The sequence below is a fragment of the Mesorhizobium ciceri WSM4083 genome (genome assembly GCF_000519305.1).
In the GTDB taxonomy this organism is placed as follows: domain Bacteria; phylum Pseudomonadota; class Alphaproteobacteria; order Rhizobiales; family Rhizobiaceae; genus Mesorhizobium; species Mesorhizobium ciceri_B.
The window spans coordinates 894,900-952,570 of record NZ_JAFG01000003.1; the positions used below are offsets into that span (position 1 = coordinate 894,900).

Annotated in this window: 41 protein-coding genes and 1 pseudogene (2 of these 42 cut by a window edge); 25 read left to right on the forward strand and 17 right to left on the reverse strand. The window is 61.1% G+C overall.

The window, feature by feature from the left end; translation table 11 throughout:
- The 13 genes in view from tssE to MESCI2_RS0104575 are tightly spaced (at most 39 nt apart) and all read left to right on the forward strand, a layout consistent with a single transcriptional unit that may run on beyond the window.
- A protein-coding gene (tssE, locus tag MESCI2_RS0104515) for a type VI secretion system baseplate subunit TssE (protein WP_027035517.1) crosses the window boundary here: on the forward strand, positions 1-693 show its 3' portion. Its footprint begins 63 nt before the window's first position; 693 of the gene's 756 nt are visible here — the last part of the coding sequence; its start codon lies off the left edge, out of view; the stop codon is at positions 691-693.
- Position 694: 1 nt separating this feature from the next.
- Positions 695-2,569, forward strand: a complete 1,875-nt coding sequence (gene tssF, locus MESCI2_RS0104520; protein WP_027035518.1) for a type VI secretion system baseplate subunit TssF — start codon at positions 695-697, stop codon at positions 2,567-2,569.
- Positions 2,533-3,600 (forward strand): type VI secretion system baseplate subunit TssG, encoded by a 1,068-nt coding sequence (gene tssG, locus MESCI2_RS0104525; RefSeq protein WP_027035519.1) that lies wholly within the window; start codon positions 2,533-2,535, stop codon positions 3,598-3,600. Before tssF ends, tssG begins: the two co-directional genes overlap by 37 nt.
- Positions 3,597-5,069: a type VI secretion system-associated FHA domain protein TagH gene (gene tagH / locus MESCI2_RS0104530; RefSeq protein WP_027035520.1), complete on the forward strand. Its 1,473-nt coding sequence runs from the start codon at positions 3,597-3,599 to the stop codon at positions 5,067-5,069. Before tssG ends, tagH (MESCI2_RS0104530) begins: the two co-directional genes overlap by 4 nt.
- 3 nt (positions 5,070-5,072) lie before the next feature.
- On the forward strand, positions 5,073-5,525 hold the full coding sequence (gene tssJ / locus MESCI2_RS0104535) for a type VI secretion system lipoprotein TssJ (protein WP_027035521.1): 453 nt from the start codon (positions 5,073-5,075) through the stop codon (positions 5,523-5,525).
- A 39-nt stretch (positions 5,526-5,564) separates the two neighbouring features.
- The gene (tssK, locus tag MESCI2_RS0104540) at positions 5,565-6,899 is read left to right on the forward strand and encodes a type VI secretion system baseplate subunit TssK (protein WP_027035522.1); all 1,335 of its coding nucleotides are present in this window, start codon (positions 5,565-5,567) and stop codon (positions 6,897-6,899) included.
- A 4-nt stretch (positions 6,900-6,903) separates the two neighbouring features.
- Complete coding sequence (icmH, locus tag MESCI2_RS0104545; RefSeq protein WP_027035523.1) at positions 6,904-8,226, forward strand: type IVB secretion system protein IcmH/DotU; 1,323 nt, start codon at positions 6,904-6,906, stop codon at positions 8,224-8,226.
- A 1-nt stretch (position 8,227) separates the two neighbouring features.
- Entirely contained in the window at positions 8,228-11,764 is a 3,537-nt protein-coding gene (gene tssM / locus MESCI2_RS0104550; RefSeq protein WP_027035524.1) for a type VI secretion system membrane subunit TssM, read from the forward strand.
- Positions 11,746-12,288, forward strand: a complete 543-nt coding sequence (gene tagF / locus MESCI2_RS0104555) for a type VI secretion system-associated protein TagF (protein ID WP_027035525.1) — start codon at positions 11,746-11,748, stop codon at positions 12,286-12,288. Before tssM (MESCI2_RS0104550) ends, tagF begins: the two co-directional genes overlap by 19 nt.
- Positions 12,288-13,391 carry a DUF2169 family type VI secretion system accessory protein gene (locus MESCI2_RS0104560; RefSeq protein ID WP_027035526.1) on the forward strand — a complete coding sequence of 368 codons (1,104 nt, stop codon included), beginning with the start codon at positions 12,288-12,290 and terminating at the stop codon, positions 13,389-13,391. Before tagF ends, MESCI2_RS0104560 begins: the two co-directional genes overlap by 1 nt.
- A complete protein-coding gene (locus MESCI2_RS0104565; protein ID WP_027035527.1) occupies positions 13,388-14,410 on the forward strand; it encodes a 3-oxoacyl-ACP synthase in 1,023 nt (340 codons plus the stop codon). The genes MESCI2_RS0104560 and MESCI2_RS0104565 overlap by 4 nt, the downstream gene beginning before the upstream one ends.
- The gene (locus MESCI2_RS0104570; RefSeq protein WP_027035528.1) at positions 14,410-15,357 is read left to right on the forward strand and encodes a DUF4150 domain-containing protein; all 948 of its coding nucleotides are present in this window, start codon (positions 14,410-14,412) and stop codon (positions 15,355-15,357) included. The genes MESCI2_RS0104565 and MESCI2_RS0104570 overlap by 1 nt, the downstream gene beginning before the upstream one ends.
- The gene (locus tag MESCI2_RS0104575; RefSeq protein ID WP_155936575.1) at positions 15,258-16,280 is read left to right on the forward strand and encodes a hypothetical protein; all 1,023 of its coding nucleotides are present in this window, start codon (positions 15,258-15,260) and stop codon (positions 16,278-16,280) included. The genes MESCI2_RS0104570 and MESCI2_RS0104575 overlap by 100 nt, the downstream gene beginning before the upstream one ends.
- Positions 16,281-16,288: 8 nt before the next feature.
- Here MESCI2_RS0104575 and MESCI2_RS0104580 read toward each other — a convergent pair whose 3' ends face one another.
- The 3 genes from MESCI2_RS0104580 to MESCI2_RS0104590 are packed head-to-tail and all read right to left on the reverse strand — an operon-like array spanning position 16,289 to position 19,393.
- Positions 16,289-16,636, reverse strand: a complete 348-nt coding sequence (locus MESCI2_RS0104580; RefSeq protein ID WP_027035530.1) for a hypothetical protein — start codon at positions 16,634-16,636, stop codon at positions 16,289-16,291.
- The gene (locus tag MESCI2_RS0104585) at positions 16,633-17,055 is read right to left on the reverse strand and encodes a DUF6484 domain-containing protein (RefSeq protein WP_027035531.1); all 423 of its coding nucleotides are present in this window, start codon (positions 17,053-17,055) and stop codon (positions 16,633-16,635) included. Before MESCI2_RS0104585 ends, MESCI2_RS0104580 begins: the two co-directional genes overlap by 4 nt.
- Positions 17,056-17,065: 10 nt before the next feature.
- Positions 17,066-19,393 (reverse strand): type VI secretion system Vgr family protein, encoded by a 2,328-nt coding sequence (locus MESCI2_RS0104590; RefSeq protein WP_027035532.1) that lies wholly within the window; start codon positions 19,391-19,393, stop codon positions 17,066-17,068.
- A gap of 240 nt (positions 19,394-19,633) precedes the next feature.
- On the opposite strand from MESCI2_RS0104590, the gene tagH (MESCI2_RS0104595) reads away from it, so the two are divergent.
- The 8 genes from tagH (MESCI2_RS0104595) to MESCI2_RS0104635 all read left to right on the forward strand — a co-directional run bounded on the left by tagH (MESCI2_RS0104595) (position 19,634) and on the right by MESCI2_RS0104635 (position 34,222).
- Positions 19,634-20,680 carry a type VI secretion system-associated FHA domain protein TagH gene (tagH, locus tag MESCI2_RS0104595; protein ID WP_027035533.1) on the forward strand — a complete coding sequence of 349 codons (1,047 nt, stop codon included), beginning with the start codon at positions 19,634-19,636 and terminating at the stop codon, positions 20,678-20,680.
- Positions 20,681-20,982: 302 nt separating this feature from the next.
- Entirely contained in the window at positions 20,983-22,494 is a 1,512-nt protein-coding gene (tssL, locus tag MESCI2_RS0104600) for a type VI secretion system protein TssL, long form (RefSeq protein ID WP_027035534.1), read from the forward strand.
- A 22-nt stretch (positions 22,495-22,516) separates the two neighbouring features.
- Complete coding sequence (gene tssM / locus MESCI2_RS0104605) at positions 22,517-26,080, forward strand: type VI secretion system membrane subunit TssM (RefSeq protein WP_027035535.1); 3,564 nt, start codon at positions 22,517-22,519, stop codon at positions 26,078-26,080.
- 158 nt (positions 26,081-26,238) lie between these two features.
- Positions 26,239-27,018 (forward strand): PP2C family protein-serine/threonine phosphatase, encoded by a 780-nt coding sequence (locus MESCI2_RS0104615; protein WP_027035536.1) that lies wholly within the window; start codon positions 26,239-26,241, stop codon positions 27,016-27,018.
- Positions 27,018-29,501 carry a serine/threonine-protein kinase gene (locus tag MESCI2_RS0104620; protein WP_027035537.1) on the forward strand — a complete coding sequence of 828 codons (2,484 nt, stop codon included), beginning with the start codon at positions 27,018-27,020 and terminating at the stop codon, positions 29,499-29,501. The genes MESCI2_RS0104615 and MESCI2_RS0104620 overlap by 1 nt, the downstream gene beginning before the upstream one ends.
- Positions 29,502-29,606: 105 nt before the next feature.
- On the forward strand, positions 29,607-30,017 hold the full coding sequence (locus tag MESCI2_RS0104625) for a DUF1036 domain-containing protein (protein ID WP_027035538.1): 411 nt from the start codon (positions 29,607-29,609) through the stop codon (positions 30,015-30,017).
- A complete protein-coding gene (locus tag MESCI2_RS0104630) occupies positions 30,014-32,383 on the forward strand; it encodes a M23 family metallopeptidase (RefSeq protein WP_027035539.1) in 2,370 nt (789 codons plus the stop codon). The genes MESCI2_RS0104625 and MESCI2_RS0104630 overlap by 4 nt, the downstream gene beginning before the upstream one ends.
- A 216-nt stretch (positions 32,384-32,599) precedes the next feature.
- The gene (locus MESCI2_RS0104635; protein WP_027035540.1) at positions 32,600-34,222 is read left to right on the forward strand and encodes a caspase family protein; all 1,623 of its coding nucleotides are present in this window, start codon (positions 32,600-32,602) and stop codon (positions 34,220-34,222) included.
- Positions 34,223-34,260: 38 nt separating this feature from the next.
- Here MESCI2_RS0104635 and MESCI2_RS0104640 read toward each other — a convergent pair whose 3' ends face one another.
- On the reverse strand, positions 34,261-34,797 hold the full coding sequence (locus tag MESCI2_RS0104640) for an OmpA family protein (protein WP_027035541.1): 537 nt from the start codon (positions 34,795-34,797) through the stop codon (positions 34,261-34,263).
- Between the two features lie 190 nt (positions 34,798-34,987).
- Between MESCI2_RS0104640 and MESCI2_RS0104645 the strand changes: the two genes are divergently transcribed.
- Positions 34,988-35,578, forward strand: a complete 591-nt coding sequence (locus MESCI2_RS0104645; protein ID WP_197031521.1) for a DUF6931 family protein — start codon at positions 34,988-34,990, stop codon at positions 35,576-35,578.
- A gap of 46 nt (positions 35,579-35,624) precedes the next feature.
- Here the strand turns inward: MESCI2_RS0104645 and MESCI2_RS0104650 are convergent, their stop codons facing one another.
- From MESCI2_RS0104650 to MESCI2_RS01000000134275, 4 genes and pseudogenes are all read right to left on the reverse strand, one after another.
- Positions 35,625-36,869, reverse strand: a complete 1,245-nt coding sequence (locus MESCI2_RS0104650; RefSeq protein WP_027035543.1) for a caspase family protein — start codon at positions 36,867-36,869, stop codon at positions 35,625-35,627.
- A 7-nt stretch (positions 36,870-36,876) separates the two neighbouring features.
- Positions 36,877-37,977 carry an OmpA family protein gene (locus MESCI2_RS0104655; RefSeq protein ID WP_027035544.1) on the reverse strand — a complete coding sequence of 367 codons (1,101 nt, stop codon included), beginning with the start codon at positions 37,975-37,977 and terminating at the stop codon, positions 36,877-36,879.
- A gap of 507 nt (positions 37,978-38,484) precedes the next feature.
- Positions 38,485-41,202 carry a caspase family protein gene (locus MESCI2_RS0104665; protein WP_245270215.1) on the reverse strand — a complete coding sequence of 906 codons (2,718 nt, stop codon included), beginning with the start codon at positions 41,200-41,202 and terminating at the stop codon, positions 38,485-38,487.
- A 371-nt stretch (positions 41,203-41,573) separates the two neighbouring features.
- Positions 41,574-43,930: pseudogene (locus MESCI2_RS01000000134275) on the reverse strand (hypothetical protein).
- Positions 43,931-44,502: 572 nt separating this feature from the next.
- Between MESCI2_RS01000000134275 and MESCI2_RS01000000134280 the strand changes: the two are divergent.
- Both MESCI2_RS01000000134280 and MESCI2_RS0104680 read left to right on the forward strand, forming a co-directional pair.
- The gene (locus MESCI2_RS01000000134280) at positions 44,503-44,751 is read left to right on the forward strand and encodes a hypothetical protein (RefSeq protein WP_032900319.1); all 249 of its coding nucleotides are present in this window, start codon (positions 44,503-44,505) and stop codon (positions 44,749-44,751) included.
- A gap of 11 nt (positions 44,752-44,762) precedes the next feature.
- The gene (locus tag MESCI2_RS0104680) at positions 44,763-46,052 is read left to right on the forward strand and encodes a tyrosine-type recombinase/integrase (protein ID WP_027035547.1); all 1,290 of its coding nucleotides are present in this window, start codon (positions 44,763-44,765) and stop codon (positions 46,050-46,052) included.
- 251 nt (positions 46,053-46,303) lie between these two features.
- Here MESCI2_RS0104680 and MESCI2_RS0104685 read toward each other — a convergent pair whose 3' ends face one another.
- From MESCI2_RS0104685 to MESCI2_RS0104700, 4 genes are all read right to left on the reverse strand, one after another.
- Positions 46,304-46,651, reverse strand: coding sequence for a hypothetical protein (locus tag MESCI2_RS0104685; protein WP_027035548.1), 348 nt, complete (start codon positions 46,649-46,651; stop codon positions 46,304-46,306).
- Positions 46,652-46,677: 26 nt separating this feature from the next.
- Positions 46,678-49,209 carry an MBL fold metallo-hydrolase gene (locus tag MESCI2_RS0104690; protein WP_197031508.1) on the reverse strand — a complete coding sequence of 844 codons (2,532 nt, stop codon included), beginning with the start codon at positions 49,207-49,209 and terminating at the stop codon, positions 46,678-46,680.
- A gap of 466 nt (positions 49,210-49,675) precedes the next feature.
- On the reverse strand, positions 49,676-50,203 hold the full coding sequence (locus tag MESCI2_RS0104695) for a Mov34/MPN/PAD-1 family protein (protein WP_027035550.1): 528 nt from the start codon (positions 50,201-50,203) through the stop codon (positions 49,676-49,678).
- Positions 50,203-52,002 carry a ThiF family adenylyltransferase gene (locus MESCI2_RS0104700; protein ID WP_032900320.1) on the reverse strand — a complete coding sequence of 600 codons (1,800 nt, stop codon included), beginning with the start codon at positions 52,000-52,002 and terminating at the stop codon, positions 50,203-50,205. Before MESCI2_RS0104700 ends, MESCI2_RS0104695 begins: the two co-directional genes overlap by 1 nt.
- A gap of 444 nt (positions 52,003-52,446) precedes the next feature.
- Between MESCI2_RS0104700 and MESCI2_RS1000000136540 the strand changes: the two genes are divergently transcribed.
- Entirely contained in the window at positions 52,447-52,797 is a 351-nt protein-coding gene (locus tag MESCI2_RS1000000136540; protein ID WP_430981655.1) for a helix-turn-helix transcriptional regulator, read from the forward strand.
- Here the strand turns inward: MESCI2_RS1000000136540 and MESCI2_RS0104710 are convergent.
- From MESCI2_RS0104710 to MESCI2_RS0104730, 5 genes are all read right to left on the reverse strand, one after another.
- Entirely contained in the window at positions 52,778-54,031 is a 1,254-nt protein-coding gene (locus MESCI2_RS0104710; RefSeq protein WP_027035552.1) for a tyrosine-type recombinase/integrase, read from the reverse strand. The genes MESCI2_RS1000000136540 and MESCI2_RS0104710 overlap by 20 nt on opposite strands.
- 316 nt (positions 54,032-54,347) lie before the next feature.
- The gene (guaA, locus tag MESCI2_RS0104715; RefSeq protein WP_027035553.1) at positions 54,348-55,910 is read right to left on the reverse strand and encodes a glutamine-hydrolyzing GMP synthase; all 1,563 of its coding nucleotides are present in this window, start codon (positions 55,908-55,910) and stop codon (positions 54,348-54,350) included.
- Positions 55,911-55,965: 55 nt separating this feature from the next.
- Positions 55,966-56,634, reverse strand: a complete 669-nt coding sequence (locus MESCI2_RS0104720) for a 5'-methylthioadenosine/S-adenosylhomocysteine nucleosidase (RefSeq protein ID WP_027035554.1) — start codon at positions 56,632-56,634, stop codon at positions 55,966-55,968.
- 147 nt (positions 56,635-56,781) lie between these two features.
- Positions 56,782-57,240, reverse strand: coding sequence for a PaaI family thioesterase (locus MESCI2_RS0104725; protein ID WP_013530371.1), 459 nt, complete (start codon positions 57,238-57,240; stop codon positions 56,782-56,784).
- A gap of 97 nt (positions 57,241-57,337) precedes the next feature.
- Positions 57,338-57,671 carry the 3' portion of a TspO/MBR family protein gene (locus MESCI2_RS0104730; RefSeq protein ID WP_027035555.1) on the reverse strand. It continues 119 nt past the right edge of the window, so only the last 334 of its 453 coding nucleotides appear in the window; its start codon lies off the right edge, out of view; it ends in the stop codon at positions 57,338-57,340.

Consider the following 57,671-nt stretch of genomic DNA (forward strand, 5'->3'; position numbering starts at 1 on the left):
GCAAAACGCGAAGCGGTCCAGCCCTCTCTCTGGGACCGCCTCGTAAACGACCTGCCGGGCATGACCTCCGAGATAGACGGGCTGCGCCAGGCCTTGCAGGACGAACTCGGCGCGGACCGGCTGGAGGGTCTGGTTGCGGGCAGCGCGCGGCTCATCGATGCCGATGCGGAGCTGACGGCCGATCAGAAGCGGCGCCTGCACCGCCTGGCCTTTCAGATCCAGCATCGCGTGGAGATGGAAAGCCGCGGCGTGGTCGTGTCGGCCCGCGTGCTCCGGGAGGCGGTGCGGCGCGATATCGAGGCCCTGTTCAACACCGAGCGTTTCGAGGCTGTTCCGCTTCTTTCCGATCTCGAAAGCGAGCAGGCAGCGGACGACCCGCCGTCGCTCGCTGATTTCCCGGAGGTGCGCCGAAGCGTGATCAACTACGGCGTGCCCTCCTTTTCGGGCCGTTCCTCCCGCGATTTTGATCGCGAGGCGCTCGCCCGCGAGATCCGCTCGGTGCTTGCTACCTTCGAGCCACGCCTCAAGGAAAGTACGACGAAGGTCACGGTGACGCTTGGCGACAAGAGCGTGGGTTTGAAGATCGAGATTGACGCGGTGCTGATCATGACGCCAACGCCGGAACGCATGCGCCTGCGCACCACGATCAATCTCGACAACGGCTTGGCGCGGACCGAATTTAGGGAGGCCTGAGATGGATCGGGTCTTCGTAGAATATTACGAGGAGGAACTGACCCATATCCGTGCGCTGGCGGCGGAATTTGCCGACCTGCATCCGGCGGTGGCGCGCAATCTCTCGCTCGACACGGTGCCGTGTCCGGATCCGTATGTCGAGCGGTTGCTTGACGGCGTCGCTTTTCTCGCGGCGCGCACCCGGCTTAAAGTCGATGCCGAGCGCTCGCGGTTTTCACGCAGCGTGCTGGATGTCCTCTATCCCGATCTGGTCACGCCGGCGCCGGCAACGGCTATGGTGGTGCTGAAACCCGGCCAGCAGGTCCAGACGATGGTTGCCGGCCATGTCGTCAAGCGCAACACCCGGCTGGTCTCCGGCCTGCAGCCCGGCCTTTCGACGCGCTGCACCTTCACCACCGCCCAGGACGTCACGCTGTGGCCGATAGCGGTGACTTCGGTAAGCTATTTTCAAGATCGCAGCGCGCTGGCGGCGGCCGGCATAGGGCCGATCGGCGGTGTGGCCGGCGAGGCGGCGCTCCGCATCGTGCTGGCCCGAACCGGAAAAGGCAGGCTCGACGAATTGTCGCTCGACAAGCTTGATCTCTATTTTTCCGGGCGCACCAAGGCACCGTTGATTTTCGACGCGATTTTCGGCGCTTGTTCGGCCGTTGGCGCACGCGCGGAAGGCAAGACCAACCCCGTATCGCCCTTGCCGGAACCCGAAATGATCGGCATCAGCGACGACGAAGCCCTGATGCCTCGGACCCGTCCGACATTCGAGGGGTACCGTCTGCTGCGCGAATATTTCATGATGCCCGAGCGCTTTCACTATGCGCGGGTTTCCGGACTGCAGCCCGTCGTGCGCCGATGCGCCGCCGGGCTCGAGATCATCTTTATGTTCAGGCGTCCAGTGCCCGAGCTTGCCGACTTGACCCCGGCCGATTTCGAACTTTTCGCAACGCCGATCATCAATCTCTTCGAGCGTGAATGCAACGTCATCGAGCTTGATCCGCGCAGGACGCGCCAGGTGCTGCATGCCGACCGAACGCGGGCGCGTGACTTCGAAATCTATCGGGTCATCCGCGTGGAGGACGCCGACACCGGGGGCAGCGAAGCCGAAATTCCGGAGCTCTTCAGCCTGGGTCAGAACCGTGGCAGTGGCTGGGTCTACTCGACCGAGCGGCGTCCTCGTCGCGCGACGGAAGACGAGCGGCGCGACGGGCTGACCCGCACCTCCTACGCAGGGGACGATGTTTTCCTGGCAATTTCACGCCCGGTGGAAAGCCAGGCGAACCGGTCGCTGAAGCGTGTCGACATCGTGGCGCTTTGCACCAACCGCGATCTGCCGATCCTCGATGACAATCCCACTTTGACGCTGGAGGCCGGCGACCCGGTCGAAATGGTGCGGCTTCTCGGCGCGTTGCGTCCGCCCCGCCCGGCCATCCCCGCGGCGCTGCCTTCGGGCGCGGCGGGCGAATCGCGCGCCGACAATCTCGCTTGGCGGCTGGTGGCGCAACTGGCGCTCAATTTTCTCAGCCTTGCCAAGGAAGGCCGCGGCGTCGATCCGCTGCATGCGCTGCTTGATCTTTACGCCGACCGGGGAGATCCGAGCCTTGCCCGCAACGTGCATTCGATCGTTCGCATCGACTCGCGGTCGGTCATCGAACGGCTGCAGATCGACGGCCCGATGTGCTTTGGACGTGGCACGGAAGTAACATTGCATGTCGACCAGTCGGTCCTGGCAGGGCAAAGCACATTGCTGCTTTCGGCCCTGCTGGCACGGCTGTTTGCCCGGCATGCCGGAATAAACGGCTTCGTGCGAACCCGTACGCGGCTGCTGCAGAAGCAGGAGGATGTGCCATGGCCGATGACGCCCGGCAATCGCTACCTGATCTAGACACAGTCGACCCGAACCATGCCGAGGCGCTGTCCGGGACGTTCGACTTCTTCGAACTGTTGCGCCGACTCGAACGGAGGGGCGGGCTGTTCGGCTATTCCGGCTCGCCAGAGCTCGAGCCTGCAAGGCTCGGACAGCATGTGCGTCTTAGCTTTTCGGCCAGGGACGTGGTTGAATTCCACGACGCGAAGGACAAGGCTCCGGCCAGGGTCACCGTCGCAAATCTCGGCCTGATGGGACCCGAAGGTCCGCTGCCGCTGCATCTGACACGCTGGGTGCTCGATCGCCTGTCGCAGCGCTGGTTCACCGGCGCCGATGCCCAGCAAACCAGCGACACGACATTCGTGGACTTCGTCAACATTCTTCAGCACCGCATGATCGCCCTGTATTATCGGGCATGGGCGGATGCGCATCCGGCCGTACAGGTCGAACGCGCGGTCGGCGGGCGCGTTCGCGCCATGCTCGAAGCCATGGCGGGAATAGGACTTCCGGGCACCCAGAACACCGATCTCGATACGGTGAAGCTTCGCCAGGCGGCTTCGCTCGCCAGCCAGGTCGACGGCCCGGAACGGCTGACGCTGTTCCTGGCGGAAGCGTTCAAGGTGCCGGTTCAGATTAAGGAGTTCATCGCCGCCTGGATAATCATCCCAACCGAGCTCCAGACCCGTCTTGCAAAAGCCTATGCAGGGCTTGGCCGAGGAGCGACGATCGGCCCGCGCGTTTTCAACCGCCAAAGCCGAATCGAGCTCCGTGTCGGCCCGCTGGGGTACGAGGACTTCAAGGCGTTCCTGCCCGGTGGCCAGCGGTTCAAACTGTTCAAGCAAGCCGTTCGCGACATGGTCGGGGAATCGCTCGACGTCGATCTGCGCATCGTGCTTGCGCGGGAAGCCGTGCCGCCGCCCCGTCTCGGAGCGGTACAGCTCGGCCGAACTGCCTGGCTTGCGCGGCCTGTTGAAAGGGGCGATGCTGACGATCTGCGGCTGCGCACAATCGTCGGATGGCAGCCGGAAATGGCGGGGGTCGCGGCATGAGCCTGCTGCTGACGCTGGAGCAAGGGCCACGCACCCAGGCCGTACGGCACACCCGGCTGGACGAAGGCGAACTGGTGATCGGCCGCAGCGCGGACGCAGGCTGGCAGATCGACGATCCTGACATGTTCGTTTCGCGAGCTCATTGCAGGATCTCGGGCGGGCGAGATGGATATTTCGTCACCGATACGTCAAGCAGCGGATTGTTCATAAACGATTCTGACAGCCCGCTCGGCGCCGGCAAGTCGACGCGTCTTCAAAGCGGTATGCGGCTAAGACTGGGCGACTACGTCGTCTATGTCGATCTGCAGACGCCAACCGCCCAAGCACCCACAGCCGGCCAGCCGGCTCCGGAACGCCTGCCGCCGGCATCCCGGGCGCCGGTGAGCATCGGCCACGACGACTTCTTTTCCGCCACGGTCGAAGAAGAGCCGCGACGGCCACGTCCGGCGGATTTGCCGGACCCGTTCGAACGGCCGGTTCCAGGCGCGTTTGAGCGTGCCACCTCCGGCCAGCGCAGTTCGCCTGGTTTCGATGACCCGTTCAGCCTCGATCCGGTTTCAACGCCTGTGTCGAAAAATGCCGCCTCTTACCGCGAACCGGGCGGCGCGGCGAACCAGGCGGACCCCTTCGGCCTCGACCCCGTGCCGTCTCCCAGCCGGGGAGCCGAACCCGCTCAGGGAAAGCCGTCCGATTTCAAGGATGATTTTGGTTTCGCATCGGCCGCGGCGCCCGGTTCGGCAAACGGCACCGGCTCGGCCGGACAGCGCGAGCGCATCGCCCAACGACCACAATCCGCCAATCCCTGGGATTTGCCCGCGCAAGCGGCTGACGTCCCGCCTCCGGCGCGGGCAGGTGCTGCTGCCAAACCCGCCCGCCTGCCGGCAGCGCCGCAACTGGCGGACATGGCGCTCCGCTCCGCATTCCTGCATGGCATGGGTGTCGAGAAAGCCGATTTCCCCGAGCGCGACAGCATTGCGGAAATGGAGAAGTTTGGCCGCGAATATCGGTTGATGATGGAAGGCCTGATGCAGCTTCTGCGCAAACGGGCCGAGGAAAAAGGAAACGCTCGCGTCGCCCAGACCATGGTTGGGGCTTCCGAAGTCAATCCGCTCAAGTTTCTGCCGACGGTCGACGACGCCATCGTCACGCTTCTCGCCGAGCGCAGCCCCGGATTTCTCGCCGGCGAAGCGGCAATCGCCGACGCGGTTCGCGATCTCGCGCAACATCACGTGCGCGCCTGGCGCGGCGTACAGGGCGCCTTGCGGCGGATGATTGACCGTTTTGACCCGACAGCGATCGAGGAAGAGCTGAAATCGAATTCCGCGATCGGCACGCTGCTTTCGGGCGGGCGCAGCGCCAAGCTGTGGGAGCTTTACCAGAAACGCCACCGTGAAATCGCCGAGAGCGCGGAAAAAAGCTTTCTGGGCGAAATCGGCGCTGATTTTCGGAATGCATATGAGGAGGAGTGAGACATGATCGATCGACGCGAATTCATTGTCGCCCTGGGCGCAACCGGGCTGCTTACGGCTTGCCAGAGCGGGCCGCCGAAACCATCGGTGATCACCGTCAAACTGACCGGCGGGGCCGGTATGAACCCGGGACCGGGCGGCGGCGACCGGCCGGTGACGGTCCTCGTCATGCGGCTGCGCAGCACCGGCAAATTCAATTCCGCCGACTACTTTGCCTTGCAGGGGGATGCCGGTTCGGCACTCGCAGGCGACCTCATCGGATCCGACCAGATCGCCGTCGGGCCGGGAAAGACCACGTCCAAGACCATCACGGTCGAGCCGGACGCGACGGCGCTGGGCTTTGTTGCACTGATCCGCGAGCCCGGCGGCCGAAACTGGCGGACAACCAAATCAGTGTCGGCGGGGTCACAATTTACGGTCAACGTCTCGCTTGGCAGCGGCGGCATTTCCGCTTAGCGGCCAGGGCAAGGGGAGCTCGATGCAGAGAGTAGCGGCATGAGCGATGCAAACAGAGTGTTGTGGTCCGAAGGTCTGTTTCTCCGGACCCAGCATTTCCAGCAGCAGGATCGCTTTTTCGAGGCGACGGTGCGCGGCGCGTTGCAGGCCGGGCAGTTGCATACGTTCGGCTTTCAGCAACTGACGCTGGATCAGGCATTGCTGGAGGCCGGCCAGATCTCGATCCTGTCCGCACGGGGCATCTTTCCGGACGGGACACCTTTCTCCATTCCAGACATGATGGACGCGCCGCGACCACTGCTGGTCACCCCAGACACGGGCGCCGGGCCGGTGCTGGTGGCCTTGCCTCTGGAGCCTTTGGGAGGTGTCGGCTTCGATCCGGCACACGCAGCTGCCTCGGGAGCACGCTATCACGGGCGGATCGTTTCGGTGCGTGACGCCGTCCAGGGCGGTTCAGACCCTGAAGAAATCGAGATTGCACGTCCGCAGGCGCTGCTGCTTGCACCCGGCAAGTCGATCGGTGGCTACACGGCCTTGCCGATAGCCGACCTTAAGGGGGTTCGGGCCGATGGTGGCGTCTCTGTGGACGAGACCTTCCTGCCGCCGACACTGATTACCGGCGCGGTGGCCTGGTATCGGCAATTGCTTCTGGAAGTTGTCACAGGCCTCGACCAGATCGCCGAGGCGCATGGCAAGATGGTCATGGGCGGGCCTGGGCGCAGCGTCGAAGATCTGCTGATGCTCAATCTCGCCAATGCGGCGCGTCCGCGGCTCGCCCACATGCTGGCGCAGGATGTCTTCCATCCGGCCGAGCTTTACCTGGAACTTGCCGGGCTCGCCGGGTCGATGGCGACCTACGGATCGAGCGCGCGGCGGCTGGGCGAATTACCCGCATACGATCACATGGCGCCAGGCCCCGCCTATTCGGCGCTGGCGGATGCGCTGCGCTCGCTCATCCTCAGCCTGCGTTACATCGAGCCTAAATCGCGTGCGCTGCCTGTCATGCGGCATTCGACCAATGTCTGGAAAATCCGCATCGACAACCCGAAGCTGCTGGTGGCCAGCCGGATCGTTATCCGGGTCGGTTCGGAGCTGTCGGAGGACGCGCTGCGCAAGATCTTCGTCAATCAGGCGACTGTCGGCTCGGCCGATCAGTTCGAGGGCCTGTGGAAATCGCGTTTGCCCGGCATTCCGCTGAAACCGCTCCATTCCCAGCCGCGCGAGATCCCTTACGATGGCGATCGGCTGTGCCTCGAACTGGACCAGAAAAGCGAGCATTGGGCCTCGCTGCTCGATGCTCCCGGCTTTGTCATCGGCGTTTCGGGCGTGTTGCCCAGCGAGCCGCAGGTGGACTGCTATTCGGTGAACAGGTGAGATCATGAGCCGCGATGATCCGTTCGGACTGTCGGATGATCGCGAACGCACCCGCATACGACTGACCGGCGCGCCGATGCCGCGACCGATGGCGCCGCTGTTGCCGGGGGCGGTGGTAAAGCGGTCTCGCACCCACCCGAACGCGCTTGTCAACGCATTCGCACCCTTGCTCGAGTTCGCTCCCGAGTTGGAGAGTGCGCTGCCGCCGGAGAATCCGGAAGCGCTGCGCACCCGGCTGCTCGAAGAACTGGTTCGGGCACGCGACATGGCAATGTCGACGGGATCCTCAATGGAGAGGGCCGACCAGGCAGCTTGGATCGTGGCTGCGTTGCTCGACGATCTGGCTTTGAATACGCCATGGGGCGGGGCCAGCGCCTGGCCGCGGCAGCCGATCGTGGTCATGCTGCGCGGCGACGTCGATGCCGGCACGCAATTCTTCACGCGTCTCGACGAACTGGAACGCCATCCCAACCGTGATCGCGAATTGCTGGAACTGCAATATGACTGCATGGCGCTCGGCTTTCGCGGCAAATATCGCGTGCCTGGGCGGTCAGGCGACCGTTCGCTCAATGCCGTTCGCGTGGCGGCGGCACGCTTCCTGCGCGATGCCGACGCTGAAGGCGCGCCACTGTCGCCAAACTGGAAGGGCGTGATCGCATCCGACGAGCCGCAGCGCTTCATCGTTCCGATCTGGGTCATGGCGCTCGGTGCGGCGGTTGTTGCCACAGCGATCCATATCGGGCTCTCGATGGGACTGAGCAGCCAGGCGGTCGAGCTTTCCGCACTTGTGCGCACCTTGCCGCCGCCTGCACGCGGCGACATCAGCCGTACGTCGCCCAAGGTCGAGGCCCCGCCGCCGGAGAAAGTGGATTTTGCGCTGTTGCCGGAATTTCAGGCCGGTGCACCGGCCGACCTCAGATCCGCCTTCAGCGGCACCGAGAGCGTCTCGCTGGCCAAGCTGATCATCCAGGCCTCCAACCCCGAACTGTTCCAGTCGTCGCGGCCACAACTGACCGAAGGCTTCGAGCCTCTGATCGGTTCGATCGCCAAGGTGATCCTTGCCAATCAAGAGCTGATCGGAAACATCACGGTGATCGGTCATACGGACAGCGTTCCTCTGCAGAAGACCAATCCACTGTCGACCAACCAGCGGCTGTCCGAGGGTCGCGCCCAGACGATCGCCGACATGCTGGTCCAGAACGGAGTGCCACGGGACCGCGTCCATTCCGAGGGCCGCGCCGCCACCGATCCAGTGGCCAGCGACAGCACGCGCCAGGGGCGAGCCTTGAACCGCCGCGTCGAGGTGCTTGTCGAAAAGAGGCTGTGAGATGTTCATCCTGCGCTTCCTCTGGGCAGTTCTGACATCGCGCTGGCTGTGGACGCTGATCGGCATCACGCTGCTTTCCCTGGTCATCTGGGTGTTCGGTCCGATCGTCAGGGTCGGTCCCTACGAACCGTTCGCCTCTGAAAATGTGCGCATCGTCATCATCGCGCTGCTGGTCATCTTCTGGCTGATCTGGCTGATCGTCGCCCAGCGCCAGGCGATCCGCGCCAACCGCATGTTCGTCGCCGAGATTGCCGCGCCCGCGGTGGAAAAGCCGCTGAGCCCCGGCGAAGAGAACGTCGCTGCCGTGGGTGCCAAGTTCGCCGAGGTGATGGCCGAACTGAAGCGCCGCAAGCTGGGCGGCCGCAAGTTTCTGCGCGACATGCCATGGTATGTAATCGTCGGGCCGCCGGCGACCGGCAAGACCACGGCTCTGCGGCAGTCCGGACTGAATTTTCCGATCGATCTCACCGACGACCTGCAAGGGGTCGGCGGCACGCGCAACTGCGACTGGTTCTTTTCCGAGAACGCGGTTCTGATCGACACTGCCGGCCGCTATGTCCAGCAGGAGAGCCAGCCCGACGTCGACGCGGCGGAATGGCTTGGCTTCCTCGATCTTTTGAAAAAGCATCGCGGCCGCCGCGCCCTCAACGGCGTGATCGTCGCGCTGTCGATCGATGTGCTTTCGGAGGGCGACGAAGCCATCAAGGCGCACGGCCGCAAGATCCGCCGCCGGTTGGCCGAGCTCAACGACCGGCTCGAAATCCGCCTTCCGGTCTATCTGATGCTGACCAAGGCCGATCTGATCAAGGGTTTCGAACCTTTCTTCGGCGGCTTGTCCACCGCCTCGCGCGAGCAGGTGTGGGGAACGACCTTCGCGCTGGATGCGCGCGTGGATGCCAAGACCATCGAACGCGAAATTTCGACGCTGGCGACGGAACTGGAGCGGCGGCTGGTGCCGCGCCTGGAGGATGAGGAAAAACTCGCCGCCCGTGCAGAGATCTTCCGGTTTCCTGCCCAACTCGCAAGCCTATCCGAACCGATCCAGGTGCTGGTCGAGGCGATGTTCGGCGAAAGCCGGTATGAAGAGGCTGCATGGCTGCGCGGCCTCTACCTGACGTCGGCAACTCAGGAAGGGGCGCCTATCGACCGACTGACCGCGGCGCTGTCGTCGTCTTTCGGTCTTCCGCCACGGCGGGTCCTGCCCGCACCAAGGGTCGAGAAACGCAGCTTCTTCCTGAAGAACCTGCTCACCGAAGTCATCTTCAAGGAAGCAGGCCTGGGTACGTTCGACCCGCTGGCGCAACGCCGCCGCGCCTGGATCTGGCGGGGCGCGGCGGCTGCCTGTGCCACAGCGGGCTTGCTGGCCAGTGCGGTGTTTGCCTGGTCCTACTACGACAACCGCAGTGCGATCTCGGCCCAGGCAAGCCAGTTCGAAGCGCTGCAGACGCCGTTGACCTCAGCTGCCGCAAACCCGGCATCGGTGCAGCAGCCTGCCATCGACGGCGCGCTCGAGGCAATGGACGCGGTCTCAAATGCCCGGACAGCACCGCCGGCCGCTGTCCAGGATCTGCTAGGGCCATCGGCCTCGGCGGAACTGGTGCGGGCTCAGACCGACACCTACGATCACGCCTTGCGCAACGTGCTTGAGCCGCACATGGTGGCCCTTCTCGAGGCCACCATGTGGCGGCAGATCCGCGATCCGGATTTCATGCTCGGCGCTCTCAAGACCTATCGTATGATGACGGGTCTGTCGCAGATGGATCCCGACTACACCCAGAACTGGTGGGTCAACAGCCTTCCCGAATTCGCGGCCGCAGCACCATTTCCAACCGCCGATGCCGAAGAGCATCAGCTTGCGGCCATCCGCCGGATGACGGTCGACGAAAGCTATATCGAGCCCGACCAGGCGCTGGTTGCCGAAGCGCTGAAAACGGTATGCACGATTTCATTGCCGGCGCGTGCCTACAAGCAATTGCTGGCCGATCCGGTAGTGGCCGGGCTCAAAGAATGGATTCCGGCGAATTTCGCCGGTCCCAACGGCGCCAAGGTTTTTGCGCGTCGCTCCGACAAGACGCTTCGCGTCGGCATTTCGGGAGCATTCACCTATGCAGGCTTCCATGACGCCGTTCTCGACCGGATCGAGGATGTGGCAGCACAAGCGGCGCTGGATCGGGCGGTCTTCGCCGGGGGCTGCTCCGAGAACTCCGAAACGTCCGTGTCGGCGCTGTCCGAGGACATCCTGAAGCTCTACTACGACGACTATATCGCACAGTGGGACAGCTTCCTGCGCGATATGAGGCTGGCGCCGTTGAGCGACCTCAATGTCGCCAGTGAGAATCTGAAGGATCTTTCCAGCGCCGATTCAGCGCTGAAACGCCTGCTCACGGCGGTCGTTCAGGAGACCGAGCTTACCCGCTCCGATGAAGTGCCGGCCGACGACAAGGCGGCGGCCAAGGGCGGCTCGAAACTGCTCGGCAAACTCGGCAAGCTCGGCAAGATAGTCAAAACGGGGGCAAAGCTGCTTCCACGCGCGGGCTCAGCGGACGAGGTGGATCTTACCGGCAACCTGGTGGCCGAACACTTCAAGCCGCTCAAAGGTGCTATTGCCGAGGTCGACGGCCAGCCGCCAGCACTCGACGCCGCGGTGGTGGCTCTGACGGCGCTGTCCAACGTTTTGCAGACGGTCACGGCCAATCCCGATCCCCAGGATGCCATCAAGAAGCAAGGCGGCCTCGCCGAACTGACGGGGGCGGTCGCAAGGCAAGCGCAAATCCTGCCCGACCCGGTCGACGACTGGCTCGGCGGTGTCGCCGGCGACACCAGCGGGTTGACGCAAAAGGCGGTCACCTCGGAGCTCAACGCCATCTGGCGCGCCGACATCCTGCCCTTCTGCCAGGCGGCGCTCAACGACCGCTATCCGTTCAGTCCCGAAAGCGCGGTGGACGTCAATGTCCGCGACTTCGCCCGCCTGTTCGGGCCGGCGGGCCTGATCGACGCGTTCACCAATGACCATTTGATCAGCTATGTCGACACCGCCAGCCAGCCGTGGAAATGGCGTGCCGATTTCGGCCTCGACCCTTCGGCGCTGGCGGCTTTCGAGCAGGCCAGGCGGATACGCGACGATCTCTTTCCCGGCGGTACAGGACCGGTGATGAGCTTCACGCTCGAACCGAAAGACCTGTCTCCAAACGTTACGCGTGTGACGCTCAATCTCGATGGCCAGACCCTCGTCTACTTCAACAACGCGACGCGGCCGCAACCGATGACCTGGCCCGGCAAGGACGGCACCGGGGTCATCTCGCTCGCCTTCCAGCCCATCGATGGTTCGCCCGAAATCATGCTCAACGAGACCGGCAGCTGGGCGTGGCTGAGGATGTTGCGCAGCGGCCGATTCACCGGCACTTCGCTGCCGGATGTCTACAGCCTGCGCCTGGGGACGAAAGGCATGTACGCCGATTTCGAGCTCAAGGCCGCCAGCGTCGAAAATCCCTACAACCTGCAAATGTTCAAGAAATTCTCATGTCCGCCGCAGATATGAAGCTGCCTGGCTTTTACGGCAAAATGCCCGCCACCGGAGATTTCGTGACACGGCGGCTGCCGGGCGACTTTGTTCGCGGCTGGGACCGTTGGCTGGCGCAGCATCTCGTCCCGCTGTTCGGCTCGGAATTTTGGCCGAGCACAACCGCGCTGCGCTTCCTGGCTGGCCCGGCTTGCTTGGGGGCATCGGCGGGCATCATTGTGCAGAGCGCCGACAGGGTCGGCAGGCAATTCCCTTTGAGCGTCGTCGCGCAGCTTGCTGAAGCCCCGGTTCGGCTGGCTAACGCCGAGGCGTGGTTTGCCGAGATCGAAGAAGCGGCCATCGCCGCCCAGCACGGCGAGCTGACGCCGGACGAACTGGATACAGTATTGAGCGGACTGCCGGTGCCTCCTGTCGAGGCCGACGACAAGGTCATCAGCGGTATGGTGATGTGGACCGCCCGTTCGGACATTTTCGACATCGATCCGCAATCGCCGCAAGCGACGCTGGAGCAGATTCTCGCCGCCAGCTGGGAGACCAACTGATGCGGATCTTGAACCAGATAGGGTATCCGCACCAATTCACCATGGGCATGGACAAGGCCGGCCATGAGTGGATTGTCGTGGTCGCCAAAGGCACGTTCGACTTCCCCGCCGAGCCGGGCGGACTGGTGCGAAAATCAGCGGAACAGGTGCCCCTGGTGATGGCCGACACACAGACCGGCGTGGCCGGCTACTCGGCCACGCTCTGGGAGACCGACTTCGCCTTCCGCAAACCACGCTGCGACGTGATCGCCAATGGCTGCGCCTATGCGCCGGGCGGGCGCCCGGCAGAGCGCGTGCCGGTCGGCATCAAGGTTGGTAATTGGTCAAAACTGTTCGAGGTTGTCGGCCACCGCGAATGGCGCTCGATCGGGCCGGTTTTTACCGCCACATCGCCGCAACCCTTCCTGAAACTGCCCATTTCCTACGACGTTGCCTGGGGCGGCGTCGACAGGTTGAACCCGGAGGACAAGCTTCCCGCCAGCTACAAATACAACCCGGTCGGAACCGGCTGGTCCCGAACCAGGAACCAGCGCCTCGTCCCCGGCCTGCGGCTACCGAACACGCAAGCTGTCGACGAAGACATCCGCTCTCCCTTCGGTGATTACAAACCGATGAGCTTTGGCCCGATGGGCCGCGGATGGCCGGGCCGGATCGAGTATGGCGGCACTTACGACGACAATTGGGCCAAGAACATCTTTCCGTTCCTGCCGCCGGATTTCGACGAGCGCTATTTCCAGATGGCGCCGCCTGACCAGCAGATCGACAATCCGCGAGGCGGCGAAGAGGTGGTGCTTGTGAACCTGGCTCCCGAAGGGCGAGTGAGCTTTCGCCTACCGTCGGTAGCATTGCCGATGACGTTGTTCAAAGGCAGGCAAAAGGCCTATGAGGCCGACATATTTCCAGACACCGTTCTGCTCGACCCAGAAAGACGCCGCTTCTCGCTCGTCTGGCGCCTCTCGCAGCGCATTCACAAGACGATCCTCGATTTCTCGGAGTGCTGGGTAGGTCCGCCAACACCGGCCATGCTGAGAGCGAGGCTCAAGGGAAAACAATATGTTCGTGTTGGCCACATCACGCCCGCACGAGAGAATGAAGACGCATGAGTGCGCAACTCGACATCGTGTCGATAGGCATGGTTACGGCTGTCGGCCTCGACGCGCCGTCAGCTTGCGCGGCAATGCGTGCAAGACTCGACGGTTTCCAGCAAACGCGACTTCGGGGCTCCGCCGGCGAGTGGCTAACCGGTGCGCCAATCGCGTTACCGCGCAATTGGATTGGTGACAGGCGCATGGCGCATCTGGCGGCTGGTGCTATTTGCGAAGCGTTCGAAAGCGTGCCGGAAGCACGCGGCCAAACGGCACTGATCTTATGCCTTCCCGAGGAAGAGCGGCCCGGCCGGCCTGTCAGCGACAATTCCGCTTTGCTTAGGAGCGTTGAAGAAATTGTTGAGGTCGAACCGCATGCACGCTCCAGAATAATAGCGCACGGACGACCTGCAGGCGTTGTCGCATTGGAACATGCTCGCCGGTTGCTGGCATCAGGCGAGGTGCCCTTTGTGATGATTGCCGGCGTCGATAGTTATCTGAAAAGCCAGACAGTCACGCACTATATCTCCTGCAATCGTCTCCTTACGCCGCAAAATCCGAACGGGTTCATACCTGGGGAGGCGGCGGCGGCGATCATTTGCACCCAGGGTCGACAGGGCGGTCTTCGGCTATTTGGGCTTGGGCTCTCTCGCGAAAATGCATCGATCTACAACACTAAAGATTTGCCTTTGCGCGGTGACGGCATGACGGCTGCTTATCGCGCGGCATTCGAAGAAACCGGTATCGAAATGAACCGGCTCGGGTACCGGATCGCTGACCTCGTAGGAGAACAGTACTGGTTCAAGCAAAGCGCTCTTGCCAGCCTGCGCTTGCTGCGAGGAAGGCATGAGTTTCAAGACATCTGGTCGCCAGGCGAGTCCCTCGGCAATGTCGGAGCTGCCGTGGTTCCACTCATGCTTGGCATGGCTTTCACCGCGGCACGCAAGGGCTACGCTGCCGGAAATCCGGTTTTGATCGAGGCATCGAACGATGCCGGCGCCTGCGGCGCAGCTATCGTGGCATCGAGGGCCGCGTAATGGGCGGGGTGTTTGCCAACGGCCTGGAAATTTCCGGCAAAGCCGTGAACGCCCAGACCATCGCCGCATTCCCGGATGTTTGCTTTACACCTCCGGAAAACCCCGCAACGCCGCCCGGCGTGCCCATCCCCTACCCTAGTTTCGGATTGGGCAGCGACACAGAGCAAGGGACCGGCACCGTCAAGATCGGCGGCAAGACCGTCAACATCAAGAACAAATCCGACCTGTCCAGAACGTCTGGGACGGAGGCTGGCTGTGCCGCAAAGAAAGGTGTCATCACATCGAAAAATACGGGAAAGGGGTATTTCAACTCATGGTCTAACGATGTGAAGTTTGATGGCGAACCCGTCATACGTATGACAGATCTTGCCACAAACAACCATGCATCGCCGACTGGCAATACGGTTACATGGCCGCACACGGCCGCCATAACTGTCAGTGGGCAGGACTGTGCAACGATTTTAAATAACGTGGGTATATATGTGCATCAACACAAGGATTCCGATTGTGCGCACCCGACGGAATCCGAGCACTGCTTTGAAAATCAGATGTTCCAGAGGAGTCGCGGCGGCGATAACTATTCCGGCTGGGGAAATTACGACGTCAACACCGCGCCCTGCATTTGCATGGAGTCCTACAAGAAAACCAAGACCGGATACCGCAAATCCGGTTCTGGGTCAAAACGCGGCTCGCCGCACAACAAAAAGACAAAGAAAGTCCGCGATTTCCTGAAGAAGAAGCGCAGTCCGACCTTAGGCGATGCGATCAAGGAGGTGCAGCAGGCTGTCGGCGACCATCACGAGAAGCTGCAGAGCTGCACCAAAAAGGAGAAGGACGACGCGCTCGAATGCCTGAAGCTCGTGCTCATCGACTACCTCATCGATTGCGCCAGAGCCCCGAAACCGACCCCCGCCCAGATACTGGCAAAACCGATAAGGAAGAAGTGATGCGTGAGCCCGAAACGATCGCCGACTTTGACCCAGAGGAAATCGATGTCCAGGCCGTGGACGGATATCATCACGGCGGCAATCGCTTCAGCGCCAGTTTCGAACTGAGCGATCCCGATGACGAATTCAGCCGGTCCTATCTCCTGGAAATTGAGCTTGGGGCGACCATTCGTTTCAATGCACGGCTTCAGATCGAGGACGCGATCCGGTCCCATGTCAGTTTTGGGCCGCAAGACCATGTTGCGCTTGAGCTTGGAGGGATCATCCACGACCTTCCGCCTGGTTCGGCATCACGCACGGAACTGCCCGAAGGCGCACTGACGCGCCTGTGGGCCCCATCGCGCGACCGGATCTTTGCGATCGGAGATCTTGGCGTCAGCTATCTGCGTGAGCGGGGCCAATGGGGGCAGTTGGAGACCTTCGACGAAGCCGTGCTCAACGATATCCACGGTCGTGACGGAAGTCCGGTCTATTGCGCCGGCGACCGCGGGCTTCTGCTGAGACTCGACGGACGGCGCTGGAATCGTATCGATGTGGGCGTCGAGGAGAATTTCAATGCCGTCCTGGCCGGACCTCAGGGTGAGGTCTATCTCGGCGGGGCGAACGGGGCAGCCTACGAATTGCGTGACAGCCAGCTGATTGCGTTGAAGGCCGACGAGGTCGACTATTACGATATCTGCGAGTTCCGCGGCAAACGCTACTGGTCGGACATGAGCTACGGCGTTTCGGTGCAGAAGGGACGCGAACTCGTGCCTCTGCTCGAAACGGAACAAGGTTTTACCATGAACGCGACCGAGGAATTTCTTGTTGTTGCAGGCTGGCACGAGTTCTTTCTGTTCGACGGCACTGACTGGTCCGGTTTCGAAATGGGCTATGACGGCAATATCTTCCTTCGAACGGTCGACATCAACAACTACCGATAGGATGGGGGTCATCGGTTCTGTTTCAGGGTCACCGCCAGATACTCTCTGACTTTGGGAAGGTCCAGATCCACAACCTGGATCGGTTTTGGTGCGGCCAGCATCCGCAACACGAAGAGTTCACCCGCTTCCGAGAACTCCTCAAAGCGCTCCTGCGCAATTTTTCGACCCTGATCTCCGGCTACCCGCAAACCGTCCAGATGAGCCTCCAACCTTTCAATCAAGCGGGCAAGACGCACTTCGTCCATCTCCGGATTTTCCTCGGGGTGGAGCAGGTGATGGTCGTAGATCGTCCATAGAAACGCCGCCATTTCGGCATGCTGGCGGACGATCTCGCGCAAGATCGGCGCTGCCATCAGTTCAGGTTCACCGAGCCGCCACGGATACGGTTGGTGGCGCTTGCGTGGCTCGTAACGTATGTGCCGCGGATGATGATATGGCCGTCTTTTTCCAGGATGATCGTGGCCTTGCCACAGCGCAATTCTATTCGTTCTTCACCCACTATCCTTACCTGTTCGCCGTCGCGTTTGACTTGCGCCCGCGGCTTGCGGCTTGGCTCTACAATGCGCCCCACAATCAGTGGTCGACCAACATCTCCGTCTTCAAACAGGAGCGCGACCTCGGAGCCGATCATATCCGAACTCATTTCGGCCAGGCTTCGGGCTCTTACCGCGGTCTCCCTTGTATTGCCCGGGAATACGACGAGCGGTGCTTCGTCATCGAAGCCGAGAAAAACTCCGATTATCACCCCTTCGATCCGCTTCCGAGTCTTGGTCATCCAGCCGCCCTCAATTCTGCTTGATCTCCGAACCTTTCATCGTGATGTCGCTTGAAGCCTTCACGTTGATCTTGCCCGAGCCTTTGACGGAAATGTCCTTGCCTTCAATATTGATGGTGCCGTCCTTCTTCATCGAAATCGCCGCCGAGCCACACTTGATCACGATGGAGTCGCCAGCCTCGATCAACAAATCTTTGCCGATCTTGATGGCACCGTCCTCGCCAATCTCGACAAGGCTTCCCTTGGCTATCTTCAGGGAGCGCGCGCCGCCGACATTGGTCGTGTCGTCCTCGGCGATTTTGGCGTTTCGCCCTTTGCCGATCTGCGAGGAATGGGCTCCGCCGACCTTGAAACTTTGATCCGCCGCCACCTGCACGCTCTGGTTCGCGCCCACCGACCAGCTGTCGTCGGCACCAATGCTATGGCTCTGCGCCGCACCCACCGTAACCGACCGTGTCGCGCCGATTGTATTGGCCTGCGGGCCACCCACGGTCCTGGTCTCGGATGCTCCGACGCTGTCGACACGGGCGGCGCCGACCGTAATGGTCTGGACGATCGCGACGGTCTGCGTGTGATTGGACCCGATCGTCTCCGTCGAGTTCGACCCGATATTGATCGTCTCGTTCGACCCCACCGTAAGCGAGCGATTGACGCCCACCGTCTCGGTGTCGTTGTTGCCGATATCGGTGGTCTGGTCGACGCCGACCTTGACCGTCTTGTTGTTGCCGACGTCCTCGTCGAGGTTGTGGCCGACGGAATGCTTGGCGTCGTGGTCGATGCGGTCCGACTGATCGTGCTGCACCAGCTTGGTGCGGTCATGCTTGACCAGAAGGTTGTGGTCCTTCTGCGCCTGGAAATTGACCAGTTCGGAGCCGGCCTTGTCCTCGAACATCAGTTCGTTGTAGCCGCCGCCGCCGAGCGAGGAGTCCGACTTCCAGCCGGATTGCGTGGCACTCGCCGGCAGCCCGTAGGGCGGCATCTGCGAGGCATTATAGACCCGGCCGGTGATGATCGGCAGGTCAGGGTCGCCTTCGATAAAGTCGACGATCACCTCCTGGCCGATGCGCGGTATCTGGATGAAACCCCAGCCGCTGCCGGCCCAGGTCTGTGAGACCCGCACGAAACAGGAGCTGTTCTCGTCCTTCTTGCCCAGGCGATCCCAGTGGAATTGCACCTTCACCCTGGCGTATTTGTCGGTGAATATTTCCTGGCCTGACGGACCGACCACGGTTGCCGTCTGCGGCCCACGCATGATCGGTCGGGGCGTGATCCGTGGCGGACGATAGGGCAATGCGGTCGGCGCCACGCCCAGGATCACCTTGAAGTTCTCGCTGTCGACGTCGGCATGGCTTCTGTATCCCGGATCGAACAGCCTGTATTCGGCGCTGACCACCAGATACTCCTGGTTCTGGTCCTCGCGCGGAAAGCCATCGAGCTTGAACGTACAGCCCGAAAACAGGCCGCGCACGGTGCCGACCGCGGCGATACGCTGGTGGACGGCTTGGATTTCCTCGCGTCGGATCGCGGCCAGGTTGTCGCCCCGGCCGACTTCGAGATGCGCGCCGGGCTGGCGATAGTTTTCGCCGGCGGCCAGTTTGTGGCTGAACGGCTGGGCCGACTTGGCCATAAGGTCGGCGCCCGGCTTCTTGAAATCATAGTCGGTGTGGGCATAGGCGCCCGGACGCACCGAACTGCCCGGTATCCATTCGGTGATGTATTCGACATCGCGCCGGGAGCCCTGCCCTTCAAAATGATAAGGTACTTTCTCGTAGCCCGGCGCCGGCTTCAGCTTGCTCATCACATCGGTCAGGACAAGCGTGTGTTTGCCCTCGTCATGCTCGAAAAAATACAGGATGCCTTCATGCTCGAGCAGCCGCTGGACGAAATCCAGATCGGTCTCGTCATATTGCACGCAGTATTCGCGCGGAGGGTAGGAACCCTGCAGACGCAGATCGAACTCCGCCGTGCTGTATTTCTTAAAGACGTCCTTGACGATGTCGACGACGCTCTTGTTCTGGAAAATACGGCAATCGGTGGTGTTGCCGAGGAACCAGAGCCACGGCCTGACGACCGCTTCGTAGTAGGCCAGCCGGTCTTCTATGCGGGTCAGGCGAAACTCGGACACAAGGCCGCTGAACCAACGTTTCGGATCGGATTCGCCTTCCACCGAAACGCCCCCCCCCAGCATCTTCAGCGGATCGATATCGGGGCTGGGGCTAACGAACCCTACCGTATAGGCCAAACAACGGCTGATCTCATCGCGACCGACAAGATGCGTGAAGGTCAACAGCTCGGCGCCAACCGGTGTTTGCACAACCGTGGCACGTTCGTTCGGCATGGGTCGTGCCCCTCCTGGACGCGGCCGCCGGCAGTGGGTTTGAAGTTCCCGCATCCAGGAACTTTTTGGCCCGCCGCACCAGGCTATGTTGAGCCTACCACATGTTGTCCGGCCGACCAAAGAGATGCACAGCGGAAAAACCTTAGCCTGCCGATGCATTGGCTCGAAACGCCGCTGTCCTGTTGGATGTGCAAACTGCTAGAATGTGGAGTATCGATCAGCGTTCGACGGCGATCCTCGATGTATATCAGTCTGCAAATCAACAATGTCGACGCCTTGCCTGCGGGCATCTCGACCAGTTACGCAGCGCGTGATCGCGGCTTCGAAATCGGACGCGAGGCTTGTGATTGGACCTTGCCGGACCCCGACAAGTTCATCTCCGGCCGGCATTGCGAGGTTCGCTACGAGGCAGGCGCTTTCTGGCTGCACGATGTCTCGCGCAACGGAACCTACATCAACGGATCGAGCCAGCGCATGACCGGCCCGCATCGGCTGAGCCATGGCGACCGGGTGCTGATCGGCCGCTATGTCATCTTCGTATCGATCGACGACGAGCGCGCCACGACAGGCCATATCAGTTCGACACAACGAGAAATGCCGGCCGCGACAGGCCGGCCGCTCGAATTCGCCGCCGAGCCGTTCTTCACTCCTTCGGAGCAACAGTCCGGGCAGCGGGTTCCGGCTCCGGCGTTCTCGTCGCAACCGCCTCTCCCCTCGACCAGAGACGAAGTGCTGCGGGAAATCGCGATCGCGGCCGGCATCTCGCCGGAATTGCTTCAATCGCGCGATCCGCATGAAGTTGCCGCCGAAATCGGCACGGTCCTGCGGACTGTGGTCGAGGAACTGACCATGCTTTTGAAAGCGCGCGCGGCCGCGAAAATACTGGCCAAGAGCACACAACGGACGATGATCAGCGCCGCCGACAACAACCCCCTGAAGTTCGTCCCGGGAACCGACGACATCCTCGAAATCATGTTTGCCCGCCGCAGGGCCGGCTATCTGGATGCCAGGCGCAGCATCGAAGATGCATTCCGCGATCTCAAGACGCACGAATTCGCCACCTATGCCGCCATGCAAGCTGCGCTATCCCGATTGCTTGATGACCTGTCGCCCGAGGCGATCGGAAAGAAACTCCCCCCTACGTCGTTCTCGTCGAAGAAAAGCCAGGCCTGGGACGCTTTTGTGGCGACCTGGCGAACCATGGAGGAGGCCCACGAGAACGGCATGCTGGACATATTCCTGGCCTATTTCAGCGAAGCCTATGCCAAGGCCGACAAGCAAAAATAGACCGGCCCAAAAGGGATGCGTGACTGAAATCGACGAAGAAAACCGCTTCGGTGCGCGGCATCCGGTTCCAATAGAGAATTTCTGAGATTACGATCACATACGACACTTCGCTAAGCGGGTAAGGCTGATCGACCTGGGGGTCTGCGGCAAATGTCATCTTTCGGCGGGATAGCGAGATATAGCCGACCTTCCCCCGGACACTGCCAGGGTCGGCAGGGGTTGCGTTTCCTTCACCTGACGAGAAGCCGTTTTGCGCCTGTCTCGCTCAGTCGCGGGCACACCGCCTGCACGGACGATCGGCCATGAGTTCGAAAGACGATCCTTTCGGCCCGGCGGGCAAGACCGTCATTCGCGCTCCTCCACGGCGCGAGCGAAAACCGGTGCCAGTCGCTCAAGTGCCCGTCGCGGATGGCGGGCAAGCCTCGCAGACCAAGGATTCGACCGCATTCGATCCCGGCGTCGGCCGGCATACACCGCCGGGCTGGACATCCGGGACCGTGATTTATCAAGGAGCTCCTTCTGGCGCGGCAGGAGGCGGCGCTTCCGCGGCGGCGCCGAAGCCAGCTCTGCGGCAGGAGACCCTGCTCAATGCCACGGACAGTGTCAGATATTCCGCGACAAACCCGATCCTTGCCGCGGCCGCACCGTTGCTGATGCTGTTGGGCCAACTCAGGCTTATCGCCGTCGAGAGACAGGCCGAGCCGTTGGCGGAACATGTCATTGAGGCGATTGATCGATTCGACAGGACACTGGAGAAATCAGGTGTCGCCGAAGAGGATGCGCGGATTGCGAAATTCATCCTCTGCGAAACCGCCGACGATCTCATCGGCAACCTGCCTTGGCCACGGAAGGACGCCTGGGCGCGGCACAGCATGCTGTCGCAGTTCTTTCACGTCGAGCCCCGCGGCACGGGCTTTTTCGAAGCGCTGAACAATATCCTGGCCAGTCCCGAGGCACACTATGATCTGCTCGAACTGATGCATGCCTGCCTGTCGCTGGGGTTCGAGGGCCAATATCGAGGCCTGACACGCGAAGACACCAATCTCGAACGCGTTCGGCGCGACGTCTACGAAACGCTTCGCTATTTCAGGGCACGCGCGGGCGCGGACATCTCGCCCCACTGGCAGGGCCTGGCGTCGACCATGACGCAGTCGTCGACACGCCTGCCGCTCTGGGTCGTCGCGGCAGCCGCGTCGGCGCTGCTGACTGCCGCATTCTTCGCGCTGCGGGTCTTCATCACCAACGAAGGCGATGCCACCGCCGGTGAATTGCTGGCGCTCAACCCATCGACGCCGATCGCCATCGAACGGGCCAGCGTGGCTCCGTTGGCGGAGCCGGCGAAAGTCGTCCCACCCGCTGCCACAACCACGCAGATCGATCGCATCCGCTCGGCACTGGCCAAGGAAGTCGAAAGCGGCGGGCTGACCATCGGTACGAAGGGCGATTTCATCGTGGTCGAAATCAACAATCTCCTGCTGTTCAAGTCCGGCAGGGCCGAGGCGAAGCCGGAGTTCCAGCCCATTGCCGCCGATATCGCCGCAGCCCTGGAACCCGAGCGCGGACCAATCAGGATTGTCGGCCATACGGACAATGTGAAGCCGCGAAAATCGAGTCCATTCAAGTCCAACTTCGATCTTTCCGTCGCCAGGGCGAAGGCTGTCGAAACAATGATGGCACCGAAGTTCAGCGATCCTTCGCGACTCACGGTCGACGGCAAGGGCGAGGACGAGCCAATCGCCGACAATGCCACGCCGGAAGGCCGCACCAAGAACCGCCGTGTCGATGTGATGATCGCCAAGGAGGAAACATTGTGAGCACGGCCGGTTGGAAGCGCCGATGACGCGTTGGCTGCTGCGGATATTCAGCATGGTCGCGCTGGCCGGTTTCGCGGCGGCGGTGTGGTTTGCCGGACCTTTGATCCGCTTTGCCGATACCCGTCCTCTTGGACCTGCCTGGCTGCGCGCGACCATCATTGGTGTGATCGTGGCAGCGCTCGCGCTTTTCTACGGCCTGCGTTTCTGGCAAGCGAGAAAAGCGCAAAAAGAGCTCGAAACCGTGGTCGCACACAATGACGACCGCGATGACGACTCGCGAGTGCTCGAAGCCCGCATGAATGAGGCCGTGGCGGCGCTCAAGCGGTCGAGCGGCAAGCGCAATTTCCTCTATGAGATCCCCTGGTACGTCGTCATCGGCCCGCCCGGCGCAGGCAAGACAACGGCGCTGGTCAATTCGGGTCTGAATTTTCCGCTGGCCGGTTCGGGTGATGCCCAGCCAGTTGCCGGCGTTGGCGGAACACGCTCCTGCGACTGGTGGTTTACCGACCAGGCCGTGCTGATCGACACCGCCGGACGCTACACAACACAGGATTCCAATGCCGAGAGCGACAAGAGGAGCTGGCTCGCCTTCTTGTCGCTGCTCAAGAGAGCCCGCACACGGCAACCGATAAACGGCGTTATCCTGACTATCAGCCTTGCCGATCTCATCAACCTCGACGATCCGCAGCTTGACGCTCACGTCGTCGAGATACGCAGTCGTCTGCGGGAAATCCATGAGACGCTGAAGGTCCAGTTTCCGGTGTATCTGCTGTTCACCAAGGCCGACCTGGTTTCCGGGTTCATGGATTACTTCGGCGGCTTCGACGAGCCGCGCCGGCGCAAGGTCTGGGGTGCGACATTCCAGACGGGGGATCGCAACAAGAATATGGCCGCCGAAGCTCCGGCCGAATTCGATGCACTGGCAAGACGCCTGGCGGAGGAGATGCCCGACCGCCTTCAGGAAGAGGCCGATCCGGTCGCGCGCATATCCGTCTTTGGCTTTCCGGCGCAGTTTGGCGCGCTGAAGGAGCGGATTACGAGTTTCATCGCCAGCCTGTTCGATCCGACCCGCAGCCAGGTGAATGTCAGCCTGCGTGGACTCTATTTCTCTTCAGGCACGCAAGAGGGAACGCCAATCGATCAGGTGTTGGGCGCGATCGGCCGCAATTTCGGCAGCAATCCCCGCGCCCATCTTTCCGGAACCGGCAAGAGCTTCTTTTTGCACGATCTGCTGACGGACGTCATTTTTGCCGAATCCGGATGGGTTTCGTATGACAAAACAGCCGTAAGACGTGCGGCGATCGCCAGATTCGCCGGCCTCGGCGCCATCGCGTTGATCGCGGCGGCCGCCCTCGGCACTCTGGCCCTGAGCTTCACAGCCAACAGGTCGCTGATCGCTTCCACCACGCAAGCCATGAGCCAGTATCGCCAGACGGCGGACGCGCTGCTCAAAAGCACCGAGGTGACCGATGTCGACCTCGAAAACGTCATTGGTCCGCTCGACCAGTTGCGCAATCTGCCGGCTGGATTCGAAACCGGCGACGTGCCGGCACCGATCGAAGAGACGTTCGGCCTCAGCCAGCGGGAGAGACTTCTTTCGGCTTCCAAGACGGCTTACCGGCAAGCGCTGGAACGAATGTTGCGATCGCGCCTGCTGATCCAGGCCGAGCGGACGATCCAGGCCAGGATGGCCGATCCGGCCGCGCTCTACGAACCGTTGAAAATCTATCTGATGCTTGGCGGCAAGGCGCCGAAGGTCGACGACGCGTTGATCATCTCCTGGATGAAGCAGGATTGGGAGCAGAACCGGTATCCAGGCGAAAACAACCGCGAAGGACGCGAGCAGCTCGAAAAGCACCTGCGCGCCATGCTTGCCTTGGACGACACCTACGATCCGGTTTTCGAACTCAACCAGCCGCTCATCGAAGCCGCTCAACGCTCGCTCGGGCGCATGAGCCTTGCCGACCGTGCGTCCGCTTTGGTCAAATCCGCGGTATACGCGGCAGCGCTTGATGATTTTTCTGTTTCGCTGAAAGGCGGCCCGGAAGCGCAGCTGCTGTTCGAGCGTGTCGATGGCGGCGATCTGTCAGGCCTTCGTGTTCCCGGCATCTATACCTATGCCGGCTTCAACACCTTCTATCTCGGGCAACTTTCTCGCATTGCCCAGACGCTCGTCGACGACCAGTGGGTCCTCGGTGGCGGCGGCGAGCGAGGCGGCATCGATCTGGAGTTGCCCAAGCTCGGCCCCGAACTTCTCGATCGCTATGGGAAAGAGTTCGCAACGGCGTGGAACAGTGTTCTCGACAGCTTGAAGTTCAAAGCGATGCTGAAGGACAAGCCGCATTTTATCGCGCTTTCCGCCGTCGCCTCGCCAACCTCGCCGATCGAACAGCTGTTTACGGCGATCGCCGACGAAACAGCTCTGACGCGGGACGCTGCTTCGGGCAAGGACCCAGGCACCGGGGTCGAAGGCGGCACGGTGCAAGGCCAGTCGCAGGACGCCGCAAGCATGGCCAGGGGCCTGGCTCGCATCGGCATTCAAATCACCACCGGAAAATCGCAAAGCCGTGCCGGCACGGGGTTCGCAAACGCGGAAAACCAGAATCCCGGGACCAATATCGAGGCGCAATTCAGGTCGTTCCAAGCCCTGGTGAGCGGTCCTGCCGGACACCGCCCGATCGATGCATTGACCCAGAATTTCCGCGATATCTACCAGAGTCTGCAACTGGCGACCGACGTTCCCTCCCAGACGGAACGCGTCAACGCAAATCTGCAGCTCCAGATAGCCACCCTTCGCGCCAATGTCTCGCGACTGCCCAAGCAACTCGGCCGGATGGTCAATGCGACGGCGGACGAGTTTGAAGGCAACGTCACCGAAACCTCGCTGGCAAGTTTGAACCAGATGCTCGACCAGACGGTCACACAGTCCTGCGAGGAGGCGATCAACGGCCGTTATCCTTTCGCCGGCAACGGTAGCGAGGACATCGCGCCGGCGGATTTCGCGAAATTGTTCGCTCCGGGCGGGCTGATGGACCGGTTCTTCGCACAGAACCTCGCATCGCTGATCGATATGAGCGGTCAGGACTGGAACTGGAAACAGGACGCGCGCTTCGGCCGCGACCTGTCGAAATCCACGCTGAAAGACTTCCAGCTGGCGGCCGAAATCCGGAGCGCCTTTTTTCCCCAGGGCGGTTCGGTGCCCTCGGTCAGCGTGACCTTCACGCCGTTCTCACTGCATGGCGATGCAGATGCGGCGGTGCTCGATGTAGACGGCCAGACTGTCCAGAGCAACCAAGCGGGTAACGCGCCAAGCACCGTGAGCTGGCCGAGCGGCACGGCCTCGGGGTCCGCCAGCCTGAGCTTGACGCCGGAAATGCCAGGCCGCGAATCCACCATCAAGTTCGAGGGGCCGTGGGCGCTGAAGCGGCTGCTGGATAAGGCGACCGTCACCGGCGGGGACAGCAATATTGAAGCGCGCTTCGTGATCGGCGGGCGCGACGTCACCTATACGATTCAGGCTGGTTCCGGCCCCAACCCCTTCTTGCTTCCCGCACTTTCCGGATTCAGCTGTCCGAAGGCGTTTTGAGATGAGCCTCAAGCTTTCAGTGCGGCGACACCCTGCATGAGCCTCAGGCGCCCGGAGCTTAATTTCGATACTCTAATGTTCGTGCCTGTGGCAAAGTGGCTCGAGCGGGCGCCCGGCGGTGCGCCGTTGAGGGCGCTTGAGAAGCGCTTGGTGGCAAATTGAACGATGTCGCCCTTCCCTTCGAGAGTTTCGGCGTCAGCCACAAAGGCTGTGTGCGCGAGCACAATGAAGACAGCTATCTGCTCGAGCCACGAACCGGCCTTTGGGCGGTGGCGGACGGAATGGGCGGGCATGAGGCCGGAGAGGTCGCCTCGGCCAGCATCGTCGACCATCTGGCCACGATCGGCATCGCAAGCTCCGCTCCGGATTTGCGAGCGCGCTTCGAGGACCGGCTGAGCCGGGCAAATGCCGAGATCCGCGGCATATCGGAATCTCGCGGCATAACCATCGGTTCCACGGTGGCAGCCCTGTTGGCGATGGACGGACGGTTTGCCTGCCTGTGGGCGGGTGATAGCCGGATTTATCTGATCCGCAACGCCTCGATCTCGCAGATTTCGAAAGACCACACCGAAGTGCAGGAACTCCTCGATAGAGGCATGATCAGTGCGGCCGAGGCACTCACCTGGCCACGCCGCAATGTCATCACGCATGCGGTCGGCGTCAGCGACGAATTCGTCATCGATTTCCAGCAAGGCGAATTGATGCCGGGGGACATTTTTGTGTTGAGCACCGATGGGCTGACGGCGCATGTCACCGACGCGGAGATCGAGGCCGCCGTCGTATCGGCGACACCTCAGGCGGCATGCGAAAATCTGCTGGAAACGGTCCTGGCTCGGGGTGGAACAGACAATGTCACCATTGTGCTGGTGAAGATCAAAAAAGGGCGCAACGGACAATCGCTCCATCCTGATTTGTCCGGAGCGGAGGGCCGAGGCTGATGAGCGCCGACGACAAGACGCGAATATCGCCGCAGGTGGCCAATACCGCCGTAGGCACGCAGCTCAGCGGCATTTACGAACTTGATGAGCGGATCGCATTCGGCGGCATGGGAGAGGTCTATCGTGGCCACAACATCCAGACCGGAGACCACGTCGCGATCAAGATCGTCCTGCCCGAGTTTGCCCGTGACCAGACGATCTTGTCCCTGTTCCGCAAAGAGGCCTCGATCCTCAACCATTTGTCGCATGATGCGGTCGTGCGATACCACGTTTTCACCATCGATCCCGGGATCGGCCGTCCCTACCTTGCCATGGAATTCGTCGACGGCGAGTCGCTGTACGACATCATGCGACGCGGCCCGATGCCGACGGAAGAGGTCCGCAAGCTCTGCCATCGCCTCGCATCCGGCCTGAGCGCCGTTCATCAAGCGGGAGCAATCCATCGCGACCTCTCGCCAGACAATATCATCCTGCCAGGGGGCCGGGTCGACCGCGCAAAGATCATCGATTTCGGTATAGCGCGATCAGCGACCGTAGGCGGGGAGACGCTGATCGGCGGGAAGTTCGCGGGAAAGTACAACTACGTTTCGCCTGAACAGCTCGGGCTGTACAGCGGCGACGTCAGTGAACAGTCCGACATCTACAGCCTTGGGCTGGTGCTGGTTGCCGCTCTGCGCGGGAAACCAATCGACATGAGCGGATCACAATTCGAGATCATCGAAAAGCGCCGGGCCGTGCCTGATCTCTCCGACATCGACGACGATTTTCGTGATATTGTCGAGGCCATGCTGCAACCGGATCCGCGAGACCGGCCGGTCAGCATGGCTGATATCGCCAGGATGACGCGTGGCGAAGACGAAGGAACAAAGCCGCCGACGTCGATCACACCCCGCAACCGGCCGGCTTTGCCGCCAGTCGGGCAAACCCTTGCTCCTGATCCCAAGGGCCAGCCCCAGCCATCCAATGTCGCGGGACACAACGCGCCGACGGCAACAGGCCCGGGCGAGCAGCGCTTCGTCCCGCATATCCGGCCCGCGCATTTGTCCGAACCGCGTCCTTCGCCGGTCGCCGGCCCGCCACGCGCGGTCACGTCTGATCTGGATGGAAAATCCACAAAGCCCCGAACCATCGCGATCGCTGCCTTGGCGACGCTGGCTGTCGCCTCAGGCGCGGGCCTGTATCTGAGCGGCTTCATGACGCCTGCGACGCCGACTGCCGGCAAGACATCGGTTTCCGCACCCGAACCATCAAAGCCTGCACCGGAAACGTCAAAGCCGACCTCGACGGACAAAGTCGCGAACGCCCCCGAGCCGCCAAAGCCAGTTCCGGTCACGCAGCCGGAGGCCAGCGTACCGCCGGCTGAAAACCAGCCAGATGCCGCGGCGGCTCAAAAGCCGCATCCGGCCAAGCCCGCCGAACTCCCTTCGCAGACCGAGGAGCCCGCCAAGCCGCCGACAATGGAAGCACAGCCGCAACCAGAGGCGAACCCGCCGCCGGCTGGAAGCCAGGCAGATGCCAAGGCAGCGCAAACGCCGGAGCCGGCGAAGCCCACTGTCCCCGCGCAAACCGAGGCCCCCCCGAAATCATCGGCAACGGACGCGCAGCAGCCATCCGAAAAGACACAGCCGGCCCAGCCAGTGGTTGTGGAGGGCCCAAGGCCCGAGCCCGAACCACAGATCAACCAGCCGGCAACGCCCAAGGTGGCCGCGCCGGCGGCCAAACCCACTGCAAGCCAGACGGATGTCGCGAACGCCGAGAGCCAAAAGACCGTGCCACCGGCAGCCAAACAGCCGGACCAACCTGTTGTCGCGTTGAACGTGCCCAAACCAGCGGTTCCCCCGGCCGTCGACGACATCGCGCAACGTGTCTCCTGGGTCCGCGACTTCGGCGGCGGCGACTGTTTCTATGCGGCCATGAATTCGTCAACCGACACGGCCGCCGCTATCGAAGGATTTGGAACGGCAGTCCAGCCATTCGAAAGGATGCTGGGCGATTTCCAGGCGAAATTCCATGTCGAGCCCGACATCAGCGTCCGGCTCATCGAGCCGAGCCAATGCGAAGTCACCAATTTTCTGCGTTTTCTGGGGCAGACCGCGGCCGACAAGCCGCAGCTTGTTCTCGACCGGACATCGGTGCCGAACGGTACGCCGATCAGCGGCACGCTGGTGACGCGTGGCGGGCTCATTTCCAGCGTGCTGCTGATCGATCACAAAGGCATGGTGTTCAATCTCGACGACCGCATCGTCGCACAATCGGACAAAGCTACCTTCAGCATCCCGATTGCCCTCGGCGCCGCCGACAAGGCCACTGGCAAGGCTGTGCCGCAGATCATAATGGTGATCACCGGCCCGCAGGATGTTCAGGCGGCTGCATTCTCAACGCCGACGCCCGCCTCGGTGGTGCTTCCCAGGATTCTCGAGGAAATCGAGACCGACGGATCTCAGTTCTCAGCCACCGCCAAGTATTTCCGGCTCGGCGGATAGCATGGGCGCCCGATGGAAAGCTGCTCGTGTTTGCCCCACTCGTCCGCCGACCTGCCCATAAAGCAGCGTGATCCGGTTCGAGCCCTGCTTGCCCTGACGGGCCGCATGAAGCTTGCGGTCATCTCGGGCGCCGCACTGCTGGCCGTGCTGTCATCGGGCGAAGCGCGCGCCGAGTTCACGGTCTGCAATCAGACGCTCGACGTCGTCAATCTCGCGGTCGGCCAGAAGATCGACAATGCGGACCAGACCGACGGCTGGTGGACGATCGGCGCAAATCAATGCGTGAACGTCATCCGCGAGGAACTGACGAACCGCTACATCTACCTCTATGCCACGGACGTGTTTGGCCATGCGATCCTCACCGGATCGACCGAAATGTGTATCGAGCGACGACGTTTCTCGATCCGCGGTATCGACGAATGCTGGCAGCGCGGCCATATCGCGGCCCAATTTCTCGAAGTCGATACGCTTGAACAGGTGCGGTGGACGTTCTTCCTGACCGGAAACAGTCCGTGACGCACAGTATCGACACGAGCTTCAAGCAGAAGAAGCAGGCGCGCCTTGCGCTTCGCAGACGCAAGCTCTGGCGCCGGCTGCTTGCCGGTCTTGCCACGATTGTCGTGCTGTCGATCGCCGTGGGCTTCTACCTCACCGCGGACTATTGGTCGTTCGGCGACGAAGACGAAGAACTCCACGCGGTCGAAGGAGTGGACGACGTGCCGGCCGATGCATCGGTCTATGTGCCTGCCATCATCGACCTTGCCGGGGACCCGATGTGGATCACCCTTGCCCCAGATGCCGACACCACCTCGAAGGGCCATTCGATTGCGAGGCCTGCGGATCTCGATCAGGCCGGAGTTTCGCCGCAGATCGAAATCCTGTCGGATGTGATGCTCAGCGCCAGCGAAAAATTCATGACGACGATACCGTCGACGCAGGAGGACTTCGCATTCTTCCAGGCGCAACGGCAGACCGCCCCGCCGCCGTCCAACGATCCGCAGGACGATCTTCAGCCACCGGCGGGGGACCTGCGGAACGATCTTCAGCCCTCGCCCGCTCCCAACGAGGCTCCGGCGGCCGAGGGACAGCAGATGGGCACCGACGATCCCGAAGCCGGCTGGGGTGAAACGATCGATGCGGGCGAGGCCGCCCTGCCCGCATTCCAGAAGACGCAGATCGAAAACAACACGAGTGTCGCCACCGTCACGAACGAGTATCGGCGGTTCGAGGCGACCGAAGACACGTTCGTGAAAATCCTCAACGACCGCAGTCTGGACAGTGTTGCGCTCGATGCCCATTTCTCGGCCGAGGACGCCAGGCTGGCAGGCGAAGCGCTCAAGGCGCTTTTCAACCGGGAAGGGCTGGAACCGGGTCATGTCGTCGCCATGCGCGGTTTCAGGCCGACGCGCGAGACGACGACAATGTCGCTCATGCAAGTGTCGATCTACGCCAAGAACGTCTTTGTCGGCACGCTGACGCGCAACGCCGCGGGCGCATTCGTATCGGGTGTCGATCCCTGGGTTCGCGAAGATCTGTTCAACTATTCTGGCGCACCGGAGGAAGGCACGCACAAGCGGCAGTATCGCCTGCTCGACGCAATCTATTCGACGGCGGCGCGCAACAAAGTTCCGACCAGCGTGATCGGCGAAGCGATCATGTACCTGTCGAGAGGACAGGATCTGGACGCCTTCGCCAGCGAGGACCAGCGCCTTGTCCTGATCTATTCGCAAACGCCGCGCGGCAAGAGCGAGACCGACGGACGCGTGCTGTATGTCGGTGTGCAGGGCACTGAAAAGAGCCTCGAATGCTTCGTCTTCCAGCAAAGCGACGGTCAGTTTGCGTGCGTTACCGGCGACGATCAGGTTCGCTCGCTGACGGTCACCAACGGCATGGCCACGCCGGTCAACGGGGTCATGACGTCCACTTTCGGTCCACGCAAGCACCCTATCCTGGGCGTGGTTCGCATCCACAAGGGCGTCGATTGGGCGGCCCCCGTGGGTACGCCGATCACAGCCGCCTTCGACGGCGAGATCACCTTCCAGGGTGATGGCGGCGGTTACGGCAACCTGGTGAAGATTGCGCATCCCAACGGACGCGAGACGCGCTACGCGCATATGCAGAAATTCGCAATCGCAAGCGGTGTCGGCACAAAGGTGAAGGCAGGTGACATCATTGGCTATATCGGCACCACCGGCCTATCGACCGGGCCGCATCTGCATTTCGAACTCTATCAGAATGGCGAGGCGATCGATCCGCTGGGCACGGTAACCGCCGCGGTCGCAACGAATGATCCTGCCGTCGAAACGCTGACCGACCGTATCGTTCATGTCGAAAGTGGCGGCAGCGCCCGCGCCAAGAACCCAAATTCCTCAGCAACCGGCGCTGGCCAGTTCATAACGAAGACCTGGATCCGGATGATGAACACCTACCGCCCTGAACTGGCACGAACGCTGTCGACGGCCGACCTGCTCGCTCTGCGCTACGACGCCACGATCTCGCGCGAGATGGTGCGAAATCTGGCGCGGGAAGGCGAAGCCTATCTTCGGGCACGCGGCCATCAAATCACGGCCGGCCGGCTCTATCTCTGCCATTTCCTGGGCATGGAAGGCGCGCATCAGGTGCTGTCGGCGTCGGGTTCGGCGCAACTGAGCGCCGTGCTCGGTTCCGCCGTCATTCAAGCCAACCCCTTTCTCACGGGCAAGACCGCCGGCTATGTCGTGGATTGGGCAGAAAGGAAGATGGGCCAGAAGGTTGCCCGGGTCGCGACTGACGCCAGCCAGCAGACAACCAGCACGACGGAAATCCGCCAGACATCGCCGGAGTTCGAAAAATACAAGCAGGCCGTCACGGCCGTCATAAGCTCGCTTCAGAAGACCCTCTGAACCTACCCTCGCGGTTTGTGGGTTGCCATCGAACCATTGGTGTTCCTGCTGCAAAGTGCTATCATGTGCGAGTTTTTTCGGGTCCTTTGTGAACCAAGACCGTGGTCAGGATCACATACGCCCAGGAGCCATTTTTGGCATAAGCGAGCTTGTCGCTGACGAAATTTAGCATGCGCAGACGTCAACAGTGCGCCCTGATGGGCGGAGGGCTGGTCCATGAAAGCGTTCACTGTCTTTCTGAGCGGATTTCTCCTTTATGTCCTTGCCGCGTTCAGCGTCGAGGGCGCCGTGCCTGACGCCAAACGCGTCGCGCTGGTGATCGGCAACAGCAAATATGTCCATGCGGTTACCTTGCCCAACCCCGCCAACGATGCTCACCTCATCGCATCGACGCTGCGCAATGCCGGCTTCGAGGTGATCGAAGGGGTCGACCAGGACAATGCCGGCATGCACAGCCTCATCAGCCGGTTCACCGAACAATCCTACGACGCCGACCTCGCGGTAATTTTCTATGCCGGTCACGGCATGCAGGTCGACGGCAAGAATTTCCTCATTCCGGTCGACGCCGAGTTGACGTCGCCAGCCTATCTCAAAACACGCACCGTCCAGATCGACGAGTTCATGGCGGCGTTGCCGTCAGACCCGGCGGTTGGTGTCATCATCCTCGATGCCTGCCGCGACAATCCACTCGCCAGGACGCTGGCCGCCTCTCTGCCGAAGTCGCGCTCGCTGGGATCCGGCCTGGCGCCGATCGAAGCAAAATCAGAGGGCGTTGGAACGGGTGGCATCCTGATTGCGTATGCCACGGATCCGGGCGCGATCGCTTTCGACGGCAACGGCGTCAACAGTCCCTACTCCACCGCACTCGCCAGACACCTGACCGAACCCGGCGTCGAGATCCAGAGCGCCCTGACGCGGGTGCGCGGCGAAGTGAGCGAGACCACCCAGGGTCGCCAGCGGCCGTGGCACAACGCATCGCTGGGGCGCGAGGTGTTCATTGGAAAACCCGTCGCGGCAGCTGCGCCTGCCGCACCAGTGGCCGACGCGTCGAATGGGGCTGCGGCATCGGCTCCTGCTCCTGTTGCCAGCGCCCCTCCTTCGTGGGAAGTCGAGCAACGCCTTTGGGATGAAGCTTCGAAGCGCAATGCAATTCCGTTCTACGAGGCTTATCTCGACCAGTTTCCGAACGGTCGGTTCGCTACAGTGGCCCGGCTGAACATCGACGAATTGAACGACCCGAAAACCCAGAACCGGCAGGTCGCGGCAATCGATACGGACCAGGCTAACGCCAGTTCCGGCTCCGCGGTGCGCACCTCGGTCGGCGTCCCGGACGAGGTGAAGCAGACACCCGGCACCGAGTTGACCGAAAGTGCCATTGGCCTCGACCGCCAGGGTCGCATCGACCTGCAATTGCGCATTGAAGCGTTGGGCAACGAGCTCGGCCGCATCGACGGAAACATAGGCCCTCAGACACGTCAGGCGATCGGCATCTGGCAAGTGGAGAACGGCCTGCCGCGGACCACCTATCTGACACGCCAGCAACTTGCGTTCCTGGTGATCCAGACAGATCCGATGATGGAAACCGTGCGCGCCAGATATGCCGCCGATCAGGCCCGTGCGACGCAGCCGAAAAAGCAGGTGGTGCAGAAGGTCCGCACGCAGAAACCGGTGGCACAGAAACCCCGCAAACAAAAGCAGGTCGTTCAGAAGCGGCGCAACCGCGAGACCGTGGTGCGGCAGGATGATGATCTTCCGCCGCCCCGGGACAATAACGACTTCCTCACCAAGGCGCTGATCTTCGGCACCGGTGTGGCTGTGGGCGGCGTGCTCAAGAACTGACCGCCGGCATTCCTGGAGCAATAGCACGCAGCAGCGCGCTATTGCGTCTTTATCCGCATTTCGACGCGGCGGTTGACGGGATCGTACGGGTTGGGGCTGCGCGGATTCTTTTCGCCCATGCCGATCGCGTTGATGCGGGCAGCCTCGACACCGCTGGCCGTCAGGAAGGCTGCCACCGATCGCGCCCGCCGTTGCGACAGGCCTTCGTTGTAGTGCACCGTGCCGGTGGCATCAGTGAAACCTTCGACGACGAAGTTGAACGTGCTCAGCCGGCTGTCCTTCAGCGCCTTGGCGAACTCGCCGAGTTCAGCGCGCGCGGTGGTGTCGAGCTCGGCCGAATCCAACCCGAAATTGATCAGCATATCGAGGCTGGATTTTTCTCCCGGCGCGTCCTTCGCCTTGCTCTTGCTTTTGCACTCTTCCTCGGTGCCGACACAAATTCCTCGCGACTTGCCGAGGTCGGCCGCTCCGGCAAAAAACTTCACGATGTCTTCTGATTTCTGAACAGGGTCGGCGGAAGCATGGGTCGAGAAAAACACGACCACCAACACAAAGGCTGAACTGCCCCACTGCATAGCGGTTACTCCTGCTTGAGCATCCGATTTCGATGGATGCAATCATACCAGACTCCGTGGCAATTGTCTGTCGATAAACGCCAGGGGATAGAGTGGTGGCGGCAGTTGTTGCAGCATCAACGGTTGAGGCTTGACCCGCGCCGCGCCTGGGGCTTGAGTGGTAGGGCTTCTCGATGAAAGCGTGGCGGTCATGGCCAATGGGCTTCGATTCAAGACGGCACGGGATCTCTTCATAGCTTGTCCCGCTATTGCCGGGGATATGAGAACGCATCCGACCGAACAGCCGCCGATCGAGTTTTGCCGCGACATCCTTGCCGGGCGCATTCCCGAGGAGGCGATCACGTTTTGTGCCTACCTGCTTCCCGATCGGGCCGCAGTCTGGTGGGCGCATGAATGCCTGAGCCATCTGAGCGAGTTGCTCGATGGGACGGATCACGAGTTGCTCGCCTATGTTCGCGACTGGGTCGGTGAACCGGACAGCCACCATCGCGCCGCGGTGAGCCAGGCGGAGGCAACGGCGCCGACAACGCCGGGCGCCTGGATTGCCCTGGCGGCGGGATGGCATGACAATGGCTCTATTGTTGGCGGATCTGTTGTCGGCGCAGAAGCACCATCAGCCTTGCAGCCGTTTCCTGTCGCCCATGCAGTCAATGCCAGTGTTCTGGCCGGGCTGGCGCGTGTCGCCCTCGCGGACCGCTTTGCCGTTCTTTCCGCGTTTGTCGAAATGGGCATCCAGATGGCCGAGATCGAGGCGCTGCGCCAATCAGCGGATGCTTACTAAGCCTCCATCCCAACAGAAGTTGGACGGATGCCATGATCGTCCTGCCTTACTTGCAGCCGCCTTGAGCCCATTTGGCGAGCGCCACCTTGAAGCGGGTTCCCAGCGGATGTTGCAGGCGCAAAACGGAGACATCGTTTGTCGCGAAATTTTTCGCCTGTTCGCACAGCCGTGCCTCGTCCCATTCATGGCAGCCGTCGCAGTGCTTGCCCTCCCATACCGACTTGTCCAATCCCTCCACCGGGCTGAACAGGGGCTTGCCCTTGATCAGTTGGGCGATGCTCTTCCCGTCGATTGCCGGATCGCCGAAATCGATCGGATGGTCGAACAAGATCGGGCCGTCCGAGGCCGGCCCGGGGATCTTCTGGCGCAGCACATCGAGTGCAAGCTGATCGTCACTTTGGCCCGATGCGCTTGCAACCCCGGTGTTGCGCGCGTCTGAACCGCCTTCGGTCTGAGGTGCGCTCGCCTCGCCGACGATCAATGGCGCGTTGAGATCGACCTTGTGCAGAACGACCTCCGTGGTCAGCGAAACGTTGACCCAGGGACGCTGCTTGCCGGCGGTCGCCTTGAAGACGTCGCTGGTGACCTTGTTCATGGCCTCGGTAATGGAAACGTTGGGTGCGCCGATATACTTGAGGAGCGCCGAGGTGAAAGGCGAATGTTCGCCCGATCCGTCATCGGCGAGTTGATTGGGACTGGCGGCGAAAGCGACGAGCGTGCCGGCGCCACCATTCCCTACCGGGATTTCGGCAAGGCCGCTGCTTGCGCCGTTGACGCCAGCGGTCTTGGCCAGCACCTCGGCGAGGGGATTATCGCGGCAAGCGTCGAGAAACACCAGCCTGATGCTGGTCTCGCGCGACATCTGGCGCAAAATGAAATCAACCGACACGGCCCCGACGTCGAGTGAGGTTTCCTCCTCTAGTGCGGCGTCTACCGGAAGCAGGTAGTTCTGGCCCGAAACCTGCAAGCCGTGGCCGGCGTAGAAGAACAGCGCGATGTCGGCACCGCGCACCTGTTTTGCGAACTGGGCGATGGTCGCCTGGGTCTGCGGCTTGGTCTGGTCGAAGCCGGAAACCACATCGAAATCGAGTTTCTTCAAGCGTTCGGCCATGGCTCGGGCGTCGCGCACCGGATTGGCGAGCGGCGCCGCGTGCTGGTACTGGGCGTTGCCGAGGACCAGCGCGACGCGGCGCTCGGCACTGGCGGCCGTCAGCGTCAAAAGCAAGGCGAGCGCCACAAAACCGGCGGCGCGAAAGAGGCCACCGCAACGAGCAATCAGATCGCACTCCACCGGAACCTCAGAGCTTGGTGGCGGAAAATTCGATCCGCCGGTTGAGCGCCTTGTTCTTGGGCGTATCGTTGGCGGCAACCGGCCGTTCCTCGCCAAAGCCGGCGGCGCTGATCTGGTTACGTGGAATGCCCGCGGCAATCAGGGCGTCGGCAACCGCCTGGGCGCGCCGCTCCGACAGTTGCTTGTTTGCGTCCGGCGATCCATCGGAATCGGTATAGCCGGAGACCTCGACCTTCAGGCTTGGGCATTTGCCGACGACACCTTGGACCTCCGTCAGCAACGGGCGGCTCTTCGCATCTAGCCGCGCGCTGGCCGGCCGGAAGTAGATGGCGCCGGTGCGTGAGAGCACGGCAAACCTGTTCAGGCATTCCTCATCGCTGAAATTCGCCTTTGCGGCATCGGTGGCAACGGGCCCCACTTCGGCCGAAGTCGCCGCGGTGGTTTGGGTGGCGGCTGGTTTGCTGCCGTCGGCAGTGAAGACGAAATCGAACGACACCGAAGCGGTGGGCACGATGTTGGTCACATTGGCCGCCTGCTGGAGTTTGTCGACGTTCGGCAGTAAGCCGAAATCCTCCACATGGACAGCGACCGGAGCCTCGGAAGCAACCGACACCACGGTGTCGCTGATCATGGTGACGACGATGCTGGCCTCGAGCTCCTTGTCGACGCCGTGCAGATTGAGACGGAAAGGCAACGTCGACTTCACCCTGCGCTTTGTGGCGAGATCGGCGAATGCGGCGGGATCCACCTTGGCCGTCAGCTCGGCCGTCGGGTATTTGAATGTCTCGAAAAACAGGAAGCGCATGCGGACATTGCGCAGGTCGACGCCGGTATCGACCGAATTGAGGTCGAAGGCGACCTTGGCATCACCCGCCGAGCTGAGCGTGCCGGTGATGTTCCTGATCTTGTTTGTCTCGACGATCGTGTTCTTCTTCACCGACTGGTAGGTGATGACCGAAGCTGCGGGATCGAGCGTCCAGTTCGGCGCGGCGTCGGCGGCTTGCGATCCGAGCAGCATCAAGCCGGAAAGCGCGACGATCAGGCCAAGACCTCGTGCGGCCGGGCCTTTCAGCCTTGCCATCCACCAGAATGCGACGACTTCGAACATGGAACGCCCCTGCCCAGGACCACCGTATCGACACGACACCTGGCGGGAGCATAGAGCAGTTGCGACTGGTTGGCGAGCAGGTGCGCCAGTCGCTCGCGAAAAGCGTGAGAATGTCGCTCTAGCGGTATTTCAGAAAGGTGCCTAGCTTAGCTCATCTGCGCCCCGGCACACCGTCCACTGCTATCGTTGCTCATCACCAGCCGCCTCCGCCTCCGCTTCCGCCGTTACCGCCACCCAAGGGAGCGATCACAGGTGGCGGCGGTTCGTCTTCGGCAGGCTTGATCACTTTCTTAGCGGTCACTTTCTTGGTGACAACTTTGTTGGGTTTGTGGACCTTTGACCCGGTCGTAGTTCGAACAACCTTAGGCGAAGGCGCCGCCGCCATCGGCGTCGGCTCAGGTTCGGGTACCAAGGAGGTGCACCCCATCAGCGCCGCAAGAAGGCTGAAGAGAGTGGTTGCGATGGCTGCCTGCTTCAATGTCCTGCGCACCATAACCTCCTTGTGAATCAGAACAAATCTCGACGTGGATTGGCTTGCTCCCAGACCGCTCTGGCGGCGTTGACCAGTTGGGTGTCGACAGACCCACTCGCCGGAGTCTTCAACTTGAGTTCCCCACGCAGTTGCTTCAGTGCCGCGCCTTTTGCCTTTGCCCCGAATTTCGCTAGCGTGTTCTTCGCGGTCGGAATCTCGTTGCGCAGATCGAGCGCGACCGCGAGGGCCAGATAGCGCACAGCTATAGCCTGGTCGGCCTTATCGCCCTTCTGCATTTCGAACGCCGCGCGATCATATGCGCCGGACTGATCGCCGCGTGCCGTCGCCAGCTCGAACAGTCTTTGCGCTTCGTCGAGGTTTTGCCGCACACCAATGCCGTCCCGGTACATGCGCGCAAGGCTGGCCGGTGCGTAGGGCTGGCCTAGATCGATAGCCTTCTGGAAAAGCCCTTGCGCCTGCGCTGGATCCTTCTCGACACCCACACCAGTCAGGTAGTTACGGCCGAGCAGGTTCATCGAATACATGTCCTGCCGCTCTACGCCTGCCTTCAAAAAAGCAACGGCGCGGGCTGGATCGGCGGGGACCCCGTTGCGGCCTTCCGTGAAGATCGCGGCGAGATCGTTCATGGCATAGGTATGCCCCATCGCCGCCCCCTTGAGCAGCAGGTCCAGGCCCTTGCCGATGTCGCGTTGCACGCCTAGACCATTGAACAAGGCGCGCCCCCATGCGGTCATCCCGTAGGGGTCGCCTTTGTCGGATGCCACGGAATAAAATGTGTTTGCCTTCTTGGGATCGACAGCCATTCCTATCCCAGACGACGCAATATAGCCGAGTTCGAACACTGCACGGACATGACCCTTCTTGGCAGCTTGCTCGATGGCCGTCCTGGCTTCCTTGACCTCGCCGGCCGCCAGCAGCGCGCGGCCCAGTTCGTAGCGGAAGCGGGCGACACCGGGATAGGCCTCCACCGCCGCCTCGCATGCCTTCACGGCCTCAGCGCCGATTTCATTCGGCAGCAGGCCGGGGACAACACCTTGCAGATCAAGAGGTTCGCCGGCAGCCTGGTCGCAGGGATCGACGGTTGGCGACAGCTTCATGGTGGCGGGCTTGGAGGAACTGCTGTCCGCACGGATTTCGAAGCCGACCTCGACCGGCTCAGCGGCGCCGATCTGGGGTTCATAGCGTAGCTGGTCGACTTCATCCGCCATCAGGCTCGAGTCCGGCGCCAGGGCACGATCCGGCAGGGACAGCGTTCCCGTTGCCGGATAGCTCGCGAGTTTCAGGCTGACCGCGGGGTCCTTGGTCGGGAAGTCCAGCTTCAGCGGAACCGGGCCGATACCGACCGGGACGCTGATCTGCCGGTTTTCGATCGCCTCGGCGGCGCCGGTGATATGGATGCCCCGCTCCAGTACCTGCTGTTTCTGCTCGGTCTCGAGCGAGGCCACAATCTGTGCGCCCTCGGCGCCCTGGCCGCTCTTGACACGGAACACCATGATGCCCTGGCCTTCACCGCCCCAATTGTCGTGCGTGGCGTAGGCCAGCATGTCCACCTCTTCCGTCGCACTGGCCCCCTTGGGCACATCCAGCTTCAGGCGCGGCAGGTCCTTGCCCTGGATGTGTTCGCCCACCGCGACAGCCTTGCCGTCCAGTAGCAGGCGTCCGAGCGCGGGCGGCCTTTCGATGCTGACGGTGATTGACCCGCCATCGACGTCGACCGGCTCCGGCAAGTCCAGGGCAACAGGCCCGACACCCGACGGCACGACCTTCTCCAGAACCGGCGGCAAAGAGGGCCGGCTGGTGCGGCGCATCAGGACAACTTCGTCGATGAGCGAGGAGTTTTCCCAGGGAACCTGCTTGCCCTCGGTGGCCTCGACCACATCGCGCCGCACCGCGGCCATGACCGTGCGTATCTCCTGGTTCGGGGCCAGCGCGCGCCTGGAGAAAGCGGATGAAAACGGGCTGAGATCTCCCGCTCCGTCATAGGCGACCGCCCCTGGCTCGGTGGCAAAGGCAATCAGCGTGTTCAAGGAGCTTTTGACCTGCGCAAGGCCGGTGTTTCCCGCCGTGATCAACTGGTCCCTTAGCCAATAATCCTTGCGCGGAAACGGATTGTTGCGGCAGGCATCGAGGATGATCACCTGGATCTTCGATTTCGCGCGCAATTGCTGCAGGACATCGTCCAGCTTGACCGCCTGGACCTCTATGTCGGCGGCATTCTTCAGCGAGGCATCGATGGGGATCAGGAAATTCTCGCCACCGATCTGAAAGCCGTGACCTGAATAGTAGACGACGGACACATCGGCGCCGTCCGCTGCCGCGAGGTAGTTGCGGAACTGCTCCTCGAACTGCAGCTTTGTGAGATCCTTGGCGACGAACACTTCGAAACCGGCCAACCGAAACATCTTGGATACGTCCTCGGCATCCTTGTCAGGATTCTTGAGGGCGGGGATTTCGCGATATTCGGAATTGCCGATCACCAGCGCGACCCTTCGATCGGCGCGCGCATCGAAGCTCGCAAAAGCCGCTGCGAGGAAGACTGCGATCAATCCACAAAGTCGGAGCATGGCAACTACCTTAACCGTCACTACCTGACGACCACAAGCACAGCTTGCGGTATCAAGGTCTGTTAAAGAGTTCACAATCTGCCGAGACAGGAACAGAGTGAAAAGCCGTCGCGACAGCGGGCACTTCCTCATCCAATCAGGGTCTAAATTACCCCAGAGCTGAACCATCCGCAATGAGTGTCAAACTGCACCGGCGTGACGGTCTGGTTCCGACGCACCCGCCAAGCCTCAATCCAGCGACGGGTGCGCCTGATCCCATCCATCGGCTCCCAAGGTCGACGGGAAGCGGGCCATCGAAGCCCTTCCGGTTCGATTTTCTTCGTCAAGAATCGTGGCGGTTTCCGACAATGAACATCGCGTTATCGCAAAAAGCTTTTTGGTATCAATCTCTTCGCGCCGCGTTCCGAGCGCGCCCAATTGCTATTTGTAAAGCGATTCGAACGCTCAACCCCAACCTTAGCAAGCAACAATCAGTCCTCAATCGGCTTTACGTCGGCAATGATCAGGTCGCTCGTGGCGAGCTGGCGGAAACGTACTGGTTACGCGGCCTGCCAGACTTGGTTCAATATCCGCGCGGCGAGTGCAGCTTTGTCTTGCGGCAAAAAGCGACCGTAGTGGTGCGCCACCATATCGGGCGTGTCCTGGATCGCGTAGCTTGCCTGCTCATATGAGCCGGTCTGTTTCAGTATGTGCGTCGCCAGCACGTCACGAACATTGTGCGGGCCATGAGGGAGAAGACCGGGGATCGCGCCGCGCTGAGTGTATGGATTGTAGATGCCATATCGCTGGATGGTCAGGCGCCACGCCTCATAAAATGTGTTTCGATCATATGCAGCGTCTTTGCTGGTCGCCTTCACAGTTTTGATAAAGAAGGTGCCGGGGTCTTCCGTTCCTCCAAGCAGCACTCGGCGGTGCCGTTCGATATACGCTTCGATGTGCTCGTATAAACCACCCAGGTTTGGCAAAACGAGCCGAAATGGTTTGCTCCCAAAAAAAGATGAGTTCGCGTTCTTGAATGCTATCGAAGGAATAAGAATCTCCCAGCCCTTTTCACGGTCGCTCCAGCGGAGTTCACCGCGCTTCATGTCGGCTAGCTGACGCTCAGACCTCGGCAGTGTCCCACGTTCACTGACCATCAGTTGGCGCAGGTTCTTCTGCCGCAACCCAAGATGCAGCCCGAACCGAAGCATCAGGAACGACCGCACTGCTTCGGCGGCAGGACGGCCATGGACGCGTTCATCGGGCATGAGCCGAAGAATTTCTTCAGTGATCTTTCGATACTCGCCGACCGGGCTATCGGCCTCCAGCACAGGCATGATTGGTTCAAAGGGATCACGATGCACACGCGCGACGCGCTGAATCTCCTTAACGCGGAGGAGGCGTGCTTGAAGTAGACATCGCACGCGTCGTCCCAATCCCCACAGGCGCGATCAATGTCTGTCTGTGAAACCAGTCCATTAATAGGCCGGATTCTCGGCGCCAGATGGGGTTGCTGCCTCAGCCAGCCCGTGTCTTTACGTGTTAACGCGAGCGAAATTCGCAACATGTCCACCTCCCAAGCAGTGTAGAACCCGCGCCGTCTCTCGCGCCATTGCACATACCAGTCCCAGACAGAGGGGAAGACGAGCAGGCCAAAAGTCACATGCTGCGTCGGAACGCCATAGCCACGCACGGGTCCGCGCGGATGCGCGGCTAACGCACCGAACATCAAACCGAGATGCTCAACTTTCTGCGATGCCGTCTCCTCGCCCCAAACACCGTTGCGCTGTAGACCGAACGCAGTGAGTGTCGCGGTCTTGAAGCGGATCAGATCCGCCATTTCCATCGCAAGCGCCGGCGGGGCGTCTATGACGCCGGACATCAAGTCGGGTCAGTTAAAAGAGCACCATCATCGTCATGCTGCTCGCGCCGAACTCGACAGCCGTCATTTGCGGCATCCGACTGACCATAGGTGATACCCGGGAAACGGATCGCGTAACGCTGCTTCAACGCGGCCGCCTGAAATTTCCTGTAGTCAGTTGACCCGCTGATAATCACGCGCCGAACCCATTCTAAATCTCTTCCTGCTCCTGGGGACGACGCATGTTGAAGTCGCCAGGCAAATGCCACGCAAGCCGACGGCGTTCAGCCGAGCCGATATCATCGAGAATGTGGCCGGAGGCGGACCGCGTCTGAAGCGGGAGTTTCGCTTTAAAATACCCTGCCGGCAGACGATAACGACGCTCGATCCGAGCTAGGACTTCCATGCTCGCTACGCTGCGCGGCGATTTGATCCTTGGAGCCAGTGACGAATTGTCGAGCGGTCGAGACTCTCATCGTCTCGGACAACAGCACGATGAAGATGCCAATAGCTGTCGCCATGACGGCGCATCTGGAAATCCAGCGCGGTTTGAAAGGTCGGTAGATCAAACCGTTCCTCGAAAAGAGGCTGCGGGAACTCCTCGATATCGCGTGGTTTGATGCCGGGCTTCTGCCGTTCAAGTGCCGCTTCGCGCGCCGGCCGGTCGACGTTTCTGTCGCGGCATGCTGAGGACGCCTTCGCAGGTACCGGCTGCGGACGCCCTCGCTTGGGACGCTTCAGTTTGGCGTTACAGGAATCGCCGACGGTCGCCCGCTTCGGCGAAGCGTTCGCGTTTCGACCGATTGCATCCAGTGCCCGCTCGATTTCATCCCTGGCAGTTCGCAGCGCGTTTTCGTTGAGGCCGCACTGAATGGCGATTTCTTGCCAATCATAGCCGCGGGGTCTTCGCGGCGGAGTTTGAGCTCGGGAGATGAGGTTGAGCAGATACTCTCTGGTGCGCGCGCTTCCTTGAGGAGTGAGCACAGGGTCAAGACGGAGACGGCAGAAATCCGAGATTTTTCGGGTGAGTAGTCTGGTATGCGAGATTTCGGTCATGCAGCTAGGCTATGTGGTTCATCAGCGACAGCGGTGAAAGAGTGCGCGGACATACCCCGATTCTTGTCGCTTGGGAGGCCCAAAGCGCATGCCCCCTAACGGGAAGTCGTTAACGGTTGAAACGAGTTGGATCTAATCACGGCACGCCCGCCCTCCTCCGGCTTGAAGCCCACAGTCGAATGTCAATTAAGAGTAGCCGATGGGGAAGTCTGAGAACCCAGCTTCCTTCGCGAGCGCGCGCGATTGGGCTGGTGGAGTCAGACAAAAAGTTCAAAAGCTTCCAAGAAACCCCAGCCCAACTGGACCCCGGCGAACAATGAGGTTGGCGGACATCCCTGCGAACATCCGCATTTGAGCGGTCAATCGCGTTAGCAAACGAATTCAGTGGCCGGACTGTATTGGCGGTATCCCTCTAGCGCTACCATCATTAACCAGACCTATCTGAACAGCCAGTGCATCCTGTCTACAGGCCGCGACCGCCGTTTGCCGCACAGCGCAATCACAACTCTTCCCTCCGAAACGACGCCGGTTTACGGAAATTCTGATTTCTCAACCGGGACCGGAGGTGAGCCGTGAGAAGCGACCCGCTCTCTTATCCGCCACGAGGACTGTCACGCGAAGAAGCTGCGAGATACGTCGGCGTCGGGATCACCAAGTTCGACCAGATGGTTGCGGACCGTCGCATGCCGAAGCCAAAGAGGGTGGACGGCCGAGTGATTTGGGATCGTATCAAACTTGAGACGGCGTTTGCCGACCTGCCTGGCGACGATGAAGAGAATATCGTCGACTTCCTATTGCAGGGGAATCATAGGAAGGAATAGATTCGGTTGCGATGACGGATAAATATTCTGGCTTCTCCTCCTATACCGATCGCCATGGCAAAGTTCGCTGGCGCTATCGAACCAAGGAGCGCGTGGTCAGTCTGCCTGCACCCAATCAGCCTGGGTTCAAGGAGGCTTATTGCGCTGCCGTCGAAGGCCGAAAAGCCCCTAAGGCACCCGTCGTCAGGATGCCGGGCGCTGCCCTGCCCGATACGTTCGGCGCGGCCACCCAGAGACTAAAAGTTTCGGTCAAATGGCTGGCTCACGACGAAGCGACAAGGCGAAAGAATACTCGTCTAATCGATGAGTTCCTGGAATTGCGGGTGGTGCCTGACCATCCGCTTACCTGGCGCGACGTGCCGGTCAAGAATCTCAGGCGCACCCACGTCGAAGAACTTCTGGGCCGCTTCATTGCCACGCCTCACAAGGCCAAGCACCTGTTGGTCGCAATTCGCAAACTGGTCTATGTCGGGCTACGCCAAGATTGGATCGAGACGGATCCTACAGCCTCAGTTGAATGGCGGCCTGCCTATACCGGCTGGAAGGCGTGGCCTCATGAAGCAATGGAACAATTTGAACGGCGCTGGCCGGTCGGCACTTCCGCGCGCACATGCTACGGGCTTGCTCTTTGGCTGGGCAATCGTAGAGGCGATGTCGCAGGGTTGCGGTGGGACCAGCGCGTAACCCACCGCGTCCTGATCGACGGTGTCGAGCGCCAATTCGACGGGTTTGACATTGTTCAGTCCAAGAACAAGGGAAGGACCGGCGGAAAGCGGCTTTTCGTTCCAGTAACTCCCATGCTCGCTGAGATCCTCGATGCCGCGGACCGGCGCGGCGAAACCGTTCTGGTCACGGGATATGGCCAGCCCTTCTCGGCGAAATCGCTGACCGGTGCCATGGCACACTGGTGCGCTCTCGCCGGATTGCCGATGGGTCTTACGCTGCACGGTTTGAGGAAGTCACTGGGGGTCTATCTCGCCGAAGCGGAAGCATCCACCAGGCAGATGATGGACGTTCTCGGCCATGACGACATCGACCATGCCGAGCTCTATTCCCGGGAAGCGTCGCAGGTGCGTTTGGCCGTGCAGGGCATGGACCGGGTCGTACGGGTGGTAACGCGCAAACCACTGCTTGGCGAACCTGTTGGCGAACCTCGTGGCGAACAGGTCGGTAAGCCATTGATAAATAACGATAATGGTGGGCCCGGAGGGCGTGTTAACATCGTTGATTTTGTTGGCTTTTTCGTGGGCCAAAATCAGAAACCTTCCCGTATTGTTCCGTATCTTTCCGCCGCGGTTTAAAGCATCAACTCCGTCCGTCATGGTGCATATACAATTAGGACAGTTTCAGCCAGGTTTGCCGATCCTCTATTCGGCAGGGCAGGCAAACGGACTGTTTGGGTCCCAAAAGCCGATATCGCGTAGCCGGCTTAAACCCGTTCACGCCGCTGCACCGAGGGGATTGCAGGTCCGATCCACGCGCCCATAGTCGCGGGCCTTCGGCCGTCGTGAAGCTCAACTGCCGGCATTGTTGTGCGCTGAAAAGCAACGTCCTAGCCTTGCGACCAATCAATCTCCTGGGTCTTGCGATTGACCGCTACGGTGCGCTCAAGATCGCCCGACTTTAGGTCAACGAGCTCCACGTCCCGCTCCAGCGGCTCGGCCGTTGCGGTCTCGTCTGCGGCGTTGTCTTCGCCGAGGAACTTGCTACGGAGCTGCCGGGTCGTCGGCATCACGGCGTCAACCTTGGCAGCGGCCATTCCCGCGGGTCCCTCGTCCGCCATCGCACGGCCACGCTTGGCGCCGAATGGTTTGGCCAGACCGGCCGGCGCGACGGCTTTCCAGCCCGGCATTTTCTTCTCGGCGATCTCGGCGGCGGTCAATTTCAGTTTACTTGTCATCGGGAGGCTCCTTGCCAGGCCTGAGATTACCATCCCAAGCCAAGACATGTGAACTGCTTGTAAAGCTTGCGTTCAACCGCAAGATCCCACAGCGCAGTTCGTCCGTGCGGGATATCCAATAGATAGGTATGCCGCGCATTAAACAATGCCTCAGCGGGTGAAATCCCCCTGCGAATCTCGTCCCAGAACGCGGCGTGCAATGGACCGCCAAAAAAGCCACCACGTGCGCCAGGTGAATAGTGCACTCCCGTCGCGCCGACGAACGCACGCGCGCCCGCTTTCAGGATCGACAGCGCCATGGACCGTTCGACCATGCGCGGGGTTGGTTGCCCGTTGGACAGGAGGGCGGGGTCCGACACGGTAAGCGCACCCCAGCAACAGCCGGCGAAGGCGACGCCGATGCCCGACGCCGGAAGTGAGGGTATATCGATCGCCGCGAGGTTGCCGCCATCGTCTTCGCCCCAGAAGACCGTGCTGTTGCGATAGTCGCCGTGCAGCATGAAATAGGCGTATTCGCGAGCCGCGAGCTGGCGCTGCTGGGCCGACGGTTGTTGGGGGGAGGAGATTTGGACGGCTTCGTTGCCGGGGATGTTTGCGTAGACGGCATCGGCAAAGGGTCGCGCACTGTTACGAAGCCCGTACCGCCCAGCCTGCCCGATGCCGCTTTGCGTCAGCTGTGACAGGAAGAACGAGCCCAAGCGCGCGTCGGGAATGCGGCTTACCGGCAGTTCAGGCACGCCGTCCGGCTCGATATCGCCATAGACATCGTCGGACCAGACGATAAAGCCATCCTTGTCGCGTGCAATTAAATTGGCGGGTATGCGCGCGCGCAAATCCGGTCCGAGAACGTCGATCCGCTGCGAGGGTACCACATCGTAGCCGCCGAGAATAATCACGCCTTTCGGCTTGCCTTCAAGCATTGCCAATCGCGTTTTCGTGATTAGCGCTGCGCCGGAGGCGCTGACGACACGATGGCCGGCGCGTTCCACAATCTGGATTGCACGATCCGCGTCCTCACCAACGTTCTGCCTCAACTTCGCCGCATCGGTCACGAACAATAACTGCGGCAACGGTCGGCCCGCTGCGAGCGCGTTGTCGTGACTTGGTCGCGCGGGCTCGGGCTTCGGTGTGTCGCTCCCCGGCTGCCCGAGTGCCTTTTGTCTTGCTGGCTGATCATGCCGCGGCCGTGAGATCTCGATCACGCGGCCGTCGATGGATACGCGGCCCTCCGCATAGGGGATGCGGGCGAATGTGATGTCGATGAACTGCTCGGATGACGATGTAATCGCAACACTTGGGCCGGCCGCCAAGGCCTGCTCGGCGACGGCTAGCTCGCCGGCCTCATCACTTGCGACGTTGGGCGTGAAGTCGTTTAAGCGGCCCTGGCCCTCCATCTTGTTCTGTGCAGGATATATGGTGACCAGGCCATTGCGGTCCGTGCGCCCATACTGGAAGTCATGCTGCCGCGCGAGGCGTTTCAACAGGTCAAGCGTGCTCGCATCCGGATGCTTCGGATCGTTGAAACCGCCGGAATGCCCAAGCAGGGGCGGCCACTGCCATTCCGTGAGAATGTCCTGGTTGATGCCGTTGTGGCTGGTGTGATGCGGTAGCTTCGCGAAAACGAAAGGTCCGGCGCGCTTCACGCTGTCGCGGAGCTCGTGCACGAAGCGGTCGATCTCGGCAATTCCAGGTTCGGCGAACTGCATGTCGCCAGGCAACAGGATGCGCGTATCCTCCGATCCAAACGTCAAGATGATACTCTGGCAGTTCTTGGCCCAGCCGATCTCGTGCGAGACCTCGTCGGCGGCATCGCTCTCGCTCGCCATCAAGCGGAGATAGGTCTCGGCCGCGCTCTCGTTGGCGTCGGCAAAATCGGCCAGCAGATCGACTGCATCGCCGGATACGCGCTGGATCGTCTCGGCGCAATGCACCAGCTGGTCCGTTGTTGGCCCTAGGATCTGCATGCCGGAAGGGCTCATCGCGTTGATGAGTGGATCCAAGCCATTGAGGCCGCGATAGCGGGTAATATCGGCATTCCGAGCAAGCTTGACCAGCATGGCGTCGTAGCCGTCCTGCAGTAACGCCGAATCTGACAGGAACTCCTCAAGTGCAGGCCCGCGAAGATTCGAATGATCTTCTTCGCTTAGCGCGGCGACGAGCCGTCTGATCCGTTCCGGTGCAGCGGTCACGCGGGCGTCGCTGCCGCCCTGGTCGTCGATCCCAAAGCCGAGCTTTTCGTCCGCGACCAGTGCGCGATCGCACGTGACGATGCCCTCGGCGATTAGCTTCGGCAGACAGCCGATATGATCCTGATGACAGTGCGTCACCACCAGCAGATCGAAATGGTAGGGCGCCTGACTGCCCACAATCTGTTCGAGCTGGGTCGGAATCGACGGCCGGTATTCGTTGCCCTTCCAGTCGCCCGGGTGTCCGCCATCGATCAGGATCGACATTCCGCCGCACTCGACGACGATGCAGTCGCCGTATTTGGTGCGGCCCATGTTGAGAAGGTGGCAGGCAAATGACTGGGCTTCGCGTCTCGCCGGCCTTCTCGCCATGGACATTGTTCCTCGCTTACAGCTGCGCCACATTAAGGCCCAGTCTTCATCCAAGCGCAAGTATTGATGAAGTGTGTGACAGTTCTATAGGCGTCGCGATAGTGCCTGTTGGCCGCGATGTCTATGTCTTCCCTTGGGTGTGCACCAGAAGGCTCGACGCGCTTACGGTCGCACTGCTCGCCAACAATTTCGAGGTGGCTGCCGATTCCCACCAACTGGAGAAAGGCGGCTGTTCCCCTCAAGGTCTCCTGGACGCATTGCAGTCAATGCTCACCGGCCCTACCCACGCACCAGAGGAACTCAACGTCGAGCGGTCCGGGTCGCTATTTGACGTTGGGAAAAAGGGGGGTCGAGTCCAAAACGCCGATGTGAATATCGCCAATTCAACGAAATCAATTACTTAAAGCATTGGTGGGCCCGGAGAGTGTATCAAAATCATTGATTTTGTTGCGTTTTTCGTGGGCCACTACTGCATTGTCTCCGAGGGCGACCTATCCTGGCAAGCCTCGGGTTTGGGCCAGTCGGAGGGTGGGACAAACGTGGTCAGTTCCTGCGGCTCGACAATCTGGCGCCGCCAAAAGTACGAGCCATGCGATTGTCCTTTCCAACATCGCGCGGTCCACTCCGTTCCACGCCCTGCAACGATCAGCATGAGCGGCCCTCTCACTCGCTTCGTTATTTTTGAAAGCGTTGCCTCGTCGAGGTCGCTCATTTTCGCAATTCCGTCTGGGTGCGAGTGCCAATCACCGAGATAGTCCAGATCGCCGCTGCTGGCCTGAAACGCACGCTGAATTTCGGTCACCTGCCAGGCGTGGTCTGGAATGAAACAATGCCGACCATGAAGCGCGCGGGATCCCGGGCCCCGCAAATCGACAACGACGCGATCCTGCCCCGAGCGCCAACCAAGAAGGATACCTCCAGTCTCAAGCGGAAATAACTCGTTGGCGGACACATACATGACCCGCAGGACATGGGCGGACATCCAAACCGTCATTACTTGGCTCCGCAACATTTTTGATGAGGAGGGCATGCATAGCCTTCCCAATGCGGAAGAATTCGTCCTGCGCTTTTATCTTTCAGCGCAAGAATCGCAATCGGCCATGTGCCAGTGTCATATTTCCCTTCTGACAGAATCCCGACGGCGCTTCGCACGATTTCTAAAGAGAGCTCCTGAAGATCGAAGCCGCCACCGGTAAACGTCGGGCCGTTGCAACCGGTCGGGACCACAATGCCGGCGTCATCAACGCGGGGCTTGGGTATGTGCTTGTCGTCGTTCCAGTGTTCGTGAAGGCAAACAAGGCAACTTTCTGAGTCGGGAAGAAACCGCGCAACCACGCCCCCTGCGACACCGAGTGTGGCGTAGCCCATTACATATGGAACACCGAATGTACGGCAGTAGAACGAAAGTGCGTGCTGCACCTCAATCGACGCCGAGCAGTCGACAACGACATCAGCATCACGTAACGCATCGAAAACCGGAGTGAGGACATTTTCTTGTTGGTCTTGAGGCACACCGTTGATATCGGCGATAGCAGCCCCAAGGCGACAACCAAAGGCTCTCACTTTTGTCCACGGGTAGTTTGTCATTACGAAATTCGCGAGGGCAATCGCCTTTGCGCTGCCCCAAACCGGGCGGCCAAGCGGCCAGCGGAGGCTGTTGCCAGGTTGCACGGTGTCGTGATCGAGGAAGGCAATTTCGCCGAGTCCAGCTCGCGCCAGCTCAAGGCCTGTGAAGCTGCCAATCGCACCGCAACCGACGACCAGTGCCTTCTTGCCGAGAAGTGAATTTGCAACCGGCAGTCGGGCAAAAATATCGTCCTTTCCTGCACGTTCTCCAAGGACTAGCCTCGTTGTAGCCGCACCGGCCTTGCCGTTCGCGAACGCACGTCTTGTCACAAGGAACAGCCAACCTGCCCCATCCTTCTTGGCTGAGCCATACTCGGTTTCCTCCGGAAACACGATCCCTGTGAGGGAGATAGGGCCACGCGTCGCGTCAATGACTTTTTGCACGCTGGCGGCCTGCAGCACCGCCTGCCGCGTAAGTTCACTCTCCGCTAAACGGAGTATTTCCTCAGCGTCGGCGGTCCGCGGGGGTGTGAATTTGACCCATCGCCCCGTAACGACCTGCGCGTCCATCAACTCGTTCGGCAACCCGAACCTTTTTCCGCAAATCGTGCCGGCGCTTGTTTTCAGCTGCCGCAAGACACCCTCAAAAGCGTTAGGGTTACGTGGGGTGGCGCGTGGTGTATAGACGATTTCCATAATGCCATGGCCGCCGCTTGGCAGCGTCATCTGTCCGTCGAACAGAATGATGGATTCCTCTTCCTCTGTGCCCGCAAAATAGGGCATCAGCGGATCAGCGACCTGCTCTTCGAGCTTGGCCGCATCACCCCACCTGCCCTCGGCTCTAGCTGCAAGAGCCCGCAATAGGTGGTCGAGACGCTCTTGGATGAAATCTGCAACAAGCTGCTTCGAGTTCCATTGCCCCGTCTCTTGCGTTAGCAGACAGAGTTCGCGTGACAGTGGATTCTGATGCCGCTCGAAAACCTCGGCGGGAGCGGCCACCGCAGGCCGGCAGAACGGATGAAGCGGGGAATAGCCGATGCGCAACAACATCGAAGCGGGCCGGCCCTGCACGGGCCAGTCCGCTTCGAGTAGCAGCAAACCATTTCTCTCATAGATAGTACGCTGGGCGATTCCGAGACGCGCGTATGCTGCGAGTTCGTTCTCAAGAAGTCTCGGCCAGCGCGTCCACCAATCGTCTATCGCAGCACGTCCATTGTGCTTTGCCAATCGCTATCCCACCGGACGGTGATCGGGCGGTGTGCTTGGGCGCGGCGGGCCATTTCCAGGCGTCTCGCTTGGCGGGCCAGGAGGAACATTGGGATGCTCTGGATGCGGAGGATGGTCCCGTCCGGGACCCGGATTTGGCGGCTTAGCCATCATTGATTCCTTGTTTGGTTATCCAAGTGCTAACTGCCCATGCCTGATACGTCAACATATAGAGGCCGCCAATACACAGGTCAGTAATGCGAGAAAAATGCCGATAAAAAGCTGTCCTTAATGCACGTTTATCTCGAGATAGGCAGAAGCGGTTCCAACCGGCACAATCTTCGACGCAGCGCCTTTGAGTTTGCCCATTCGTAAACGAGGAGAGGTGATCGCAATTGATGGCTGTACGCGATCTCGGAAAGTTGCGCGATGATTCACCAAGAAGGCAACCCTCCCGGGTACGAAATGGTCAAACCGCAGCAGTTCTCGCAGGTGGATAAATTCACAATTGAGCAGCCTGGCGCGCTTCCGGTTCTGCCACACATCGGGTCGCGTCGGGTCGTGCGAACTGTTCGCCGGTCGCAGCTACGAGAAATCGTCCCCCTATCGGACACGACCATTTATGAAATGGAGCAACGAGGCGAGTTCCCCCGACGGTTCAATCTGACCCCCCGCTGCGTCGTTTGGGACCTGGGAGAAGTCGAAGCCTGGATTCAGGAACGGCGGAACGCATCCTCTGCTGGTTCAATCGAACTGGCCCCGGGACCAGACGTGCGGTCGCGGAAGACTCGACCCGTCAAATCGGATCGAGGATGACGGCTGCCCCGGAAATCGGCTGCAGGGTGGGTGCGTGTTTATTGCCAGCCGCCCACGCTTCAATCATGTCGGCCCATTCCTGCAGCATGTGGCGCCGCTGCGGTTCGTATTCAGCCTTGTTATAGACGCCCCGGGAGGAGCGACTGTCTTCGTGGGCAAGGCATTTTTCGATCCAGTCGCGATTGAATCCGATCTCGTTTAGGAGCGTCGACCCGGTCCGCCGTAGATCGTGCACGGTAAAGGGAGCAAGCGGCAGATTTTGTTGTTTTGCGCGGTCCACAATCGCCATCGTAATCCGATTGAAGGTCGCGCGCGACATGGGTTCGTCGGCGTCGTAGCGAGATGGAAGCACGTATCGAGAGTTCGCAGCGCAAGTCTTGAGCGCAATCATGATGTCGAGGGACTGGCGGGACAGGTAGACGTTATGTGGCTTCTTCCGCTTCATTCGCTCTTTGGGAATGCTCCATACCGTGTTCTCGAAGTCAACCTCGTCCCACGTCGCGTCCAGAAGCTCACTTTTCCGAACCATCGTGAGCAGGATCAGCTTTACGCCCAGCCGAATGGTCGGCAATGTCGGCACATTTTCCAACTCTTTCAGCATGAGTCGAATTTCTGCGGGTGACAACGCCCGGTCTTTCGCCTCGAAGGTGGCTATGGAAGCTGGCCCTACCTCGTCCGCCGGATTGGCGATCTTCTCGCCGTGCAGAATGGCATAACCATAGACCTGCTTAACGATATCCCGGACATGAATGGCCGTTGCCGGTGCGCCACGGTCCCTCACCTTTGCGCACAGCGCCCGCAAATCGTCCGATGTTATTTCTGTGAGGAGCCTTTTATCCCAAACCGGCAAGATGTCTCGATCGAAGACGGCTTTGCGCATGGAGCGCGTGCTGTCCGCCATCTTCGCCTCTTTAAACCATCTTCTGCCGGCATCGTCGAACGTGCCAGTCTCAGACAGGCGCCGCTTTTCCCGCTGCTTTTCCTGGGCTGGTGATTTTCCGGCCGCCACCATTTTTCGTGCGGCAAGACAGCGGTCACGCGCCTCTGCTAGCGAGATGCCTCCCTCACCATAGCGGCCCAGCGTCACTGTCTCTCGCCGACCATTCACTCGGTAGTCGTATCGGAACGATATCTGCCCTGTGGGAGCCACGGTCGCGTACATACCGTCACGATCAGTGACTTTGTAAATTTTATCTTTCGATTTCAGCTTCTTAAGCGCGATGTCTGTGAGCATAGGAGGAGACGGATGGTCGCATCTAGGATTGTGAAATGCCTTATTTTACCGTCATTCGTTTTACCGTCAAGGCTCTGGGAGAGCCCATTGAATTCAATGCCTTACCCCAAAAGATGCCAACAGGCTTGAGTCCGGCGCAGTGACGGCATCAGTCTGCAGCGAAGATGACGCGAAAAGGAATGCCGTCAGATCTACCGCCAAATGGTTCCGCTTAGGGGCGATAGTCAGCGATAGACGTAGAGACGAAAGCAGATCAAATTCAGACGCTTAATGAAGCTTCCTCGATAGTCGCCGAATGCTAGCAAACGACCGACCTTTATTCCCACTCGATTGTTCCAGGCGGCTTCGACGTCACGTCGTAGACGACCCGGTTGATGCCGCGGACTTCGTTGATGATGCGGGTGGCGGCGGCGCCGAGGAAGGCCATGTCGTAGTGGTAGAAATCCGCCGTCATGCCGTCGACCGAGGTGACGGCGCGCAGCGCGCAGACGAACTCGTAGGTGCGGCCATCGCCCATCACGCCGACCGTCTGCACCGGCAGCAGCACGGCGAAGGCCTGCCAGATGGCGTCGTAGAGGCCGGCCTTGCGGATCTCGTCGAGATAGATGGCATCGGCCTCGCGCAGGATCTCCAGCTTTTCGCGGGTGATGCCGCCGGGGCAACGGATGGCAAGACCCGGACCTGGGAACGGGTGCCGGCCGATGAAGCTTTCGGGCAGGCCAAGCTCCTTGCCCAGCGCCCTGACCTCGTCCTTGAACAGTTCGCGCAGCGGCTCGACCAGCTGCATGTTCATGCGCGCGGGCAGGCCGCCGACATTGTGGTGCGACTTGATCGTCACCGACGGGCCGCCGGTGAAGGAGACGCTTTCAATGACGTCGGGATAGAGCGTGCCCTGCGCCAGGAATTCGGCGCCGCCGAGTTTCTTGGCCTCTTCCTCGAACACCTCGATAAACAGCCGGCCGATGGTCTTGCGTTTTTTCTCCGGGTCCGACTCGCCCTCGAGGGCGTCGATGAAACGGTCCGATGCGTTCACCAGGATGAGCGGCAAATTGTAATGCTCGCGGAACATTGCCACCACGCCCGCGGCCTCGTCCTTGCGCATCAGGCCGTGGTCGACGAGGATGCAGGTCAGCTGGTCGCCGACCGCTTCGTGGATCAACAGCGCGGCAACGGAGGAATCGACGCCGCCCGACAACGCGCAGATGACCTTGCCCTTGCCGACCTGCTTGCGGATCGTCTCGACCGCGTGCTCGCGGTAGGCGCGCATGGTCCAGTCGCCCTCGATGCCGGCGATGTTGTGGACGAAATTCCTGAGCAGCCGGGCGCCGTCGGGCGTATGCACCACCTCGGGATGGAACATGATGCCGTACATCTTGCGCTCGATATTGCCGAAGATGGCGAAGGGCGAGCCCTCCGACTTGCCGAACACTTCGAACCCCTTGGGCAAGGAGATGACGCGGTCGCCATGGCTCATCCACACCTGATGGCGCTGGCCGGGCGCCCACAGGCCCTCGAACAGCGGGCTGTCCTTTTGAATCTCGACGAAGGCGCGGCCGAATTCGCGATGGTCGGAGCTTTCGGCAACGCCGCCCATCTGCACGCACATGGCCATCTGGCCATAGCAGATGCCAAGCACCGGCACGCCGGCGTCGAAGACGATCTGCGGCGCGCGCGGGCTGCCGATATCGCCGGTCGAAGCCGGACCGCCGGACAGGATCACGGCTTTCGGATTGATGCGCTTGAATGCCGCTTCGGCCGACTGGAACGGCACGATCTCGGAAAACACGCCGGCCTCGCGGATGCGGCGGGCGATGAGCTGGGTGAACTGGCTGCCGAAATCGACAATCAGGACGGTGTCGGGATGATTGGCTGTTTTCATGGCGAGCGTTTAGAGAAAGAAACGAGTCGGCGCAATGGGTTGCGTAGCCCGACTTTCAGGCTGGTCTGGCATCTTCATGGGATGGTTCCGTCCGAAGGGCGCCGTCGCCGATTGCCTGTTCAAGCCGCATGACGGCGTCCGCCAGCTTCTCGTCGATGACTTCAAGATATTCGGTCCAGTCGCCGACATGCCGCAGATCCGCAGCACCATCGGAGATACCGCGCAGACCGATCAGCGGAATGTCGAACAACTGGCAGGCGCGCAGGCAGGCGAAGGTCTCCATGTCGACCATGTCGGCGGTAATAGCATCATAGGCCGCACCAGTGATGATCGCGCCGCCGGTCGACAGGGTCGCCTGCTTGATATCAGGTATCCTGAAGGGCAATGGGACGGTTATCGGCAGGTCGAGGAAGGGTGTGGCGCCTTTCTCGAAGCCGAGCGGCGAAGCGTCGATGTCACGGTAGCTGACCGAAACCGCCTGGTAGATTTCCGTCTGCTCCAGCGTCCGACTGCCGGCTGAACCGAGCGAAACAACGAGATCCGGCAGTGCTTTTTGCGATTTCAGCCAGGAGAGTTCGGCACCCAGCCTGACGCCGGCCTCGACCGGACCGACCCCTGTCATCAATGGCGTGAACAGCTGCTTGAGGTGCGGGCCGTATTCGGCCTGCGCCGCCATGACGAAGAGGACGTCCTTGCCTGACAGGCGCGACACTTTACCGGTCATGATCTATTCCTCTCTACCCAATCACCTACACCGGAAGTAAGAACGACGCCGTGCCCTCACCGGCGCCCAGCCCTCCGCTATGGCTCCGGGCGTTCGTTGCTCGGAAAGCCCATTTGGGGGCTTTCCGTCCGCTTCGCGGACCGCTCCTCAACCTTCTATGCCATCACGCCCGACCACCGTCATCATGGTTCCGGTCATGGTGGCGATCAGCTTGGCCTCGCCGTCGGCGGCGAAGGCGTAGGCCTGGCCGTCGGCGACGATGATGGTGCGGCCTGGCTTGGTCACCGAGCCGCGGAACAGGAAGCGCTCGCCCCTGCCCGGCGCCAGGAGGTTGACCTTGAACTCGATGGTCAGCACGCCGGAATTTTCCGGCATCAGCGAAAAGGCGGCATAGCCGCAGGCCGAGTCCAGCGCTGTCGAAATGACGCCGGCATGGAGGAAGCCGTGCTGTTGGGTGAGTGCCGCCGAATAGGGCATCTCGATCTCGATGATGCCGGGCGTCACCAGCGTCAGTTCGGCGCCGATCGTGGCCATCGCCTTCTGGCGCGCGAAGGAGGTTCTGACGCGATCCTCATAGTCCGGGGCGGGTACGATCTTTGCTGCCATTGCCGCTGCCTTCCTTTATGCCGATAAGCTTATTGCAGAGGCATGGACGGCAGGCAAATGCTTTTGCTGCACTGCAACAAAACGATCCAAGGCCGCCCTAGTTCAACCAGAGAAGCGAAGCGTTGAGCAAAGTGGCGAACGCCACCCATGCCGCGTATGGCACAAACAGCCAGCCGGAAAGCCGGTCGCGGTTCCAGACCCTGGCGACGAACAGCACGATGCTGGCGAGAAGAAGCACGATGACAAGCAGAGCCGGCCCCATCATCCTGGCGCCGAAGAACGTTGGCGACCACAGGAAATTCAGGACAAGTTGGGTGCCCCAGATCTTCATCGCAGCCCCCGCGGGCTCCCGCTGCCATGTCCGCCAGCCCGCCACGGCGATCAGGACATAGAGCAGTGTCCAGGCCGGTCCGAAGACCCAGTTCGGCGGG

Coding starts and splice junctions, on each gene's coding strand:
- tssF (WP_027035518.1), top strand. CDS start 695: ATGGATCGGGTCTTCGTAGAATATTACGAGGAGGAACTGACCCATATC.
- tssG (WP_027035519.1), top strand. CDS start 2,533: ATGGCCGATGACGCCCGGCAATCGCTACCTGATCTAGACACAGTCGAC.
- tagH (WP_027035520.1), top strand. CDS start 3,597: ATGAGCCTGCTGCTGACGCTGGAGCAAGGGCCACGCACCCAGGCCGTA.
- tssJ (WP_027035521.1), top strand. CDS start 5,073: ATGATCGATCGACGCGAATTCATTGTCGCCCTGGGCGCAACCGGGCTG.
- tssK (WP_027035522.1), top strand. CDS start 5,565: ATGAGCGATGCAAACAGAGTGTTGTGGTCCGAAGGTCTGTTTCTCCGG.
- icmH (WP_027035523.1), top strand. CDS start 6,904: ATGAGCCGCGATGATCCGTTCGGACTGTCGGATGATCGCGAACGCACC.
- tssM (WP_027035524.1), top strand. CDS start 8,228: ATGTTCATCCTGCGCTTCCTCTGGGCAGTTCTGACATCGCGCTGGCTG.
- tagF (WP_027035525.1), top strand. CDS start 11,746: ATGTCCGCCGCAGATATGAAGCTGCCTGGCTTTTACGGCAAAATGCCC.
- MESCI2_RS0104560 (WP_027035526.1), top strand. CDS start 12,288: ATGCGGATCTTGAACCAGATAGGGTATCCGCACCAATTCACCATGGGC.
- MESCI2_RS0104565 (WP_027035527.1), top strand. CDS start 13,388: ATGAGTGCGCAACTCGACATCGTGTCGATAGGCATGGTTACGGCTGTC.
- MESCI2_RS0104570 (WP_027035528.1), top strand. CDS start 14,410: ATGGGCGGGGTGTTTGCCAACGGCCTGGAAATTTCCGGCAAAGCCGTG.
- MESCI2_RS0104575 (WP_155936575.1), top strand. CDS start 15,258: ATGCCTGAAGCTCGTGCTCATCGACTACCTCATCGATTGCGCCAGAGC.
- MESCI2_RS0104585 (WP_027035531.1), bottom strand. CDS start 17,055: ATGACCAAGACTCGGAAGCGGATCGAAGGGGTGATAATCGGAGTTTTT.
- MESCI2_RS0104590 (WP_027035532.1), bottom strand. CDS start 19,393: ATGCCGAACGAACGTGCCACGGTTGTGCAAACACCGGTTGGCGCCGAG.
- tagH (WP_027035533.1), top strand. CDS start 19,634: ATGTATATCAGTCTGCAAATCAACAATGTCGACGCCTTGCCTGCGGGC.
- tssL (WP_027035534.1), top strand. CDS start 20,983: ATGAGTTCGAAAGACGATCCTTTCGGCCCGGCGGGCAAGACCGTCATT.
- tssM (WP_027035535.1), top strand. CDS start 22,517: ATGACGCGTTGGCTGCTGCGGATATTCAGCATGGTCGCGCTGGCCGGT.
- MESCI2_RS0104620 (WP_027035537.1), top strand. CDS start 27,018: ATGAGCGCCGACGACAAGACGCGAATATCGCCGCAGGTGGCCAATACC.
- MESCI2_RS0104625 (WP_027035538.1), top strand. CDS start 29,607: ATGAAGCTTGCGGTCATCTCGGGCGCCGCACTGCTGGCCGTGCTGTCA.
- MESCI2_RS0104635 (WP_027035540.1), top strand. CDS start 32,600: ATGAAAGCGTTCACTGTCTTTCTGAGCGGATTTCTCCTTTATGTCCTT.
- MESCI2_RS0104640 (WP_027035541.1), bottom strand. CDS start 34,797: ATGCAGTGGGGCAGTTCAGCCTTTGTGTTGGTGGTCGTGTTTTTCTCG.
- MESCI2_RS0104645 (WP_197031521.1), top strand. CDS start 34,988: ATGGCCAATGGGCTTCGATTCAAGACGGCACGGGATCTCTTCATAGCT.
- MESCI2_RS0104655 (WP_027035544.1), bottom strand. CDS start 37,977: ATGTTCGAAGTCGTCGCATTCTGGTGGATGGCAAGGCTGAAAGGCCCG.
- MESCI2_RS0104665 (WP_245270215.1), bottom strand. CDS start 41,202: ATGGTTCAGCTCTGGGGTAATTTAGACCCTGATTGGATGAGGAAGTGC.
- MESCI2_RS0104680 (WP_027035547.1), top strand. CDS start 44,763: ATGACGGATAAATATTCTGGCTTCTCCTCCTATACCGATCGCCATGGC.
- MESCI2_RS0104685 (WP_027035548.1), bottom strand. CDS start 46,651: ATGACAAGTAAACTGAAATTGACCGCCGCCGAGATCGCCGAGAAGAAA.
- MESCI2_RS0104690 (WP_197031508.1), bottom strand. CDS start 49,209: ATGGCGAGAAGGCCGGCGAGACGCGAAGCCCAGTCATTTGCCTGCCAC.
- MESCI2_RS0104695 (WP_027035550.1), bottom strand. CDS start 50,203: ATGACGGTTTGGATGTCCGCCCATGTCCTGCGGGTCATGTATGTGTCC.
- MESCI2_RS1000000136540 (WP_430981655.1), top strand. CDS start 52,447: ATGGTCAAACCGCAGCAGTTCTCGCAGGTGGATAAATTCACAATTGAG.
- MESCI2_RS0104710 (WP_027035552.1), bottom strand. CDS start 54,031: ATGCTCACAGACATCGCGCTTAAGAAGCTGAAATCGAAAGATAAAATT.
- guaA (WP_027035553.1), bottom strand. CDS start 55,910: ATGAAAACAGCCAATCATCCCGACACCGTCCTGATTGTCGATTTCGGC.
- MESCI2_RS0104720 (WP_027035554.1), bottom strand. CDS start 56,634: ATGACCGGTAAAGTGTCGCGCCTGTCAGGCAAGGACGTCCTCTTCGTC.
- MESCI2_RS0104725 (WP_013530371.1), bottom strand. CDS start 57,240: ATGGCAGCAAAGATCGTACCCGCCCCGGACTATGAGGATCGCGTCAGA.